General features: G+C 38.6%; 59 protein-coding genes, 1 rRNA gene, 2 pseudogenes and 1 riboswitch. Of the genes and pseudogenes, 26 read left to right on the top strand and 36 right to left on the bottom strand.

The annotated features are described in order from the left end of the window. Nucleotides 1-160: 160 nt before the first annotated feature. Complete coding sequence (locus E0H80_RS07475) at nt 161-1,222, bottom strand: 3-deoxy-7-phosphoheptulonate synthase (protein ID WP_131364587.1); 1,062 nt, start codon at nt 1,220-1,222, stop codon at nt 161-163. Nucleotides 1,223-1,851: 629 nt separating this feature from the next. Between E0H80_RS07475 and E0H80_RS07470 the strand changes: the two genes are divergently transcribed. Continuing rightward, nucleotides 1,852-3,057 carry an aromatic amino acid transaminase gene (locus tag E0H80_RS07470; RefSeq protein WP_131364585.1) on the top strand — a complete coding sequence of 402 codons (1,206 nt, stop codon included), beginning with the start codon at nt 1,852-1,854 and terminating at the stop codon, nt 3,055-3,057. Between the two features lie 56 nt (nt 3,058-3,113). Here E0H80_RS07470 and E0H80_RS07465 read toward each other — a convergent pair whose 3' ends face one another. Beyond that, nucleotides 3,114-4,229 (bottom strand): S-(hydroxymethyl)glutathione dehydrogenase/class III alcohol dehydrogenase, encoded by a 1,116-nt coding sequence (locus tag E0H80_RS07465; RefSeq protein ID WP_131364583.1) that lies wholly within the window; start codon nt 4,227-4,229, stop codon nt 3,114-3,116. Nucleotides 4,230-4,351: 122 nt separating this feature from the next. On the opposite strand from E0H80_RS07465, the gene E0H80_RS07460 reads away from it, so the two are divergent. Further along, on the top strand, nt 4,352-5,905 hold the full coding sequence (locus tag E0H80_RS07460) for a phospholipase D family protein (RefSeq protein ID WP_131364581.1): 1,554 nt from the start codon (nt 4,352-4,354) through the stop codon (nt 5,903-5,905). A 255-nt stretch (nt 5,906-6,160) separates the two neighbouring features. Next, a complete protein-coding gene (locus E0H80_RS07455; RefSeq protein WP_131364579.1) occupies nt 6,161-6,598 on the top strand; it encodes a hypothetical protein in 438 nt (145 codons plus the stop codon). A gap of 219 nt (nt 6,599-6,817) precedes the next feature. On the opposite strand, the gene E0H80_RS07450 is transcribed toward E0H80_RS07455, so the two are convergent. After that, entirely contained in the window at nt 6,818-7,429 is a 612-nt protein-coding gene (locus E0H80_RS07450) for a uracil-DNA glycosylase family protein (protein WP_131364576.1), read from the bottom strand. 30 nt (nt 7,430-7,459) lie between these two features. Continuing rightward, nucleotides 7,460-8,170, bottom strand: a complete 711-nt coding sequence (locus E0H80_RS07445) for an SGNH/GDSL hydrolase family protein (RefSeq protein ID WP_131364574.1) — start codon at nt 8,168-8,170, stop codon at nt 7,460-7,462. A gap of 813 nt (nt 8,171-8,983) precedes the next feature. Between E0H80_RS07445 and E0H80_RS07440 the strand changes: the two genes are divergently transcribed. After that, a complete protein-coding gene (locus E0H80_RS07440; RefSeq protein ID WP_067867292.1) occupies nt 8,984-9,295 on the top strand; it encodes a hypothetical protein in 312 nt (103 codons plus the stop codon). A gap of 170 nt (nt 9,296-9,465) precedes the next feature. On the opposite strand, the gene E0H80_RS07435 is transcribed toward E0H80_RS07440, so the two are convergent. The 4 genes from E0H80_RS07435 to E0H80_RS07420 form a co-directional block, all read right to left on the bottom strand. Continuing rightward, the gene (locus E0H80_RS07435; protein ID WP_131364572.1) at nt 9,466-10,209 is read right to left on the bottom strand and encodes an SDR family oxidoreductase; all 744 of its coding nucleotides are present in this window, start codon (nt 10,207-10,209) and stop codon (nt 9,466-9,468) included. A 29-nt stretch (nt 10,210-10,238) separates the two neighbouring features. Then, complete coding sequence (locus E0H80_RS07430) at nt 10,239-10,937, bottom strand: histidine phosphatase family protein (protein ID WP_131364570.1); 699 nt, start codon at nt 10,935-10,937, stop codon at nt 10,239-10,241. Continuing rightward, on the bottom strand, nt 10,934-12,061 hold the full coding sequence (locus E0H80_RS07425) for a phosphotransferase family protein (protein WP_131364568.1): 1,128 nt from the start codon (nt 12,059-12,061) through the stop codon (nt 10,934-10,936). The genes E0H80_RS07430 and E0H80_RS07425 overlap by 4 nt, the downstream gene beginning before the upstream one ends. Nucleotides 12,062-12,191: 130 nt before the next feature. Then, nucleotides 12,192-13,430: an acyl-CoA dehydrogenase family protein gene (locus E0H80_RS07420; RefSeq protein ID WP_131364566.1), complete on the bottom strand. Its 1,239-nt coding sequence runs from the start codon at nt 13,428-13,430 to the stop codon at nt 12,192-12,194. 94 nt (nt 13,431-13,524) lie between these two features. On the opposite strand from E0H80_RS07420, the gene E0H80_RS07415 reads away from it, so the two are divergent. Together E0H80_RS07415 and E0H80_RS07410 are read left to right on the top strand one after the other, a co-directional pair. Continuing rightward, nucleotides 13,525-14,454, top strand: a complete 930-nt coding sequence (locus tag E0H80_RS07415; RefSeq protein ID WP_131364564.1) for a LysR family transcriptional regulator — start codon at nt 13,525-13,527, stop codon at nt 14,452-14,454. 180 nt (nt 14,455-14,634) lie between these two features. Beyond that, nucleotides 14,635-15,186 (top strand): thermonuclease family protein, encoded by a 552-nt coding sequence (locus E0H80_RS07410; protein WP_131364562.1) that lies wholly within the window; start codon nt 14,635-14,637, stop codon nt 15,184-15,186. A gap of 78 nt (nt 15,187-15,264) precedes the next feature. On the opposite strand, the gene E0H80_RS07405 is transcribed toward E0H80_RS07410, so the two are convergent. The 6 genes and pseudogenes from E0H80_RS07405 to E0H80_RS07380 form a co-directional block, all read right to left on the bottom strand. Next, nucleotides 15,265-16,725 (bottom strand): PLP-dependent aminotransferase family protein, encoded by a 1,461-nt coding sequence (locus E0H80_RS07405; RefSeq protein ID WP_131364560.1) that lies wholly within the window; start codon nt 16,723-16,725, stop codon nt 15,265-15,267. 259 nt (nt 16,726-16,984) lie between these two features. Continuing rightward, a complete protein-coding gene (locus E0H80_RS07400) occupies nt 16,985-17,803 on the bottom strand; it encodes a hypothetical protein (protein ID WP_131364558.1) in 819 nt (272 codons plus the stop codon). A 136-nt stretch (nt 17,804-17,939) separates the two neighbouring features. Beyond that, nucleotides 17,940-18,050 carry a DUF2474 domain-containing protein gene (locus tag E0H80_RS07395; protein WP_131364556.1) on the bottom strand — a complete coding sequence of 37 codons (111 nt, stop codon included), beginning with the start codon at nt 18,048-18,050 and terminating at the stop codon, nt 17,940-17,942. A 9-nt stretch (nt 18,051-18,059) separates the two neighbouring features. Next, nucleotides 18,060-19,064 (bottom strand): cytochrome d ubiquinol oxidase subunit II, encoded by a 1,005-nt coding sequence (gene cydB / locus E0H80_RS07390; RefSeq protein WP_131364554.1) that lies wholly within the window; start codon nt 19,062-19,064, stop codon nt 18,060-18,062. Next, nucleotides 19,061-20,500, bottom strand: coding sequence for a cytochrome ubiquinol oxidase subunit I (locus tag E0H80_RS07385; protein ID WP_131364552.1), 1,440 nt, complete (start codon nt 20,498-20,500; stop codon nt 19,061-19,063). The genes cydB and E0H80_RS07385 overlap by 4 nt, the downstream gene beginning before the upstream one ends. Before the next feature lie 264 nt (nt 20,501-20,764). Beyond that, a pseudogene (locus tag E0H80_RS07380) lies at nt 20,765-20,845 on the bottom strand (DUF2946 domain-containing protein); the annotation flags it as partial. 240 nt (nt 20,846-21,085) lie between these two features. Between E0H80_RS07380 and E0H80_RS07375 the strand changes: the two are divergent. Both E0H80_RS07375 and E0H80_RS07370 read left to right on the top strand, forming a co-directional pair. Next, entirely contained in the window at nt 21,086-21,529 is a 444-nt protein-coding gene (locus E0H80_RS07375) for a MarR family winged helix-turn-helix transcriptional regulator (RefSeq protein WP_416224581.1), read from the top strand. Next, a complete protein-coding gene (locus tag E0H80_RS07370) occupies nt 21,526-22,731 on the top strand; it encodes an MFS transporter (RefSeq protein ID WP_131364550.1) in 1,206 nt (401 codons plus the stop codon). Before E0H80_RS07375 ends, E0H80_RS07370 begins: the two co-directional genes overlap by 4 nt. Before the next feature lie 116 nt (nt 22,732-22,847). Here the strand turns inward: E0H80_RS07370 and E0H80_RS07365 are convergent, their stop codons facing one another. From E0H80_RS07365 to E0H80_RS07350, 4 genes are all read right to left on the bottom strand, one after another. Further along, nucleotides 22,848-23,450: a nitroreductase family protein gene (locus E0H80_RS07365; RefSeq protein WP_131364548.1), complete on the bottom strand. Its 603-nt coding sequence runs from the start codon at nt 23,448-23,450 to the stop codon at nt 22,848-22,850. Nucleotides 23,451-23,732: 282 nt separating this feature from the next. Then, a complete protein-coding gene (locus E0H80_RS07360; RefSeq protein WP_131364546.1) occupies nt 23,733-24,224 on the bottom strand; it encodes a hypothetical protein in 492 nt (163 codons plus the stop codon). 101 nt (nt 24,225-24,325) lie between these two features. Next, on the bottom strand, nt 24,326-25,720 hold the full coding sequence (gene fumC, locus E0H80_RS07355) for a class II fumarate hydratase (protein WP_131364544.1): 1,395 nt from the start codon (nt 25,718-25,720) through the stop codon (nt 24,326-24,328). A 118-nt stretch (nt 25,721-25,838) separates the two neighbouring features. After that, nucleotides 25,839-26,846: an SDR family NAD(P)-dependent oxidoreductase gene (locus tag E0H80_RS07350; protein WP_131364542.1), complete on the bottom strand. Its 1,008-nt coding sequence runs from the start codon at nt 26,844-26,846 to the stop codon at nt 25,839-25,841. Nucleotides 26,847-26,917: 71 nt separating this feature from the next. Between E0H80_RS07350 and tusD the strand changes: the two genes are divergently transcribed. The 4 genes from tusD to E0H80_RS07330 are packed head-to-tail and all read left to right on the top strand — an operon-like array spanning nt 26,918 to nt 28,310. Further along, nucleotides 26,918-27,286: a sulfurtransferase complex subunit TusD gene (gene tusD / locus E0H80_RS07345; RefSeq protein ID WP_131364540.1), complete on the top strand. Its 369-nt coding sequence runs from the start codon at nt 26,918-26,920 to the stop codon at nt 27,284-27,286. Nucleotides 27,287-27,329: 43 nt separating this feature from the next. Continuing rightward, nucleotides 27,330-27,680 carry a hypothetical protein gene (locus tag E0H80_RS07340; RefSeq protein WP_131364538.1) on the top strand — a complete coding sequence of 117 codons (351 nt, stop codon included), beginning with the start codon at nt 27,330-27,332 and terminating at the stop codon, nt 27,678-27,680. A 20-nt stretch (nt 27,681-27,700) separates the two neighbouring features. Then, nucleotides 27,701-27,985: a DsrH/TusB family sulfur metabolism protein gene (locus tag E0H80_RS07335; protein ID WP_131364536.1), complete on the top strand. Its 285-nt coding sequence runs from the start codon at nt 27,701-27,703 to the stop codon at nt 27,983-27,985. Between the two features lie 13 nt (nt 27,986-27,998). Continuing rightward, a complete protein-coding gene (locus E0H80_RS07330) occupies nt 27,999-28,310 on the top strand; it encodes a TusE/DsrC/DsvC family sulfur relay protein (RefSeq protein ID WP_131364534.1) in 312 nt (103 codons plus the stop codon). Between the two features lie 247 nt (nt 28,311-28,557). On the opposite strand, the gene E0H80_RS07325 is transcribed toward E0H80_RS07330, so the two are convergent. Then, nucleotides 28,558-29,040 carry a winged helix-turn-helix transcriptional regulator gene (locus E0H80_RS07325; RefSeq protein WP_131364532.1) on the bottom strand — a complete coding sequence of 161 codons (483 nt, stop codon included), beginning with the start codon at nt 29,038-29,040 and terminating at the stop codon, nt 28,558-28,560. Nucleotides 29,041-29,183: 143 nt separating this feature from the next. Here E0H80_RS07325 and E0H80_RS07320 point away from each other — a divergent pair. Continuing rightward, a pseudogene (locus E0H80_RS07320) lies at nt 29,184-29,578 on the top strand (LrgB family protein); the annotation flags it as partial. Nucleotides 29,579-29,648: 70 nt separating this feature from the next. Here the strand turns inward: E0H80_RS07320 and E0H80_RS07315 are convergent. The 7 genes from E0H80_RS07315 to ybaK form a co-directional block, all read right to left on the bottom strand. After that, complete coding sequence (locus E0H80_RS07315; protein WP_131364530.1) at nt 29,649-30,404, bottom strand: adenosylcobinamide-GDP ribazoletransferase; 756 nt, start codon at nt 30,402-30,404, stop codon at nt 29,649-29,651. 5 nt (nt 30,405-30,409) lie between these two features. Beyond that, nucleotides 30,410-31,030 carry a histidine phosphatase family protein gene (locus E0H80_RS07310; protein WP_131364528.1) on the bottom strand — a complete coding sequence of 207 codons (621 nt, stop codon included), beginning with the start codon at nt 31,028-31,030 and terminating at the stop codon, nt 30,410-30,412. Nucleotides 31,031-31,058: 28 nt separating this feature from the next. Continuing rightward, a complete protein-coding gene (gene cobT / locus E0H80_RS07305; protein WP_131364526.1) occupies nt 31,059-32,111 on the bottom strand; it encodes a nicotinate-nucleotide--dimethylbenzimidazole phosphoribosyltransferase in 1,053 nt (350 codons plus the stop codon). Continuing rightward, nucleotides 32,108-32,629 (bottom strand): bifunctional adenosylcobinamide kinase/adenosylcobinamide-phosphate guanylyltransferase, encoded by a 522-nt coding sequence (gene cobU, locus E0H80_RS07300; protein ID WP_131364524.1) that lies wholly within the window; start codon nt 32,627-32,629, stop codon nt 32,108-32,110. Before cobU ends, cobT begins: the two co-directional genes overlap by 4 nt. After that, a complete protein-coding gene (locus E0H80_RS07295) occupies nt 32,626-33,255 on the bottom strand; it encodes a 2'-5' RNA ligase family protein (protein ID WP_131364522.1) in 630 nt (209 codons plus the stop codon). The genes cobU and E0H80_RS07295 overlap by 4 nt, the downstream gene beginning before the upstream one ends. Nucleotides 33,256-33,449: 194 nt before the next feature. Beyond that, on the bottom strand, nt 33,450-34,679 hold the full coding sequence (locus E0H80_RS07290; protein WP_131364520.1) for an MFS transporter: 1,230 nt from the start codon (nt 34,677-34,679) through the stop codon (nt 33,450-33,452). A 287-nt stretch (nt 34,680-34,966) separates the two neighbouring features. Beyond that, entirely contained in the window at nt 34,967-35,437 is a 471-nt protein-coding gene (gene ybaK, locus E0H80_RS07285; RefSeq protein WP_131364518.1) for a Cys-tRNA(Pro) deacylase, read from the bottom strand. A 526-nt stretch (nt 35,438-35,963) separates the two neighbouring features. On the opposite strand from ybaK, the gene E0H80_RS07280 reads away from it, so the two are divergent. Beyond that, on the top strand, nt 35,964-36,557 hold the full coding sequence (locus E0H80_RS07280; protein ID WP_131364516.1) for a DUF4142 domain-containing protein: 594 nt from the start codon (nt 35,964-35,966) through the stop codon (nt 36,555-36,557). Between the two features lie 120 nt (nt 36,558-36,677). Here E0H80_RS07280 and E0H80_RS07275 read toward each other — a convergent pair whose 3' ends face one another. Further along, nucleotides 36,678-37,898, bottom strand: coding sequence for an alkane 1-monooxygenase (locus E0H80_RS07275; protein ID WP_131364514.1), 1,221 nt, complete (start codon nt 37,896-37,898; stop codon nt 36,678-36,680). A 192-nt stretch (nt 37,899-38,090) separates the two neighbouring features. On the opposite strand from E0H80_RS07275, the gene E0H80_RS07270 reads away from it, so the two are divergent. Continuing rightward, nucleotides 38,091-39,014 (top strand): AraC family transcriptional regulator, encoded by a 924-nt coding sequence (locus tag E0H80_RS07270; protein ID WP_131364513.1) that lies wholly within the window; start codon nt 38,091-38,093, stop codon nt 39,012-39,014. A 1-nt stretch (nt 39,015) separates the two neighbouring features. On the opposite strand, the gene lpxB is transcribed toward E0H80_RS07270, so the two are convergent. Beyond that, nucleotides 39,016-40,212 (bottom strand): lipid-A-disaccharide synthase, encoded by a 1,197-nt coding sequence (gene lpxB, locus E0H80_RS07265; protein WP_131364511.1) that lies wholly within the window; start codon nt 40,210-40,212, stop codon nt 39,016-39,018. Nucleotides 40,213-40,436: 224 nt separating this feature from the next. On the opposite strand from lpxB, the gene E0H80_RS07260 reads away from it, so the two are divergent. The 3 genes from E0H80_RS07260 to E0H80_RS07250 all read left to right on the top strand — a co-directional run bounded on the left by E0H80_RS07260 (nt 40,437) and on the right by E0H80_RS07250 (nt 43,134). Beyond that, the gene (locus E0H80_RS07260; protein WP_131364509.1) at nt 40,437-41,327 is read left to right on the top strand and encodes a sulfite exporter TauE/SafE family protein; all 891 of its coding nucleotides are present in this window, start codon (nt 40,437-40,439) and stop codon (nt 41,325-41,327) included. A gap of 126 nt (nt 41,328-41,453) precedes the next feature. Beyond that, complete coding sequence (locus E0H80_RS07255) at nt 41,454-42,545, top strand: 3-deoxy-7-phosphoheptulonate synthase (protein ID WP_131364508.1); 1,092 nt, start codon at nt 41,454-41,456, stop codon at nt 42,543-42,545. A gap of 64 nt (nt 42,546-42,609) precedes the next feature. Beyond that, nucleotides 42,610-43,134, top strand: coding sequence for a protein tyrosine phosphatase family protein (locus tag E0H80_RS07250; protein WP_131364506.1), 525 nt, complete (start codon nt 42,610-42,612; stop codon nt 43,132-43,134). Here the strand turns inward: E0H80_RS07250 and ispF are convergent. Further along, on the bottom strand, nt 43,122-43,613 hold the full coding sequence (gene ispF / locus E0H80_RS07245; protein ID WP_131364504.1) for a 2-C-methyl-D-erythritol 2,4-cyclodiphosphate synthase: 492 nt from the start codon (nt 43,611-43,613) through the stop codon (nt 43,122-43,124). The two genes, E0H80_RS07250 and ispF, sit on opposite strands and share 13 nt — an antisense overlap. 99 nt (nt 43,614-43,712) lie before the next feature. On the opposite strand from ispF, the gene E0H80_RS07240 reads away from it, so the two are divergent. Beyond that, nucleotides 43,713-44,363 carry a hypothetical protein gene (locus E0H80_RS07240; protein WP_131364837.1) on the top strand — a complete coding sequence of 217 codons (651 nt, stop codon included), beginning with the start codon at nt 43,713-43,715 and terminating at the stop codon, nt 44,361-44,363. Nucleotides 44,364-44,422: 59 nt separating this feature from the next. Here E0H80_RS07240 and E0H80_RS07235 read toward each other — a convergent pair whose 3' ends face one another. The 6 genes from E0H80_RS07235 to E0H80_RS07210 all read right to left on the bottom strand — a co-directional run bounded on the left by E0H80_RS07235 (nt 44,423) and on the right by E0H80_RS07210 (nt 49,849). Next, the gene (locus E0H80_RS07235) at nt 44,423-44,917 is read right to left on the bottom strand and encodes an NUDIX domain-containing protein (protein ID WP_131364502.1); all 495 of its coding nucleotides are present in this window, start codon (nt 44,915-44,917) and stop codon (nt 44,423-44,425) included. Nucleotides 44,918-44,935: 18 nt separating this feature from the next. After that, nucleotides 44,936-46,180, bottom strand: coding sequence for a D-amino acid dehydrogenase (locus tag E0H80_RS07230; RefSeq protein ID WP_131364500.1), 1,245 nt, complete (start codon nt 46,178-46,180; stop codon nt 44,936-44,938). A gap of 143 nt (nt 46,181-46,323) precedes the next feature. Next, a riboswitch (glycine riboswitch) is annotated at nt 46,324-46,413 on the bottom strand. Between the two features lie 178 nt (nt 46,414-46,591). After that, a complete protein-coding gene (locus E0H80_RS07225; RefSeq protein WP_131364498.1) occupies nt 46,592-47,056 on the bottom strand; it encodes a GNAT family N-acetyltransferase in 465 nt (154 codons plus the stop codon). A 212-nt stretch (nt 47,057-47,268) separates the two neighbouring features. After that, nucleotides 47,269-48,354 carry a chorismate synthase gene (gene aroC / locus E0H80_RS07220; RefSeq protein WP_131364496.1) on the bottom strand — a complete coding sequence of 362 codons (1,086 nt, stop codon included), beginning with the start codon at nt 48,352-48,354 and terminating at the stop codon, nt 47,269-47,271. A gap of 12 nt (nt 48,355-48,366) precedes the next feature. Beyond that, nucleotides 48,367-49,377 (bottom strand): 50S ribosomal protein L3 N(5)-glutamine methyltransferase, encoded by a 1,011-nt coding sequence (gene prmB, locus E0H80_RS07215; protein ID WP_131364494.1) that lies wholly within the window; start codon nt 49,375-49,377, stop codon nt 48,367-48,369. A gap of 91 nt (nt 49,378-49,468) precedes the next feature. Beyond that, nucleotides 49,469-49,849, bottom strand: coding sequence for a lysozyme inhibitor LprI family protein (locus tag E0H80_RS07210; RefSeq protein WP_131364492.1), 381 nt, complete (start codon nt 49,847-49,849; stop codon nt 49,469-49,471). Nucleotides 49,850-50,048: 199 nt separating this feature from the next. Between E0H80_RS07210 and E0H80_RS07205 the strand changes: the two genes are divergently transcribed. The 7 genes from E0H80_RS07205 (at nt 50,049) to E0H80_RS07175 (ending at nt 57,034) form a co-directional block, all read left to right on the top strand. After that, a complete protein-coding gene (locus E0H80_RS07205) occupies nt 50,049-50,354 on the top strand; it encodes a hypothetical protein (RefSeq protein ID WP_131364490.1) in 306 nt (101 codons plus the stop codon). Nucleotides 50,355-50,610: 256 nt separating this feature from the next. Further along, nucleotides 50,611-51,984 (top strand): ABC1 kinase family protein, encoded by a 1,374-nt coding sequence (locus E0H80_RS07200; protein ID WP_131364488.1) that lies wholly within the window; start codon nt 50,611-50,613, stop codon nt 51,982-51,984. A 225-nt stretch (nt 51,985-52,209) separates the two neighbouring features. Then, the gene (locus tag E0H80_RS07195; RefSeq protein ID WP_131364486.1) at nt 52,210-53,505 is read left to right on the top strand and encodes an acyl-CoA dehydrogenase family protein; all 1,296 of its coding nucleotides are present in this window, start codon (nt 52,210-52,212) and stop codon (nt 53,503-53,505) included. Between the two features lie 25 nt (nt 53,506-53,530). Next, nucleotides 53,531-54,730, top strand: a complete 1,200-nt coding sequence (locus tag E0H80_RS07190; protein ID WP_131364484.1) for an acyl-CoA dehydrogenase family protein — start codon at nt 53,531-53,533, stop codon at nt 54,728-54,730. Nucleotides 54,731-54,834: 104 nt separating this feature from the next. Beyond that, nucleotides 54,835-55,320 (top strand): GNAT family N-acetyltransferase, encoded by a 486-nt coding sequence (locus tag E0H80_RS07185; RefSeq protein ID WP_131364482.1) that lies wholly within the window; start codon nt 54,835-54,837, stop codon nt 55,318-55,320. A 397-nt stretch (nt 55,321-55,717) separates the two neighbouring features. After that, nucleotides 55,718-56,260, top strand: coding sequence for a type 1 glutamine amidotransferase domain-containing protein (locus E0H80_RS07180; RefSeq protein ID WP_067867406.1), 543 nt, complete (start codon nt 55,718-55,720; stop codon nt 56,258-56,260). A gap of 198 nt (nt 56,261-56,458) precedes the next feature. Further along, complete coding sequence (locus E0H80_RS07175; RefSeq protein ID WP_131364835.1) at nt 56,459-57,034, top strand: lytic transglycosylase domain-containing protein; 576 nt, start codon at nt 56,459-56,461, stop codon at nt 57,032-57,034. A gap of 447 nt (nt 57,035-57,481) precedes the next feature. Here E0H80_RS07175 and rrf read toward each other — a convergent pair. Continuing rightward, nucleotides 57,482-57,596 (bottom strand): 5S ribosomal RNA (rrf, locus tag E0H80_RS07170). Nucleotides 57,597-57,671: the final 75 nt, after the last annotated feature.

The following is a 57,671-nucleotide window of genomic DNA, read 5'->3' as shown; positions in this document are numbered from 1 at the left end:
TGTTAATTCTAATCAGTTAAAGTAATTAGTAAAAAATGTATAGAGCATCAACAAAATATTGTTCTAAATTTAAATAGATAACACAAAGATGCTTATAAGCAACAATACAGCCCCGATCAACGGGGCTGTATCAGAAAATAAGTATGTTTGCTAAGAAATATTAGGCACTACGCTTTAATTGAGAAATACGAAGTGAATCAGTAACTTTCAATAAAAGTTGCTGTGTTTTATCCCACCCCAAACAGCCATCAGTGACAGATTGACCATAGGTCATCTCACATGAAATTTTTTGCTGACCATCAACCAGATGGCTTTCTAGCATCACACCACGGACATTGCTATGAATGCGTTCATCTACAATGGTGCGTAAAACTTCTGGTTGTAATAAAGGGTTTTTATGGCTGTTACCATGACTGCAATCAATCACCAAAGCAGGTAACTCCCCTTTGGTTTTTTCTTTAATTTTTTCAATTTCAGCCAAGGCGAAGTTAGGCCCTGAATTTGCACCGCGTAAAATCAAATGCGCTTTCGGATTACCCTTTGATTCTAAAATACAAGGAAAGCCAGATTGACTCATGCCTAAAAATTGATGGGGATGCGTGGCAGATTGAATGGCATCAAGTGCAATTTGAATAGAGCCATCTGTACCATTTTTAAAACCAATGCTGTACGGCATATGGCTTGAAATTTCACGGTGAATTTGTGATTCGCTGGTACGTGCACCAATTGCACCCCAAGCCAGTAAATCATCGAAATAAGCAGTTGCCATCGGGCTTAAAATTTCCGATGCAATCGGTAAACCCATTTCGATAATTTGTAAGTATAACTCACGTGATTGTTCCAAACCCAATTGCATATTCGATGAACCATCTAAATTTGGGTCATACAGAAAACCTTTCCAGCCAATGGTGGTACGTGGTTTTTCAATATATGCACGCATCACCAGAAAAATTTGATCAGATACCTGACTTTGTAATTGTTGTAGTTTTTCAGCATATTCAAGTGCAGAAATCGGGTCATGAATTGAACATGGACCTGTCACCACCATCAAACGATGATCTTTGCCATCTAAAATGTTTTGAATGGTTTGACGCTGCTCGGCAATTTGTTGAGCCAGTTTTGCAGATAAAGGCAATTGCGCCTTTAATTGATGAGGCAAACTTAAAATGGTTTCTTTTGCAGTCGTTTGCGTTTGTTGTAAAGCGGTATTTAAAGCATTCATTGGTCTTTCCTAGGGACTTTTTCCAGTCCAATCTTTTATTTGAGCGTTATGGGTCTAATGGATTGCGAAGCAAGAGTCATGACTTGACTAAAATAAAACCAATAAGAGTTGCTAAAATATGAGTAATTTAATTTTTTCATGAAGTAACTCCAAAAATATATAAAAAAATAAAGCATAAAAAAAACCTGATCAGGGTTGCCGATCAGGTTATAAAACTTGGTGGGCAACCATTTCTTGCCCGAACGCGTTCAGGCAATTATCTAAATTGCCAAAAATAATAACGTGCGTTTGAGATGACGGGTTGCTTTAACATCTTTATTTCTTCAAAAAAAGTATGTGTCTTGAAATTAAAATACGCTTTATTGATAAATTTGACAATAGTTTTATACAAAATAAAAATACATAAATCAGTCAACTTTTACTTATATATTGTTTAAAAATAAAGCTTGGCACTCAAACTTTAATCTAAGCGTTTTTTATTTTTACCTTCTTGAGATAAATTTTTTAATATCTCAATACAGCTGAGTAATTTCTATAAAAATAAAAGACCCTCAATTGACATTAAAAGATAGAATGCGATCTGTTGCGCAGGCTTGATTTGTTTACTACATATAACGAAGGATGTATTCATGTTCCAACATGTTGATACTTATGCAGGTGATCCAATTCTTTCTCTGATGGAAGAGTTTGGAAAAGACCAACGCTCTCATAAAGTTAATCTAAGTATTGGCTTGTACTACAATGAAGACAATATTGTTCCTCAACTTAATGCTGTTAAAGCGGCTTATAAAAATATTGCAGCGAGCAATGATCAGGTCAAGCTCTATTTACCTATGGATGGTTTGAAGTCTTATAACCAAGCCACACAAGCACTTGTTTTAGGTCAAGATAGTCCAGCCCGTCGTGATGGTCGTGCGGTAACGATTCAAACTTTGGGCGGTTCTGGTGCACTGAAAGTCGGTGCAGATTTCTTAAAAAAATATTTTCCTCAATCTGATGTTTGGGTCAGCCAACCGACTTGGGAAAATCATATTGCCATCTTTAATGGTGCTGGTCTGCACACGCATTTCTATCCGTATTTTGATGCAGCAACCAATGGCGTCAATGTGCCTGCGATGCTGGAAAAATTGAGCCAGCTACCGGCAAAAAGCATTGTGTTGTTACACCCGTGTTGCCATAACCCGACAGGTGCAGATTTAGTTCCTGCTGAATGGGATCAAGTGATTGAAGTATTGCAAAAACAGGATCTGATTCCATTTTTGGATATTGCCTATCAAGGATTTGGTCAAGGTCTGGAACAAGATGCCTATGCCATTCGTGCCTTAGATCAAGCGGGGATGAATTTTATTGTCAGCAATTCATTCTCTAAAATATTCTCCCTCTATGGTGAACGTATCGGCGGCTTAACCTTTGTCTGTGATGATTCAGCCACTGCACAAAAAGTATTGGGGCAATTAAAAGCCACTGTACGTCGTATTTACTCAAGCCCTCCCACTACAGGTGCCTTGCTGGTGGATAATGTTCTAAATGATGCTGATCTGACTGCGCAATGGCAGGCTGAACTGAAAGAAATGCGTGAACGTATTATTAAAATGCGTCAAATTTTGAATGAGAAATTAAGCCAGGCCTTGCCTGAACGTGATTTTAGTTATCTGGTCAAACAGCAAGGCATGTTTAGCTATACCGGTTTGACGGCTAAACAGGTGGATATTTTAAAAGATCAATATGCTATTTATCTGGTGCGCAGTGGTCGTATGTGTGCGGCAGGGCTGAATCTAAGTAATATTGATTATGTCGCTGAGTCTATTGCAGAAGTCATTAAAGCTACTGCTTAAACAAGCGGATATAAAAAAAACGGGCATATCGCCCGTTTTTTTTATTTTGAAGAAAATTAATCTTTAAAATGGATGACTGTGCGAATTGATTTACCTTGGTGCATCAAGTCAAAAGCTTGATTAATTTTGTCTAGTCCCATGGTATGCGTGACAAAAGGTTCAAGTTGAATCTCGCCTTTCATGGCATCTTCAACCATACCCGGAAGTTGCGAACGACCTTTCACACCACCAAATGCTGTACCCATCCATTTACGACCGGTGACCAATTGGAATGGACGGGTCGAAATTTCCTGGCCTGCACCTGCTACACCAATGATGACGGATTGTCCCCAGCCACGGTGGGCACATTCGAGTGCTGAACGCATGACATTGACGTTGCCAATACATTCAAACGAATGATCTACCCCCCATCCAGTCATTTCAACAATCACTTCCTGAATCGGTTTGTCATACTCTTTTGGATTTAAGCAATCGGTTGCCCCGAATTCTTTCGCGAGTTCGAATTTTTCCGGATTGGTATCGATCACTATAATACGGCCTGCTTTGGCTTGACGCGCACCTTGCACAACTGCAAGACCGATACCACCCAAACCAAACACCGCAACTGAATCACCCTCTTGAACTTTGGCCGTGTTATGTACAGCACCAATTCCTGTGGTTACGCCGCAACCCAATAAACAAACCTGTTCTGGATTTGCTTCCGGGTTGATTTTCGCCAAAGATACTTCTGCAACCACGGTATATTCGCTAAAGGTTGAACAGCCCATATAGTGATAAATCGGCTGGCCATTATAAGAAAAACGGGTTGTGCCATCTGGCATTACACCTTTACCCTGGGTTGCACGAACAGCGACACACAGGTTGGTTTTTCCCGATTTACAGAACAAACATTCACCACATTCCGCAGTATAAAGTGGAATCACGTGATCGCCAGGTTGAACACTGGTCACGCCTTCTCCGACCTCTACGACAATACCTGCACCTTCATGACCCAATACAGCCGGAAAAACACCTTCAGGATCATCACCCGACAAAGTAAAGGCATCGGTATGACATACTCCAGTATGGGTGATTTTCACTAGGACTTCACCGGCTTTGGGTGGAGCAACGTCAATCTCAACAATTTCGAGCGGTTGACCCGGCCCAAATGCAACAGCTGCACGTGATTTCATGAAATGACCATCCTTTATTTGATTCTTTAACAGATGAGCTACAGTAACCGCTTTTTAATGGCAGATTCAACCTTTAACATGATGATAATATGTACTTATAACTTTATGACTTCATAATAATTATGCAGATTAGACACTCTATTCAAGCTGTCTTACTTTCATTTGCAGTCATCACACTGACAGGATGCAGTTTGCCGATGAATGAATCAAAAAATCAATCTCCTATTCACATTCATGCTGAACACTGGTTAAACGGTTCCAATGCTAATACGCAGATGGTACAAGGCCTAACGGCTTATTTGACGCTGGATGATGCCTTTATCAGCATTGCTTCAAGACTTCATCTGATTAATAAAGCGCAATATAATCTCGATTTGCAGTATTACATTTGGGAAGATGATTCGATTGGTCATCTGATGTTAGCTGAGCTTTTAAAAGCAGCTGATCGTGGAGTAAAAGTTCGATTACTGATTGATGATCAGAACGGAACCCAACTTGATTTCACCTTAAAACAACTGGCAAAACATCCGAATTTTGAGATTAAACTTTTTAATCCATACAAATTCAGAAAATTGCGCATCATTGATTACGCATTCCGTCTAAAAAACGTTAACCATCGCATGCACAACAAACTGATTATTGCTGATGGGGCTATAGCGGTAACAGGTGGACGCAACATCAGCCGAGAATACTTTGATGCCAGTGAAAATTTCCAGTTTACCGACATGGATATTTTGTTCTATGGCACAGCAGTAAAGCAGGCAAATCAAGTGTTTCAGGACTTCTGGAATGATGATTTAAGCTATTCAGTTCAACAACTTCTGGGTGATGCTACTCAAGAGCAACTTTCCAAATTACGTAAATATTATGAATTGACGGCTTTACAAAAAGATCAGCTGAAAAAACGGATTGAATTGGCGGAAAAACAGATCCATCAGCACTTAAAAGACCGTCCCATCCATTGGGCCAAAGCACATTTTATTGCAGACTCGCCGGATAAAATTCGTGGAGAAGCCTCAGGTGATCAACTGATTTACCGTCAGATGCTGAATATTATGGGGGAACCGAAGCAGCATCTCGAACTGGTTTCTGCCTATTTTGTCCCAACCGAAAAAGGTACAGAATATTTAGCTCAGCTGGTCAAAAATAATGTTGAGGTTCGCGTACTGACCAATTCATTCATGGCCAATGATGTTCCTTTGGTACATGCCTTTTATAAAAAATATCGTCATGATTTGCTGCAAGGCGGGATCAAACTGCATGAGTTTAAGCCCTATATCGAACGCAATAAACGTACTTGGTATGAAGTAGTGACAGGCAATGTGATTCCCGCCAAAAATAAAAATGCATCGAGCTTGCACGCAAAATTCTTTGATATCGACGGCATGGTGTTTATTGGTTCATTTAACTTTGATCCACGTTCAGCCAATTTAAACACTGAAGTGGGATTGGTGGTTGAATCAAATCTACTTCAAGATGAGATTTCCACCTCACTCGATCAATATTTACCGCAAATTGCTTATGAATTAAAACTCAACCCGCAAGGTGAAGTAATTTGGCTGGATCATCAAAAAGATGGATCTATCATTGAATATATTCATGACCCTGAAAGTACGAAATTTCAACGTTTTGCCATGAAAGCAGTGTCTTACTTCCCAATTGAATGGATGATGTAATGACAAGTTAATGACAGTGAAATTCATAAAGACTTTTTCATTTCCTTTTGGTTTTTAAAAATATGCTGACTGATTTAAATCAATGGGACTGGGTAATTATTTAATTAACGTTATGGTTTTGACTTATACAAGATAGCATCTCATTTATACATATTTTAGATCAATCTACACAATGATTTTACTCATTTCCTGATTTGCTTTAACATTCCACTTTTCGAGTTTTAACTCACATTCTCCTGATCGTGACCCTCTGCAATGCAATTTTTTGATTTAAGTCGTCAATTTAATTTAAGTGATATTTTAGCGCCCTACAAAACACTGAATCAGCTTGGACAACAAGAATGGTTTTTAGCCAAAGTCCATGTGGAATATGACTGCTTATCTGGTTCTGAAATTCTAGAAGGTCAGGCTGTTTTGAAATCCAGTGAAAATATTCAACTGGAACTGGAATGGCTCATTCAAGATACCGGTGTGGAATTGCAGGTCTTATTTAAAGGCATTGAAACTGAAGCAAATGAAGAAACCTTGCTCTTGGTTAAAGGTGCTCAAATTATAGATAGTGATCAACAGAAAATTTCTGCACAGGCTTTAAGTTTATGGATTGATGGCACATTATTACCGATGCTACCGAATATCCGCCGTGAAATTAAATCCCGTTTAAATTTATGGGACTATGTGGAATATGATGGATAAATCATAAGCTTGATTAAGATTAAGCATATTTAAATATCAAAATTTTGATAATTTTCGATTGCAGCGGTTATTCATGTCATGTTTGCAAAAAGATTTGTCTAAAAATCCAATACAACGATGTGCCCCATTTTTGGTCTGATTTTACTCATGTGCGGGATTTTAGCGTGCATGCATTTAGATGAGTAAAATATCTCAAAATGATGTCTTTTAGTTCATGATTTAATTCATAAAACTTACTTGTAGTAAGCCTATTTCTTTAAATAACTTTTTATAGGCTTCGGCTTTTTTCTCCACAGCGAGTGGATAAGCACGAGATGAAGATGGCATACGATATAAAGTCAGGTCGCGTTCAGCAAAATAAGCTTGAGAAGATTCACCAATCACCGGTTTAAGTGTTCCCTCAGGCATCGAAAGCATTAAAGTATCTGTGGCTTTATCGCCCGTGGTCATAATACTGTGACATTGCGGAATCTGTTGTAACAGCTTAGATAAATCAGTCGGTTGGGCTATTTGCAGGAATTTATCTGAAGCATTGCCTTTTAAGCGAACAATTTGATACGCCGTATCAAAAATTGCAATGCCTTTTTGGTTTAAAAATTCACGGATCTGTTGTTCCTTAAAATTTTTATTCGCGATATCTAAAAAGTGTTCTTTATTTTGAAAGAAAACCAAACCAAAAATTTTCCACATATCATTTTGATAATTTGGATAATAGAATTCCATTTTCCAGCGGCTTTTAGGGGGTGGAAAGCTGCCCATCATTAGTAATTTGGCATTTTCTGGCAGAAAAGGTTCAAGTGGATGGGTTTCAATTTCCAGTTCAGTGCTCATAATATCCCCTTTTTTAGTCTTTAGCTTAATCTAAAACATTTGACGGATTTTATCTGCCACTTGTTTACCCCAAAGTGCATATATTTCCTTACTGGGATGAAAACCATCCGTGGCCATTGCTAAATCGAGTACTTTAAAATGTTCTAAATCGTACTCGATCCATTGCATGTTGGCTTGCTGCAGAATAAATTTCGAAAGATTTTGGTTCATACCTTTGGCATATTGTCCAAATAACCATGCCAATGGATTGGGTAACGCCGGAAACATATTCATCGGTGGTACACCAGATGCAATAATCAATGCAGGGGTGAATTTCTGATTAATTTCCGTATATAGTTGTTGCTGCTTTTTAATCCAGTTTTTAGGTGATGTCAGTTTGGTAATGTCATTTACCCCTACAGAGGTAATGACGACATCAAAATGTTGAGCCGACATACTTTTTGCAGTTTTAAACACTTGTCCAGTGCTATGCCCTGTTTTCGCTTCCAGCATATAAGTTATTTCATATTGATCTTTTAACTGATTCAACACCGCACCCAGTAAAGCATCTTCCTGAATTTCAACACCGACACCTGCCGCCGCTGAATCGCCTAAAATCAAAATGGACAATGGCGATCCGCTTCCAATCATCCCCTGACGGTTTCCTTCGGGTTCTGCTAAGCGTAAGGTCTTTTTTTTGACTGCATTACCTTGAATAATCAGGGATGGAATAAGGAGGATCGTTGAAATTTTTAAAAACATAGATGAAGTAAGTGGTGGAAATATCCTGATTAATATACGGTTTTATGTTGTTAAAATCATTGACCGAATGTGCAGATCGTTTGAAATACCCAGCCCCGAATATTTTTAAACATGAAATATTATCTTATTTCAATGATATGCAAAATTACTGAATATCCCTAGAGCTTTTGATATTTTAGTTGAACAAGCAAAATTTCCTAAATTTTCAAAATTCTTTAGTAAAGAACTTCTCCCCTGGATAAATACTCATGTCCCGAATAAACGCAATCCTCAAAAACCCGTATTGCTTGATTCCAGTTTAGAGGGCTATTTTAGAAACCTCTCCTATTGTTGCGCAGGATTTAAAATCCCAAGCCCATGAGGTGACTTAAAAAAGTTATATTGGCGGGCATTCTTATGTAAAATGGCAAGTGATGGTGCATGATGGCTTTCATTAAGTTCTTTGGAAAAGAAACCATTTTTTGATTATTAAATCCTATTCTTAATGATCGGATTTTTTTATTTATACGATTAAAGTCTCATCACTTTACTGATTAAACTTTAAAAAGCTGTAACTATTGTCTCTAAAGCGAAACTTACTATTCAGTAAATATCTTATTTCAATTTTTTTAAAATTTAGCTCTATATCTATTTAGAATAAAAAAATTAGTTTTTCAGTAAGTTAATAAAAATTAATTCATAAAAAAGCTAAACGACTATATTTTTTGGAATAAATTGTCTATGTTTCACATGGGATTCATATTAAAGTGATTCTAATAATTTGAATACGAAACTCTTGTAATTTTATTATTGACTTGGTCAAGAGTAATCAATATGGACTACTGGAATAGTGTTTTATTAATAGCAATCATTGCAGTCGTGGGTCTGAGTGTTATTACCTTAATAGTCGGCTGTAAAATTTGGAAAAATCTTGTCGTTACGCTCATCATTTCAACTCTGATCAGCTTTCTCATTTTATGCGCCATTAGTTTTTTGTGGAGACAAGGTGTTTATGTACCTTGGAGTAACAATAATCTTTGGAATGAGATACTTACGTTTGAAATGGGACTCATGAGTTTTGTCATCGGTGGAGTGAGCACCTTCATTATGATGTTGGGTATTCTTATTTCTAAAAATAATAGATAATTGCCGTTGCTTATTGTGACCTTAAAACTACTCTTTATAAGTTTTCCGTATCTGCCAAATATAAATCCGCTTTTGTAAATCTATTATTTTTATTAGCATACTCACTTAAATTTTATTGAAAAATCTAGAAAAATAAAAGGCGCATTTAGCGCCTTCGGTTTATTAGATCTTTAACCCAACTTATTTACCCATTTTAAAGGCAAAATTTTCATTGCCAAACCCAGTGGCAACCATGGCCATTGTGGCACATAAGCTTTGACTGGTGCTTTTTCAATGGCTTTTACCAGTAAATGCGATCCAGTTTTTTCATCGACTTCAAAAGGCAGTTTCTTCGCGCCTTCATTCAGTTCGGTACGGATATAGCCCGGGAAAATGGTTGTCACTTTAATAGGCGTATCAATCAGCTCGGCACGAATCCCTTCAGCCAAATGTGCAACTCCAGCCTTGCTTGCTGCATACGCCGTTAAATGTTTAGGCATACCACGCATGGCACTCATCGAGGAAATCATCACCAGATGCCCTGAGTTTTGAGCACGGAAAATTTCAACGGCCGCCTCACATTGCGCTAAAGCAGAAATAAAATTGGTTTCTACCGTGGCACGGTTAATTTCAAAATTTCCCTTACCAATACGACGACCTTCCCCTACACCTGCGTTTACGATCACACGATCGATCGTGCCAAAGTCTGCCTTGAAAGCTTTAAACACTTCAAAGACTTGATCGTAATGGGTTACGTCCAAAGTTTTCGCAATCACCTGAATGCCATATTGGCTTTCAAGTTCTTGTTTTAAAGTTTCCAGACGTTCCAGACGACGTGCGCAAATCGCAAGGTTATAACCTTTTTGTGCAAATTCACGTGCCATACCTGCACCAATCCCCGAACTTGCTCCGGTAATTAATATTGTTTTTGCCATGACCGATTCCTTTTCCTATTTTTTTAATCTTAAATCCATGTCAGCAATTGAGGATCTTTAGCTTTAATGAAATGATGCTCATTTAAACTCAGTAATTGCGGCTGGTTTCCCACCAAACGTAATGTAGTCATACTGGTATTGGTAATCGCCCAATTCAGTGCAAAAGTACGATTTGCATTAAGTTCGAGTAATTTTCCAGCAGCCACGGAAATCACCCCACCTGAGGTAAACACCACGGCATAACGAGGTTTGGTTTTTGCCAGTTCATCACTTAAATTTTGTAGTGCAGTTTCTACACGGCTTTTAAAATTTGGCCAGGATTCGTCATATTCATGGTGATATTTACCACCCGTCCAGCGTTCAATGGCACCTTCGAAAATTTTGGCTAAATAGGCACGTGGATTGGCTTCATTTTCGACATCCTGTTTTAACAAATGCGGTTCATTAAAGCGCGGTTCATATTGGGCAAAAACCTGTTGATGATTAAACTCATTCCAGACATTGTCAGTGATGATATGGGTATCAGGAAAACATTCCGCCAAAGCAAGATTGGCGGTTTGTTGATGGCGCTGCATGGAACCTGCAACCACATAAGGTTCTTCCTTCAGAATATGATTAAAATATTGACCCAATAATTTTGCCTGTAATTCCCCATTCGGTGAAAGTTTGTCATAACTTTCTGCGCCAAAGGACGCCTGTCCATGACGAATCAGATAGATCGTGGTCATTTTACTTTTCCTAAAATTTCCTGAAGTTTTGTTTTATATTTCTGTGCAATATCATTGGCTTCAAACTTTTGCTTACCAATCAGTTTTAATGCACGAATATGTAAGGCATGAATGACAATCCAGAAGTCTTTAAATGCCGGATTATTGGTTTGTTTATGATAATAACGATAATAAATTTGTTGCGCGATCACGGCTAAACGGAAGATCCCGAACACTTCATAAAAAGTCCAGTTTTCAGTTTGCAAATTCATCTTTTCTAAATAGTAATCGACCACTTGTTTACGGCTAAACATGCCTTTTAAATGGGTGGGCTGACGACGTGTCGCTTTAAAAATCATATTATCGGTCTCTTCAACCCAATAGGCCAAAGCTGAACCCAAATCCATCAGTGGGTCGCCCAGAGTTGCCATTTCCCAATCCAGCACACCAATTACTTCTGTTGGATTGTGCGGATCTAAGATCACATTATCAAAACGCCAGTCATTATGAATGATGCAGGTATTGGTATCGGCAGGAATATTGTCTTTAAGCCAGTTACGTATATATTTAAATGACGGTACATTTAAGGTTTTGGCTTTTTCATAACGAGCATCCCAGCCCTCAACCTGACGACGACAGTATCCGTCTCCCTTCCCCAATTTTTCAAGTTCAGTCCCTTGATATGGCACCTGATGCAATTCAATCAATTTATCAATGACATTGACACAAAGTTTATTTACTTCGGCTTCGCCAAATTGTAATTCAGGCGGTAATTTTGCCCGTGGGATAATCCCTTTAATGCGTTTCATCACATAAAAGTCACAACCGATTACCGATTCATCCTGACACAGCCCCACCATTTCAGGCAGTACTGAATAGAAAGGCGAAAGATGATACTGCACATGATATTCACGTGCCATGTCATGGGCAGATTTAGCTTTTGTGCCTTTAGGCGGACGACGCAAAATTAAATCGGCATTGTCATATTTTAAACGGTAAGTCCAGTTAGACGCACCGCCTGAATACTGAGTGACAGCAACCTGACCTTGTAGATCAATACCTTGTTGTTTAAGCCAATTTTCTACCGCAACCACGTCCAGCTCTTCACCTTCACGGACATTTCCACCGACATCAATAACTGACATGCTTATTTCCCTAAATCTTCAATTTTAAAAGACTTGTTACTCTACTTATTTATACCGCTTTCATTTTCCATTGACAGGAAAATTTGAATAAAGTTGTAAGAACTCTCATCTAAACAGTATTTTTTAAATTTTACTTACGGTGTGAACCATAACCGCGTTTTGCCAGTTCAAGTTTGGCAATCATGCCTTTATGCACTTCATCTGGACCATCGGCCAAACGCAGGCTACGCGCTTGAGCAAAGAAACCTGTCAGGGGGGTATCACGAGAAACGCCGGCACCGCCGTGAATTTGAATAGCCATATCCACCACTTTTTCCAGCACACTTGGCGCAACCACTTTAATCGCAGAAATTTCAGTCAAAGCTGCCATATTGCCTAAAGTATCCATTTTATAAGCGGCATACAAAGTTAAAAGGCGCGCTTGATCTATGGCAACTCGGGCTTCCGCCACACGTTCCAGATTACCGCCCAATTTTAAAATTTCTTTACCAAAAGCAGTTCGGCTCATGCCACGGTCAATCATCAACTCTAAAGATTTTTCTGCCGCGCCAATACAACGCATACAGTGATGAATCCGGCCTGGGCCTAAACGACCTTGCGCAATTTCGAATCCTTGTCCAGCTCCGCCAATAAAGTTGGCAATTGGCACACGTACATGATTAAAGCTGATCTCGCCGTGGCCATGGGGTGCATCATAATCACCAAACACAGGTAACATCCGTTCAATTTTCACGCCTATCGTATCAATGGGGACTAAAACCATAGAATGTTGATGATGTCGGTCTTTACTTTCATCAGGGGTATGCGCCATAAAAATGATGATTTTTGCATTGGGATCACCTAGACCTGACGACCACCATTTACGACCATTTAAAACAATTTCATCACCCTCAATCACTGCGGTCGCTTGCATATTGGTTGCATCGCTAGAAGCTACATCGGGTTCAGTCATACAAAAGACTGAACGGATTTTGCCTTCAAGCAAGGGCGTTAACCATTGCTGTTTTTGCGCATCAGAACCATAACGCCATAAGACTTCCATGTTGCCGCTGTCCGGTGCATTACAGTTAAATATGGTGGGCGCAATTAAACTGCGACCTGTCAGTTCGGCAATGTGTGCATATTCCTGTACAGATAAACCCTGACCTAAAACAGGATCTGGTAAAAACATATTCCAAAGTCCGGCTACTTTGGCTTTATTTTTTAATATTTCAAGTTGAGTTGGCCATTGCCATATTGTCCAGTCACCACCTTGATTTAATTGATGAACATCGTTCCAAAATGCTGTTTCAACAGGTTCAATTTCACTTTTGATAAAAGCTTTGGTGCGTTCTATAAAATCTTGTGCACGTTCTGATAATTCAAACATGTCGATTTCCCTTAAAATATTGTTATTACTACTCTTGACAACACCTTAGCTTGAAAACCATTATGAACAAAATGATTTAATTAAATAGAGAACTATGAACAGTATTCATAATAAAAGTGCGATTAGCACTACAGTTGATATGGCAATTTTTCACCGTATCGATATTAATTTATATCCACTTTTTATTGCTATTTTTGAGCAAAAAAGTATTTCCAAGGCTGCTCAAATCTTATCTATCACTCAATCTGCTGCCAGCCATGCCTTACAACGCTTAAGACAACATTTGCAAGATGATTTATTCGTCCGTGCAGGCAATAAAATGTTACCTACTCCGTTTGCGGAACAAATTTATCCTGTAATTAAAAATGCCTTGATTGCAATTCAAGGTATTTCATTACAGAAACAAAATTTTGATTCAAGCATGGTGCAAACTTTAAAAATTGCAGTGCATGATGAAATTGAACCGATTATTTTCCCTAAACTGGTGACGCATTTTCACCAACTTAATTTAGCCATTCAGTTTTCCAGTATTAAGCTGGACCGTAAAAATGTGGTGACCGATCTTGCTACTCAGCAAATTGATTTTGTAATTGATTTAGAACAAAACTTCGGAGAAAAAATTCAGTTTGAAAAACTGGTACAAGACCAATTTGTGGTGTGTACTCAACAGCAAAGCATGACAGAAGATATCTATCTGGCCTCCCCGCATATTGGAGTTTCATCACGACGTACTGGGGTTTTAATTGAAGATATTTATTTGAATCGAAAACAATTTTCCCGTCAGATTTTTTTACGCTGTCAGCATTATTCAACTGCCCTGCAGATTTTAAGTCAGCACTCCCAAGCTATTCTTACCATTCCTAAACAAATATTGGTTCATTCACAATTGGCAGGCGGTTTGAATATTTTTGATGTTCCTGTTGAACTGCCTAATCTTGATATGGGAATATATTGGCATAAGGATCTAAAATTAAATTCTCGTCATAAATTTTTAAGAAGTGAAATCTCTAAAATTTTTGCTTAGGCTATTTACTCATACGTCATCTTTTAGGATTTTTAGAAAATGCTTAGGCTATTTTCAATAGTACAAAATAAAACACTGACTGTTTAGCTTTTAAGCCCTACATACCGGGGCTTTCACCTACAATGATCCATCTCCTAGCTGTGTCTATATAGCTCATTTTTAAGGATTTGGATTATAACTTTGTTGCATCTCTCTACCACCTGGCAAATTGTGCTCGGACTACTGGCCCTATGCTTTTCCTATTATTTACTGCATAAAACCACTATTTATTTGAAGGATTTATTTCGTCCTTTTAAGAAAGGCAAAAAATACTGGTGTCGTGTGAGTGCCGTAAGTGACGGCGACACCCTTACCTGCTACCGTTTTAATATAAGGCGTTCTGAAACCAAGTTACGCTTTGCTTATGTAGATGCACCTGAATCAAGCCAAAGCTATGGCAAGGAATCCCAGCGCCTCGTTCAAAGCATGGTAAAAAATAAAATGATCCGGGTAAAAATTACCGATATCGACCGTTATGGACGCTGTGTCGGTGTGGTATATCGCTACCGTAAAAACATTAATGAAGAAATTGTTAAACGTGGTGCTGCATGGGTATATGAGGAATATATCAAGGATAAAAATCATTTACGTTATATGTTGAATTTGCAAAATAAAGCAAAAAAACAGAAAAAAGGTTTATGGAAAAGTTCCCGTCCTGTACGCCCAAGTGTTTATCGTAAACAGAGTAAATAATATTTTTATAAATTCAAATATTAAGATAGAGGTATTTAAATCAAAATTTTAAATACCTCTTAAAATTAAAATAAATTTTTATGTCAAACGCACCAATTCATTTTGTATGAGCTGGCGTAATTTTTTCATGCATAATTTAATTTCAGTGTCGTTAAGTGAGCTAAACCCCAGTACAAAACCATATTCATTATCATATTCATAAAACTGGCTTAGACGGGTAATGGCAATATTGTCTAGCTCTGCACTATTTACCAAAGCTTGTTCAAGTTTATGCGGAATCTCGGACTTAAAACAACATGCGACTTGCATAACCGGATGCTGCTCTTTTACAAAGCAAAATTCAGATAAATAGCATTCAAAACTGGTCATAAAAGTTTGATAACGTTTTAGATAGAGTTGCTGCATTTGCCTTAAATATTCAGCGTAATAGCCGCGTTGCATAAAATTCCCAAGCAAAACCTGAAAATATTGGGATGGTGCACTGCCATCAATATAATTGCGATAACGCTTAAAAGGCTCAATTAAAACTTTGGGCAAAATCATATAAGAGAGTCGTAAACTTGGTAAAATATATTTACTGAAAGAACCCAGATAAATCGTCCGTTGATAAGGGTCTAAACCTAAAATGGCAGTATTTTCCGTTTTATTTAATAACAGTGCATCATAATCATCTTCAACAATATAACTGTTATTTTTTTTTGCATATTCAATAATTTGCTTTTTTCGTCCTGTACTCATTTGAATGCCACTCGGATACTGACTGGCAGGTGTGACGTAAATTGCTTTCGCATCATGAATATCAGCACAGTCCTGTATTTTTAATCCCTCATGATCTAGCCCAATACATTTTAAATCCAGATTCATATGCTTAAACAGTTGGTAGGCATTCGAATAATATGGATTTTCCATAATAATTTTATCATTCGGATTAAATAATACTCGTCCACACAGATATAAAGCTTGCTGGGTACTATTCACAATAAGCACTTGTTCTGCAGATACGTGGGCATTACGATTCAAATTAATATGTTGGGCAATTTGCTGACACAATAAATCATCGCCACTTGCATTATCTTTTAAAAAGATATTTAAACCATACTGGTTTAGCGCATTTTTTTCTGTTTCATACCATTTTTTAAACGGGAAATTGCGTATTTCAGGCATACCGTCAGCAAAAAAATTCAGGTTTTGATCAAAAAATAAATTCTCTAATTGTTCGGTATTTTCTGGAAGTCGATATTCAACCGTTTCAGAAGGCAGCTGTTCTACTTTTACTTGTGCTTTAATAAAAGTACCTTTCCCTTTGATTCGCTCAAATATTTTTTCTTGTTCTAATTGGGCATATACTTTTTCCATGGTGTCACGTGATACCCCTAAGTGCTCGGATAAAAATCGTGTGGATGGGCATTTAAAATCAGACTGCAGATGTAATTGTGGCAAAGTTTCTTTAATGGCTAAATATATTTTTGTTCTTAATTTACTTTCATTATTCTGTGCAAGATTTTGATTTAACAATTGGATAAATTCATTTTTTTTCATTTCACAACCTGCACGCATCCAACTTATTTAGATTTAGACAACAATTAAAAATTACCTTATCGAGACAAGGCATTGTCTTCAAAAATTTAATATTAAGAGTGAATTATCTTTTTGAGCTTGTACCTTTACAGCTTCAGGCAGCCTCTTCTGATATGAAGGCATATACTCTAGTTCATTGCTCCTTGCCAAGAAGAAAAAAACTAAGGAACATTCAGCCTAATAGTAAACTGATTCACCGCACCAAATATGAGAAAGTTATTTAGCTTCGTTCATTAGCATATCTCAATTTTGACTCAAGGCTGTTTTTAAAGATGGTTTCGGTAAATTCACCAAAAACAGATAATTTTTCAAAAAGATGCTCGCTGTACATCAAATCTTCAATCAAATGCACTGCATCATTTAATTTCATACGGAACTGACGACTAACTAAAGGTGCATTTTCATTTGTGATGTTTTGACAAACTCGTGCTAATTCTGGAGTCTTTCTTTTCCAGAATAGTTTTTTAAAATCAATTTCTGTCAAATTACACTGTTTTTGATCCAGTGAAATCGCCTCAATCTGAACCTGGAATAGACCTGCTAACTGTTGTTCTGCATAAGAATCCAGTCCACTCTGTCCGATTATTGTTATATGCTGACAAGCAGGATCAAGCAATGCTTTGGCTAAAGCATAGACTCTAAACTCAACCGCATTAAACTCAGTGGGCACCAAATCCAGACATAGATTCATTTCAGTAATGGATTGCTGATTTTTCAGTTCTAAAGCATCAAGACGAAAATAATGGGCATACACCTGTTCAACAATATTCTGTCTGGGTGCGATATAAATCGTATTCTGATTCAAGACTGCATGAATAAAAGGTGTAAATAAATAACTTAGGCTATTTTCCAAAGTCGCGCTTTGCAGGATGTAATTATGGGATGATTGCTGCATAGAGCGGTTTGCTAGACTTTGCTGAAGAATAGCATCAAATTCGTCAAGAGATTGAATTCCCAGTCTTTGCAGGATTTTTTCCGAATCAATTTGATTCAAGTCAAAAAAATCTAAAATAAATTGGAAGCTTAGACTTTGCAGCATGAACGCCTCGAACAATACGCGTTATAAAATGAATAAACATAATATAGAACTTAAATCATAATAAAGCGGTCTGTTATGCATGTGAAAAGTGGTCTGTTTTTAGCAGACCACTTTTTAAAGTAAATTTAGTTTTTGATTAGATATAGGCCAATTGAATCAAGAGTCTAAATGCCCCAGCCACTAGCGCTAAAGCAAAAAATCCACCAAGCCACAACAGAATAAACCACTGGGTTTGCGAAAGTTTCATATTCACTCCTTAATGATAGCCTTTATCACCAATACGGACTTTATCGCGGAAGACCCAATAAGATAATGCTGTATACATCAAAATAATCGGAATCAGCACTAGCGCACCAATTAAGGTAAATAACTGGCTACTTTCTGGGGCGGCTGCCTCCCAGATGGTAACGGATGGCGGAATAATATAAGGCCATAAACTGATGAGGAAGCCGGTATAAGCCAAAATTACCAAAGCCAGCGTGTAGATAAACGGACTAAGTTCTTTACGCTGTTTACAGGCGCGTAAAGCCATAAAGGTAAACACTAAAACCAGAATCGGGACAGGACTAAAATAGGTCAGTTGTGGTTGACTGAACCAGCGTTCGGCAATTGCAGGATGTGCCAAAGGAGTATAAATACTGACACCGCCAAAAATAATAAATAAGGCAATAATCATCTTCGGCATGAGCTGATAGATTCGATTTTGCAAGTCTGCATCCGTTTTAAAGATCAGCCAGCCACAGCCCAAAGTGGCATAAAGTACGATCACACCTATACCGGTAAAGACTGAAAATGGGGTTAACCAGTCTAAACCACCCCCGGTATATACCCCATTGGTGGTTTTAATCCCTTGAATATATGCACCTAGAATAATACCTTGAAAAAATCCGGTTAAAATGGAGCCGCCAATAAAAGCCATGTCCCAAAGATGTCGGTTCCGTCTGGATTTAAAACGGAATTCGAAAGCCACTCCACGGAAAATAAGCGCCACCACCATCAGAATAATGGGCAAATACAGTGCAGAAAGTACCGTTGAATAAACCAGGGGAAATGCAGCAAATAACCCTGCTCCTCCCAACACCATCCATGTTTCATTACCATCCCATACTGGGGCGACAGTATTCATCATCACATCACGTTCTTGTTGCCCTTTAAAGAAAGGAAACAAGATGCCAATGCCTAAGTCAAAACCATCCAATACCACATAAATCAGTACGCCAACCGCAATAATTACAATCCAGATAAAAGATAAATCAATCATTTGTCATTCTCCTGGTGATTGTCGAGAGGCGGACCATCCAGCTCTTCATCGGTACTGCCCAATGGACGATGCGAGGCTTGAATGACCTTTTCTTCACTGTGTGGTACTGAATGAACAAATTCCGGACCTTTATGCATGATTCGCAACATGTAATAAATGCCAATACCAAAGACCACGCAATACACCACTACAAAAACAATCAGGGTTAATCCCACTTGTTCTGCCGACACCGGAGATAAGGCATCTTTAGTCCGCATCACCCCATAAACCACCCAAGGTTGGCGTCCCACTTCCGTAGTAAACCAGCCAGCCAACATTGCGATAAAACCGGAGGGACCCATCAATAAAGCAAAACGGTGAAACCCTGGACTTTCATAGAACCGGCCAGTTTTTCTAAGCCATAAACCGACTAACGCTAATAACAGCATCAATACGCCCAAGCCGACCATGATCCGGAAACTCCAAAACACAATGGTAGAATTTGGCCGATCTTCAGGTGCAAATTCTTTCAAGCCCTGAACTTTGCCATTCATGGAGTGGGTTAAAATCAGGCTTCCCACATTTGGAATACCTATTGCATATTTGGTTTCTTCGGCCTGCATATCTGGAATACCAAATAAATACAAAGGCATGCCTTCATTATGATTGGTTTCCCAGTGTCCTTCTATTGCAGCGATTTTCGCCGGTTGATATTTTAAGGTATTGACGCCATGCATGTCTCCGATCAAAACCTGTAAAGGTGTGAGTACCAATATCATCCATAAGGCCATGGAAAAAGAGGTTTTGACCAATGCATCACGGCGACCTTTGATTAAATGCCATGCTGCCGTGCTGGCAACCAGCAAGGCTGACACCAAGAATGCAGCCATGGCCATATGTGCCAGACGATACGGGAAAGAAGGGTTGAATATAATAGCCAGCCAGTCTTGCGGAACAATAAGGCCATTTTCAATACTGAAACCTTGTGGGGTCTGCATCCAGCTGTTAGAGGATAAAATCCAGAACATGGAAATACAGGTTCCGACTGCCACCATGACGGTGGCAAAGAAATGTGCCCGAGGACCAACGCGCCCCCAGCCAAACAGCATAATGCCCAAGAATCCGGCCTCCAGAAAGAAGGCGCTCAGTACCTCATAAGCTAAAAGCGGTCCCGTTATACTGCCCGATACGCGTGAAAATTCACTCCAGTTGGTGCCGAACTGATAACTCATCACCACGCCAGAAACCACACCCATACCAAAGGCAATGGCAAATATTTTGACCCAAAATTTAAACAGGTCTTGATAGACCGGATTTTGAGTTCTGAGCCAGCGCCATTCTAAAACAGCAAGGAAGCTTGCAAGACCAATAGAAATTGCAGGAAAAATAATATGAAATGATACGGTGAAAGCAAATTGAATTCGTGCCAGTTCAAGTGCGGTTAATCCTAGATTCATAACATCACCTTTTTTAATTCGTCGATATGGTGAATGAACACGAAAATACACAATCGCGTTATATTGTTGTTTTGACCTGTTTCAGCATACCCTCGAAACTTCTGAAAAGTATGTTGATTTATTATTTCAACATCATTTAAACAGCTTAAATTTCAAATACTGGCTATATTTTTTCTCATATATCGAGGAAAGAAATGAATATTCATGGCAATCTCCGTAAAAATGCTTTATTCGTTTAATGTCTAAAACATGGCATCCAATTTTTTATACAGATAAAGGCGGAGCTCGGCCCTCCGGCATTAAAAATAGCCGCTGTAGCTCGAAATAAACGTGTTTAAAACTCTGTGATGATGTATATGATCATGCTGATAAGAAAAATAATGATATAAAAATTCTAAATTATGTTTTGCTTCATGAATTGGATGAAGAGAAAGCTGTAAAAGCATTGTTGCAAAAACCAGCAGCAACATTTATTTAAGTCATGGGTCTTTTTTTATCTTGAAAAGTTATTTTCAACCTGCTTAATACTTGAATCATCTTATAAAGAAGCGTAAAGTTGAATTAATTTAGTTACCCTGGCTAACTATAATGTCACCTCAACTTAAATTTCGAGCTTCATTATTACGCTGCGCGCGTCTCATGAGTGATGAAATCAATACCATTTTATTGCCCCATCAATTGAATTATTCCTTATGGCAAGTGCTGTATGTGATTCAGTTAAAACAAGGTTGTACCTCGATCGACATTGCCGAGTATCTAAATGTCTCCAAGCCATCCATTGCAAAACGTATTCATGCCCTGATGCAACTGGAAGTGCTTGAACAAGTCGATACTGAAGACAAACGGCAAAAGAAACTGATCCTGAGTCAAAAAGGTATACAACTTTTTCAAATTTGCTCTGAAAAAATGGATGTGTTTGAACAGCAATTGCTCTTGCCACTAGATCAAGATATGCAAAAAAGTACCCTGACTACCCTTCATACACTTATGGACCATCTGCAAGATCTTAAATCAGGTATACAACCATGAATGAAAATGCCCCCCTATGGTCAAGAAATTTTATTCTTGTCAGCGCTATTAACTTTCAACTGGTACTGACCTTTTATCTGCTTGTAGTGGTTATTGTCGGTTATGCGGTAGCCAAGCTCGGTGCAAGCACGGCACAAGCAGGTCTGGTCTCAGGTTTATTTATTGTCGGTACGCTAATTGGCCGTTTGTTTGTAGGCAAGTTTCTGGAACGCTTTGGACATAAAACCACCCTGATTGTAGGTTTAACCGGCTTCCTGATCTTTTCCGGCTTCTATTTTATGAAGTTCGATGTAGGCATGCTTTTACTTGTGCGATTTATGCATGGTTTTATGATGGGCATGGCCTCCACTGTTCTAGGCACCATTATTGCGCAAGTCTTGCCGCCAAATCGTCGCGGTGAAGGTATTGGTTATTACAGCATGAGCAGTACTTTGGGAACGGCGATTGGTCCTTTCCTCGCCATCTGGATGATGCTGCACATTGGTTATGATTCCATTTTTATTGTTTCAAGCATTATTGCGGTGAGCTGTCTTGTAGTTGCGCTGCTGATTCAAGTGCCTAATCTTGTGCAACAAAATAATCCGCTTGATATTTCTGTGCCCGCTGAAAAACCCAACTGGATTTCGCAATTTATTGAATATAAAGCACTACCGATTTCTTTTATTATGTTATTGGCATCTATTTGCTATTCAGGTGTGTTGTCGTTCATCAATTTTTATGCCAAAGAAATTGATCTGGTGGAAACCGCATCTTTTTTCTTCTTGATGTATGCCATTGCAATCTTGATATCCCGTCCATTTACTGGTCCACTAATGGATCGTAAAGGCGAAAATATCATTATGTATCCTGCTTTTATTATTATGGCAATTGCCATGGTTTTATTAAGTCAGGTACAAAGTTCATTTATGCTGTTGGTTTGTGCAGGTTTACTGGGTTTTGGGTATGGCAATATTCAATCGGTTTGCCAAACTGTTGCGGTAAAAAGTGCCAGTATTGAACGAATGGGTTTTGCAACCTCTACCTTCTTTATTTTCCTCGATGCAGGTTTAGGTTTTGGTCCTTATTTCATTGGTCAGGCATTGGATTATATTGACTATTCACAACTGTATTTCTATAGCGCAATGTGTGTTTTAGTCTGTATCATTATCTATTACCTATTACATGGTCGTAAGGCAAGCAAACGCCAACACGTCTCTGCTTAAAAACAAGCATCTAAAAAATAGGGTCTATCGAAAATCACCTTTTATAAAGGCAGATTCAAACAAAGAGAGGTCATATTGACCTCTCTTTTCTATCTTCTTTGTTGTAAAATTAACAATTATTTAAAAACTTTAAAGCGCACTGCATCGTCTATATAATCTTTGTCTTTGGCTTCAGCTTCTACTGAACCAAAAACTAACTGTGCACGAAGTTTCCAGCTTGCAGGAATATTCCATTCAGCACGAACCTGTTCATCTACAATTGGATTGTAATGCTGAAGATATGCACCTAAACCATCGGTGTGTAATGCTGTCCAGGTCGCGAACTGCGCAATCGCAGTTGAATGTTCTGCCCAGACTGGAAAATTGTCGGCATAAGATGGGAACTGCTCTTGCAAGCCTTGAATCACATCCATATCTTCAAAAAATAGAACGGTACCTGTACCGGCAGCGAAGCTATCCATTTTGGCACTGGTTTTCGCAGCAGCGTCTTCATCGTTTGCATAAGACTTGAGTTTTTCTTTCACAAAGCCCCAAAACTTTTCATGTTCATCATTAAATAAAATTACGGCACGTGAAGATTGCGAATTGAAAGATGATGGGCTTTGCTTAATAGCATGTTGAATCAATTCAGTTAAGTATTCTGGGCTTTGCTCTACATTTTTGCCCACTGCATAAATAGTACGACGTTTATTAATTAAATCTAAAAACTGATTCGACATTAAATAAAATCCTTTGATATTTCCTCGGGAAGATTTGAAACAACCTGCCTGCACTATTAAGAAAATGTGAAATATCAACTTTCATAACCATGCAGATGCAAATTTGCTGTTGCCTTACCATATGCAATAATAATTCCAATATCTAGTACATTTTATTGATAATTAAATCATTAATTTTTGATAAAGAGTTTTGCATATAATTTAAACATATCTTTAATAAATTCATCAGTAATAAAAAAATCCTCCAATATTTGAAGGATTTTTACACTATTTCATTCTTTTTTAAAATTTAGCATTCAAGATACTTTGCGATACTTTATGCTTCCAGATATCACGTAAGGTTGGCAAATAGAATTTCTCACCAATTTCAACCAGTTCAGCATCAATCAATGCATGAATTTCGTGCATAAACAAATAATCCAGTTCAACTGTTTTCAGGGTCTTATGAGCTTCGGCAAACTCTCTACGCTTTTGTTGCGCAGCTTTTATCAATTGATCTGCATAGTTCTTGTTTTTAAATTGCGTAATCGCATTTAGACGTAATTCAATTACGCCCCAGCCGCTTAATAATAATTTAAACAACTCAAAATCTTCTGTGGTCGATTCCCAGGTCATTTCATCCAAATTTTCGTCGTTAGGAAGTACGGGAAGCAGCAGTTCCATCACACTCGGAAAGATCTTTTTAAAATTCAAAATAAATTTAACAGGATGCTCGCCCGGATAATCCTTAAATTGCACCTTTTTCTGAACATCTGTTAAATAAACATTAAGCATAATCAATCATCAGCAGTTAATTTCTCGCTATATTGTACGCATATATGCAGCAGATAAAAACCACTGATGATCAATAGATCAGTGTCCAGGCCTTTAGATGCTTATTTTACGTTAGGTGAAACCATATTTTCAGGAATCACCACGGCATCAAACTGTTCTGCAGTCACCAAGTTCAATTCAACCGCAACCTGCTTTAAAGTCTTGCCTTCCTTATAGGCCGTTTTTGCCACTTTCGCAGCATTTTCATAACCGATCACAGGGTTTAACGCGGTGACTAACATCAACGAGTTATGCAAGAAATAATCAATTTTTTCACGGTTTGGTTCAATACCCACAGCACAATGATCATTGAAGCTATTACATACATCGCCCAGTAACTGAATTGATTGCAATAAGTTAAATGCAATCACTGGCATGAACACATTGAGCTCAAAATTACCCGAAGCCCCAGCGACATTAATGGTCGTATCATTGCCCAGAACTTGTGCGACCACCATGGTCATGGCTTCACTTTGGGTCGGATTAACCTTGCCTGGCATAATGCTTGAGCCGGGTTCATTTTCCGGAATGCGAATTTCGCCGAAACCGCAACGTGGTCCACTGGCTAACCAGCGAATATCATTGGCAATTTTATTTAGACTGGCTGCTAATGTTTTCAAAGCACCCGATGCAAATACCGCAGCATCACGTCCTGCCAATGCTTCAAATTTATTCGGTGCAGTGACAAATGGCAAATCGGTTAATGTCGCCAATTGTGCCGCTGCTTTGACTGCATAATCAGGGTGCGCATTTAAGCCCGTTCCTACAGCAGTACCGCCTAAAGGTAACTCATATAAGCCCAATAAAGCATAATCTAACCGTTTTAAGCCATGATCGAGCTGCGCCACATAACCACTAAATTCTTGTCCTAGTGTTAATGGTGTCGCATCTTGTAAATGTGTACGTCCAATTTTAACTATATCTGAAAATTCTTTCGATTTTCTCTCTAAAGTATCGCGTAAACGAGTTACTGCTGGAATAAGCAATTCATTGATTTGCAGGCTCGCTGCAACATGAATAGCCGTTGGAAATGAGTCATTGGTCGATTGTGCACGGTTTACATGATCATTTGGATGTACCGGTTTTTGCGAACCTAAAGGATTACCCAGTTTTTGATTGGCAATATTGGCAATGACTTCATTACAGTTCATATTGCTTTGCGTACCTGAACCTGTTTGCCACACCACCAATGGAAATTGTGCATCCCATTTTCCAGCAATCACTTCTTCTGCTGCACCCACAATATAATGCGACAATTCATGAGGAATTTGCTCTAATTCTGCATTGGTGATGGCTGCTGCTTTTTTTACCAAACCCATCGCACGAATCATGGGACGTGGTAAGCGTTCTTGCCCAATTTTAAAATTTTGTAAACTACGTTGAGTTTGCGCTCCCCACATTGCTTCACTCGGTACTTCAACATCACCCATAGTGTCGTGTTCAATACGTGTCTGCATCATCTTCCTCATTTTCATGTAGTTTTATAGCTGTAGTCAATTTATCGAGTTTTGACATATTTAATGATCTTAATCAATCAATTTTTAAATGTAAATGATTATTATTTATATTGGGGTTCTAACGCCCTTTTAGGGTTTGCTGATAAAATCGCCAAGAGTCCTCAATAATTTGAGTAATTGTACGTTTAGGCTGCCATTTTAAAATTTCACCTGCCTTGCCTGCAGTTGCCCCGATTTGGTCTAATTCAGCATAGGCATAAAATGGCGCATCTATCGTTTTAATTTCGCCCTGGGTCACTTTAGCGACTTCACTCAGTAAAGCACGGATAGACATATTTTGCCCTGCAATATTAAAAGCATCACAAGTATGGGGCTGACTTCTTAGCCACTGTAAAGTCGCTATAATCGCATCACAGCAATCCAGTACATGTAAAAAACTGCGTTCAACGGTACGGTCTAAGGTTTGAGCTTGCTGACGTAATTCAATATAGTCTCGTTGCTTAGCTGCAACTTGTAATGCCAAAGGAATAATATTTTTAGGTAAAGGTGCAACAAACTCGCCTAAAACAGCATGTTCAAATGCACCCGCAATATTACTTAATCTCAAGATCGCAATTTTCCACTCACTGTCTGTCAGTGCAGTATCCCGGATGATTTCTTCTGCCATTTGTTGCGACTTGATATAAGGATTTGGATAAGAATAATTAAAAGGCATCTCTTCTGAGAGGGTTGAACTCGACGCTCCATATACCGCCAAACTGGACAAATGGATAAAAGTTCGCACTCCAGTACGCTGCATAGCGCGCAGCAAACTCATAATGCAGCTGACATTATCGTTATAATATTCCAGCGGTTTAAGCGCTGATTCTTCAATTGATTTAAAGCCTGCGGTATGAATCACCGCTTCTACAGAATATTGTTCAAAAACCTTGTTTAAAGCCGGTGTATTGCGAATATCAATTTTGACAAATGGTACATACATACCGGAAATAAATTCGAGTCGTTCTAAGGTTTGTAAACTTGCATTGGATAAATTATCGACAATAATGACTTCTTGCCCATGCGCCATGAGGCTTAAAGCAATATGTGAACCAATAAAGCCTAAACCACCAGTCACTAAAATCATTGTATACTACCTTTTTCTTATGAAGTTTGGATGCCTCAACATTGGATTGGGCATTCCTCAAGTGAATTTCGATGAGTACCTTATTACTAATTACCTCCGCTCCGACCTCTATATATGCTTGGCATGCTCTGGGCTTAGCACAGGCTTTAAAGGCTAAGAACCAAGCATTTCGGGTGTTTTTTTATCAAGACGGTGTTTCTGTTGCAAATACCTTGCAGTGGGCTCCTGATGATCAACGTCATTTGACTGAAGAGTGGCAAAAGTTAGCCATTCGTTTACCTGTTTGCGTTAGTGCTGCCTTGGCGCGTGGTATTACCGATCATGAAAATGCACAACGACATCAAATTAGCCAACACAATCTTGCGCAAGGCTTTGAATTGGTTGGACTGGGTGAACTTGCCGATGCCGTCCAATCAGCACAGCGTCTAATTCAATTCTAAGACGTTATTTTTTGGAATTTGTTGCTTTTAAAAGGTAAATTGTGTGAAATCTGTACTCGTTATTTTAACTCAAGCCAATCTTGCCAATTTACAAGTGCATGAAAGTTTGTCTGCCACGATGGTGCTGGCGACTTTTGGTTGTGAAGTCAAAGTGTTGCTGCAAGATGCAGCCTTAAGTTTACTCAATTCAGATCTGCAATTTGAACAACTTAAACATGCCTTTAAAATCGCATCCAATATGGTCGATAGCTTTGAGTTTTACGACCTTACACCGGTTTTGGTGGAAACTCAGAATCAAAACTCTTGCTTTGTGATCCAGACTCAACAAGATATTGAATTTATTGAACTGAATTGTGACTTTATTCAAAGTTTTGATTTTGTGCTGTACTGGTAAGAATAAAGAGTGAAATAATCATGTCGAATAAAAGCTTATATTTAGTGCAAAGTACTTTTTCAGCGACCCCTTCTGTACTGGCAAAACTGGAACAACTTCATAGTCCTGAAGATACCGTTATTTTAATGGGTGAATCCGTATTGCAGTTGCAACAACCTTTCTTGCAAAAATTGAATTGCATTTATGTATTGGAAACTGATGCTGAAATTTTAGCGGTACAAAAGACAGAGAATATGCAAATAATTTCTTATAAAGAATTTGCTGATATCTGCCTGAATCATACCCGTTGTATTCGTTTGAACTAATTTGAGATTAATGATGAATTTAGAACTCGATCAAGATGGTCACTTAGTCGATTACACCATTTGGAGTGAAGAAGTTGCTCAAGAATTGGCGAATACTTTAAGTTTAGAACTTACTGTATGGCATTTTGAAGTGTTGCATGCAGTACGCCAGTTCTATCAACAGTTTGGTCATTCGCCTGCGACGCGCCCACTGATTAAATTTCTGATGAAAACGGTTAGTCTCGACATTAATAATGCAGTATTACAAGAAAAATTTAATACCGGATTGGTGGCACGTCATTTGAGCCGTTTGGCAGGTATTCCTAAACCACCAAATTGTCTATAAATTTTAGCTAACGTGTATAAGTCAAAAAATATTCAATATTAGCCTCTTTAAAATCAGTACTGCCTCACTTGACTGATTAAATTTTTATGCCTTTTGTTTCTCATACATGACATCCTTGTCGTGATGGGAAACGTATGGCATCCATACCACAATCCCAATAGCTCATCTATTTTTATTTTAGTTTTAAGAACGACTTACTAGCAATTGAAAAATGTTTTATGAAACAAAACCCGTTCTTCATTCAAGTTTAAGACTGCATTTTATGGCGTTCTAGATAAGTAAAATAATCTTGGGTCAATTCGGGTTTAACTTGCTTGGCATGGATAGTTTCATTACATTCGGAACACACCAGCCGTGGAGTAATTTTATGACCACAGCTTTTATGAATATATTGCATCGGCTTTCCAAAACCCTCATTCATCCAGTCATCTGCCCAATTCGCCATCGACATTAAAATCGGATAAAGCGCCAGACCTTTTTCTGTTAAACGATATTCATAACGCTCTTGTCGTTGCACGTAAGGGGTTTTGACTAAAATATCATTTTCAACCAGACGTTTTAGACGGTCAGACAGCACATGACGGGTTACCCCTAAATTTTGTTGAAAGGATTCAAAACGGCGTGTGCCTAAAAAAGCATTGCGTAAAATCAGTAATGTCCAACGATCGCCAATAACCGATAAGGTTCTGGCGATTGAACATGGTTGTTCTCCAATGTCATCCCATTTCATAAAGAAAATCATCAACAATAAGTTTAACCCAGAAAAGTTACCGCATTCAGCTCGATATTGAAAGGCTTGTAATCTGAATCCACAAAATACCAAACAAAAATTTTATTATATTTAGCTTTTTAAAATCATCCATTGTAGAAACGATTGCGGGTGTTATAAGCGCATTTTATTTGGCAAAGTTATTAAGCTTTGATCAAGAAACCAGTTATAGCTTAATGGCACGTTCTCTTTCTACCCCATTTGCCATGGAACTGACTTCAAATATTGGCGGTTCTGTTGAACTGGTGATTTTATTTACCATGATTGCCGGTATTGCAGGGGTTGCCATAGCAGATATGATTTTGATTGCTTTAAAGCTTAATTCACGCTTTGCGCAAGGAGCTGCTTTAGGTAATTCGGCACCCGGATTTGGCACCAGTAAAGCCTTTATACGCCATCGTGAAGAAGGCGTAGTGGCCTGTTTAACGATGGTACTTGCTGGGGTATTTATGGTCTTGTAGGACCTGCGATTATTCGATTTGTAGTGACTTACCTTTAATCATATACAGTTGAAGCCAATATAATCATGATTGTATAGAGCTGAATCACGCTTCATAAAACTTGAATATTTAAAGCCAAATTACAGGTAAATAAAAACTCAATACAGCCAGACTAAAAACACTCACCGCCTCACAAATTTCAATACTTGCTCCGACTGTATCACCGGTAATCCCGCCAATTCGCTGAATAAATTTGCGTCTTAAATAAATTAGCGTTCCTATAAATATCATTGCAGTTAAAATACCGACCCATGCAAAATATGCAGATGCAACTAAACATAATATGAATAGAATGACCGCACCCGTTTTAGGAGTGAATTCTGCGATTGAAGATCCTAAACCTTTTTCGCGCACATATTGAGTAGTCAAAAATAAAAATAGTGGTGCTAAACGTCCCAATACCGGAAATAAAAGCAGTGCCGAATAGAGTTGGTTTTCTAATACTACATACAGTGCCGACCATTTAATCAGGCACAGAATAATTAAACTTAAAACCCCAATAGGCCCACAACTCGGATCTTTCATGATGGTTAAAGTGCGCTCTTTATCACCAAAACCACCGACCCAGGCATCCGCAGTATCAGCTAAACCATCTAGGTGCAAACCACCTGTCAGCCAGATCCACATCACTAATATCAGGCTACTGAGCAAGATCACCGGCAATGCATGCAGCACCATGGCAATAGCAAATAGAATTGCACCAATCATCAAACCAATCAGTGGATAAAACAGTAAAGATTGACCATTTTGCTGTCTGCTTGGCATTGCTTTCAATTGAATTGGAAATACAGTTAAAAACTGCAAGGCAATAAAAAATGCTGTCATTGCTATTATTCCTTGAGCAAATGGATTGAAGCATCTTCATAAATTGCAAAGGAATTCAGTTTCCCTAATTCTGCAGTCATTTTTAAAATCTCATCCAGTGAATGATTTAAAGCGATACATTTTAAGAGTTTAATCACACCACCATGCGTCACTACCAAAGCATGCTGCCATTCATTTTCCAGCATCTGTATTTTCATTTTTTCAAGACTAGTGCAGATACGTTGATAAAAATCCTGCATGTTTTCTGCATTGGGTGGGGTAAATTGACTCGGTTGCTGCCAAAAATTCGCCAACAATTCTGGTTCATTTTCATAAATAACTTGGGTGGATATGCCTTCCCAATCGCCAAAATGCATTTCCTGCAAACCTGCATCGTAAAAGATAGGTCGTTGCTTTTGCTCTGCAACAGTTTCAGCAAATAAACGACAGCGTTTTAAGGGCGAACTAAAAATTACATCCCACTGCACATTGTTCTGCAGGGAAGCTTGCTTAGAAAAATGCAAAAACTGATCTATAGTCTGCTGCATCTGCGACCAACCCAATTCGGTCAAATCGTCATCTGTAGAACCCCGCAAGGTATGACTTAAAGTCGTTTCACCATGACGAAGCAGATCAATTTTTAACATGTTCAATATCCTGTTAAATCCTTTAGGATTAAACCTTTTCACCAATGACGGCGGCTTGTGCAAAAGTGGCCATATTGTTATGTAAACTGCATGCCAGTTTAATCACCCCTAAAGCAGCCCCGGCACCACTGCCCTCACCCAAACGTAAATTCAGTTTCAGTAAAGGATTGGCGTTCAGTTCTTGCAATAAACGATGATGCCCATATTCAGCCGATTGATGGCCAAACAGCATCCACTCACGAACTTCAGGATTTAAACGTACTGCAACAAGCGCAGAAACTGTGGTGATAAAGCCATCGACCACCATCGGCAATCCGAGCTGTGCACAACGAATATAAGCCCCTGTCATAGCCGCAATTTCTAAGCCGCCCACCGCACACAGAGCTTTAAACGCATCCTGAGCAACATAATCTGTGTGTAAGGAAATCGCTTGGTTAATGACATTTTTTTTATGAATCAGTCGCTCTTCACGAATTCCTGTACCAACACCGGTAAGCTGTTCAGCAGGCTCATTTAGTAAAAAACAGGCGACTGCTGATGCAGAACAGGTATTGCCAATACCCATTTCTCCTGCGACATAAATGGACGCACCATAAGCCACGGCATCTTCTACGCTTTGCCGTCCCAGATTCATCGCTTCAATACACTCAGCTTCAGTCATGGCAACCTGTTTGGCAAAATTGGCAGTACCCGGAATAATACAATGTCGTTCTACCCCTGCATATTCATAAATACCACCCACAGAACCACAGTCAATCACCTGTAATTTGGCCTGGTATTCTTTGGTAATCACACTGATGCAAGCGCCGCCCGTGATGAAGTTTTGTAGCATTTGACGGGTTACAGCTTGAGGATAGGCAGAAATATTTTCTTCCATCACGCCATGATCACCGGCAAAAATCGTGATCCAAGGCTGGTCTACATTGGGACGTGGATTGCCTTGCAAACTTGCCAATTGCACGGCGGTAATTTCAAGTTCAGATAATGAGCCTGTGGGTTTGGTCAGTTGTAATTGATGCTCTTCAGCCAGTTTTTTTACTTCCGCACTTGGCGTTTTACACGTATCCAACCACCAGCTCATTCTTTCACTCCTTTTAAAATCATGGGAAAACCCGCAACACAAAATACAACTTTATCCGCAATCTGCCCCAACTGTTGATGCAAACGCCCCGATTCATCGACAAACTTGCGGCTGATCTCACCCATGGGGATGACGCCTAGTCCGGTTTCATTACTGACTAAAATAATCTCTGACTCTAATATCGGTAAAATATCCAGCAGTTTTTGGCATTGGTGCATCTGAAATTCAGGATTTTCATGCATCAATAAATTGCTCATCCATAAAGTCAGGCAATCAACAAGAATCACTTGATTGGGTTGATCAAGCTCGATTAGACAATTGGCCAGATACAACGGCTCTTCGATCACAGTCCAATGCTCAGGACGTTGCGCTTGATGATGATGAATACGTTCCTGCATTTCGGCATCGAACGCTTGTGCGGTGGCAATATAAGTTACCGCCAAACCTGAATCTTTGGCAGTTTGTTCTGCAAGGTGACTTTTACCGGAACGTGCGCCACCTAAAATGAGTTGCATCATACGTCACCCAATTGAAATTGATGATATGGATAGAGCTGACCTTGCAATATTTTCGCGTTATATATGCCAAAAGTCAGTTGATCGACTGAAAATTCAAAGCTTTTTTGTTCGATGCTGTTTATATGGTTAAAAATTAAATCACTATTAAAATCTTGATGATACAAACCTAAAGTAAGATGTGGACAATAGTCGAGCGGTGCAATTTCATCGCAACTTTGTCCAAATAAATGACGCAATTTTAAAAGCACATCATTTTCATCCATAATTTCGACAAATAAGGCACTTTCAAAACTGTTGATACGGCCTGTTTTTAATTGAATTTTATTCGGAAAATCATCTGTTAAATGTCGAATATGTTGATGCATTTTATCAATACAAAAATCATCATCCCAAACAGGGTTTTGTTCCATAAGGAAACCACAAATAAATACAGTAATGTGAAATTGACGGGTATTTGGTGTGTATAAAAAATCTGAAAAAATCGAACGCAGCTGATTTAAATACGCTAATAATTCTGGATGCTCAATTTCAATGTACCACAACGAAAAATGCTCGCGTCCGCGATGCCATTCAGGATAATCCCCTGCAAGTGTAGGAACAACGGGCGTAGAAGGCTTTAAGAACACACATCAAATCACTTTAAATTCAATTACCTTATTAAAGCATGAATGATATTAATTTTCTCGAGCTGTTGATTTAGTAATATTCAACCAACAGTGAATTATATTCATTTTTTCATACTTAAATCGTGTCACACACATTATTGCTTTATCTGTAAATCTCCATGAACCAACTTGGAGCGCTAACTTCATCAATAAAATCACACCGGAACTGAAGATGACTGCATATTCTTTTGATAATGCAAAAAATAAACAGCGAGTAATATAAACATGATCATTAACAAATAAAATGGATATTGGCTATGCCACTGATATAAACCGGTACTGACCAATGGACCAAATACAAAACTCAAAGCTTGGGTTGCAGTACAAAAACTGGCAACTTTAACCTGTAAATGCTGTGGTGCAGATTGGGCAGCACCTGTGGTAAATGCCGGAGTAAGACAAGCTACAGCTATGCCATATAAAACATAAGCACTTTGAAAAATATGAATATCTGTGGTGCGAATGGAGATCAGCAAGCCCAGCATCATGCACACCAACCCAATCCACAATAAGCGCTGCACAGACCATTGTAAAAACTTGGAAATAGCCGTTTGCATAATCACTAACGATATTCCGGCAATCAAAGAACATTGGGCAAAGTAAATTGCACTCTGCTGGGTCGAATTTTGAAATTGATCTTGTATATAAAAGCCAGCGGTTAGATTTACTGTGACAATTGCAATATAGAGACTAAATCCTAATCCAAACCATCCCATACTGTTACGCAAAGAAAATGCTTGGTTATGGATAGATGTCATACTTTCAGTTGTTACTGGCTGCCCAGAAGGATGAGAAAATCCAGCTTCCTTGCGATCAAATTTCAGGACAATATATAAGCTAATTAAGGCAAAAATAATAAAGGCAACCCATAACGGCGTCAGCATCCCCCAAGCCAATAAAAGCGTTGTTAAAAATGGTCCAAGTACCAAACCTGCACTATTTAACGCTCCAAACTTGGACATGGTCTTGCTACGTTGCTGTTCTTCGGTATATTTGGTCATGACGTAAGTTTGTAAAGCGATTTGTGGCATAGCCATAAAAATGCCCATACTTGCCCGAGCCAACAATAACAAAGTAAACAGTAGCATCGTAGCAAGATGATATTCAAGCCCATAAGCCAAAACCGCAGTAAATAACCCCCAAGTCATGGTCATACCAATAAAACCAACACTTAACAAACTATAAATACTGTATTTATTTTGCTGTTTAGAAATATAGATCGCCCCGATCGCCATCAATAAGGCTCCTGCCGAAATCAAGGCTCCACCTTGCAGTTCGGTCATTTTCATTTGACGAACCAAAGGTGCAAGTATGGGCAAAATCATAGAGAAACAGCCACCATTCGCTAGGCTTGCAGCAATCAGAATCTTATTATTTTGATTCATTATTCAATTTAACCAAATTTTATTTTTATACCCGCCACAATAGCAGCTTGATGAATTTTGTCCATTTTATATTCAATTCATATTTTTCTTTTTTTAACTGGTTGATAATTTCCAGCAATCCGAAAATTTGACCATTATCTTTTTATAAATATACACGGGATAGCACAGATCTTTACACATTAAGGTGAGTTTTAGCTTAGCTTTTTTGAGCGAAAAGACCTGTGATAAATAGTCGCAAGTAGACTAAATCCAACGTTACAAGGACTTTTTTAATTCATAGGTCAGTTTTAATCTTGATCTAAAACGTCTGCAAACTGTGCGCCCAAGACTTTGACTAAATCTTGTGGTTTTATCCCAATATCTAAGCCACGTTTTCCGCCACTGACATAAATTTTGGTTAATGACTGGGCAGAACCGTCTACCACCGTTTTTAAGCGCTTTTTCTGCCCCACTGGACTGATCCCCCCCACCAAATAGCCCGTTAAGCGTTCGGCATCTTTCGGATCTGCCATATGTAATTTTTTGGCTCCGAATGCTGCAGCTATTTTCTTTAAACTTAATTGATGTGCGACAGGCAAAACAGCAACATAGAAATTTTTATCATCCGTTACCAATAAAGTTTTAAAGACTTCGCTGACTTCTAAATTTAACTTTTCAGCCGCTTCTAATCCAAAGCTTTTTGCATTGGCATTATGTTCATATTCATGGATAGAAAATTCGATTTTATTTGATTTCAAAACTTTGCAAGCAGGCGTCATTTTTCGATGATATAAAAATTGAATAAGTGAATTATATGCTTTTTCAAAGTCAATGTTTAGTATACTTAGGCTATTTCAGTTTAATTTATCTTCGTTTTACTTAGTCTATAAATCAAAGCAAGTCATAAAATAAAATAAAATAAAATAAAATAAAATATTTTATATAACCACCAGCTCTAATGACAAAATATTCCTGAAATAATTAAGTTGGCTCAAAATCGGATTTTCACTAGGTTCTTGCTTAGACTTAAATTTTTAAGTAGTTAATATTTATCATGTAAGCACCACGGAATTGAATGATGCTAGGTTATTAATTTCTACCATATACAGATAGTGCACTATGCGGCCCTGCTTTTTCTTTTTTTGTGCTGACCTTAAATAAACCAATAGCCCCTTATCTTTACTTAATCAATAATCGATTTATATATCTATCCAAGAAATCTACGCAAAAGATACACTGTTCTCAGTGTCCTCAACCTATCTTATAAAGGCAAATTAAATAATAGAAACTTTAAAGGATGCCCCTATGAAAACTATTCCAATGAAGAAGATATTCAACTGTATTGCAGTTAGTAGTGTATTGAGTTTTACTGCATTTCAAACTATGGCGGCAATGGATCAGCAACCTTCCCACGACAGCAAGACTCCACCCAAAATGATGCATGACAATCAGGAAAATTTAACTGATAGTCAAGTGATTAAGGTATTAAGCACGGCAAATAATGGTGAGATTAAGCAGTCAAAAACGGCGTTGCCAAAGTTAAAAATGGATCAAACCCGTAAGTATGCTCAGTTAATGATTAATGAACATTCATCGAATGAGAAAAAAGGCCAAGCCTTAGCAAGTCGTTTAAAGTTAACTCCACAAGTGAGCAACCTCAGTACATCATTGCAAAATGATAGTGATAAGATGGTAAATAAACTCACTCATTCATCGGCAACTGACAAAGACTATATGATGACTCAAGTTGAAGTACATCGTAAAGTTTTAATGACCATTGATAAACAATTGATACCAAACGCCAAAACTTCTGAATTAAAAAATATGCTTATGCAAACTCGTACTGCAGTTGCCAAGCATTTACAAATGGCAGAACAGCTCGTTGCAAAGATGAAATAAAATTATAATATAACTGTATAAGTATGCTTAAAAAGCCTAGCTTTCATCAGCTAGGCTTTTTAACAATTTATTAACTAAAGCTTTCTTTCAAATAAATTACTTGTTCAGCGCTTCACTTTATTATTCTTTATTCCATAAACGATCAACTACGCCAAATGTCTTGAATATTTTCGCACGGCGTTTCGGATGAATATTGGCTTTATTTAAATCGCCCTCGTAATGATCAAATACGCGTTGATCCATCATTTTAAACCATAGTGATGGGATTAAAGCCGGCAATAACATGGTTGCATAACCACTTGGCAATTCAGGTGCTTCATCAAAGTTACGTAGCGCCTGGAATGGACGTGTAGGATAGGCATGATGATCTGAATGACGCTGTAACTGGTACAAAAACAAATTGGTCGTAATATTATTATTATTCCAGCTATGCTCCGGCATGGTACGCGCATAAGAACCATCAGATTTTTTATCGCGCATTAAACCGTAATGCTCAATGTAGTTAATCACCTCAAATAAGCTTACTCCATAAAAAGCCTGTGTCGCCAAATATGGAATCACATCCTTACCAAATAGTTTCAACATGGTGGCATGAAAACCCGCACTCATTGCCCAGCCTTGAAACAGTTCATTTTCCTTACTAAAGAAAGATAGACCTTTACGCTTTAAACGGTTTTTTTCAATTTCAACCGCTGATTTAAGACCGCCAAAGACCGTTCTTGGCCAAAACTCATAGAAGGTTTCCCCCATTTTAGAGGATGCCGGATCTTCAGGCGTTGCAGCACGTTTATGATGCCCATAAGGATGCTCAATACGAAAATGGTTATAAAACAATGGCATTAACGTGGCATGAGAAAGATAGTGATCTTTTTTATTCGGTCGATGTGACAACTCATGAGCGGTATTTACCCCAATACCATTAATTGCGCCCATGGAAATTCCTAACAGAATCTGATCGAGCAAAGAAGTTTGTTTACGGCTCACCACATAGCCTGCAAATACGTTGGCTGCCATTTGTAAAGGAATAAACAATTTCACAATACGGTCGTAATAGGGATCGTTCACTAACGATTTCACTTGCTCATCATTCGGGTTGTTATTGTCTTTACCTACAATTGAATCGATACTGGGAATAATCACGTGCAGTAATAAGGGACCACCCAGCGCAAATATTTTTTTCGTCGCTTTCGGACCAAACTGATAGCCGGCCAAAATACCCATACCAATGACAGGTAAACCCGGGCTTAATAACCACCAATAGCGTTTTTTATCGAGTGCTAAACCTGAAGCAGTGGGCAGGGTTTGAATTGTGGTGTGATTTAAATTTACTGGTGCATTCATGCTGACGTTCTTCCCTATTTTTTGTTCTAACGTTATATTTCTAGAAATGGGCCATCAAGAACAGTTTTAAACGTCCAAAAAAGCTATGCAAACGTCCTTGGCTTGTATAGACAATATTTGACCTAAAAACACATACTTGAGTAAATCAAGGTTTTTGATAATTTTTATTAGATGATGACAGAACGATAAGACATGGATGCTTTAAGTAAAATTTTTGATGATATTCATCTTAATAAATCTGAATATATTTATTTAAAACCGCAAGGTGACTGGGCCTATTTGTATCAGGAACAAGATGCCATGATTGGCTATGTGGTTCTGGTGGGCCATATGACGATTCAGCTTAATCCTCATACTCAACTACATGTTGAAACAGGTGATCTGGTTCTAATTCCCTCTGGACAAAATCATTCTTGCCACAGCAGTCATAAAAGCAACTTAGTTGAAACCTTGAATATCACCGAACTTTTTGATCAGAAAAGACAAGAAACCATCGAGTTTGGCAGTGCAAGCGGTGAGCCTGCCCTCATTTTAGCCATTCGTTGTCATATTGATACGATTATGGCGCGACCTTTATTGAATGCCCTGCCACCCTATATTCATATTCATCATATAACGGGTAGTACCGCACCGGAATGGCTGCAAATTGGCTTACATTTTTTGGCAGTTGAAGCCTATCAAATTCGGCCGGGTCGCGACAAAATTCTCGATCATCTGGTCAGTATTCTATTTATTGAATGTGTCCGTGACTACATTGCCCAGTTGCAGGATTCCAATAACTGGCTCAGAGCATTGGCGCATACCGAACTGGCGAATGCTCTGGCTGCGATTCACGGTAAACCGGAACAGGCCTGGACGGTTGAAAGTCTGGCGGAACAATGCTGTATGTCGCGCTCGAAATTTGCTCCTTTATTTAGCAATATTGTGGGTGAAACACCGTTGGCCTATTTACAGCAATATCGTTTCCGTTTGGCATCACAGCATTTACGCGAAGGGCAATTGTCGATTCAACAAATTGCCCATCGTGTTGGTTATTCTTCAGAAACGGCTTTTAGCCAAACCTTTAAACGACTTTTTGATTTGACCCCTAGCCAGTATCGGCAACAATTTCAGTAAATTATTCCGGGTTAGATAGGTTCACATCATTTAAGGTATTCAAAATCGCTTGAACAGGATCTTCGCTATTTCCTGCAAGCAATTTCTTGTGCATGGTAATGTGCTGCATGGCCTGAATTTGTGCAGTTTCAACATTCATCAGTTTTTCAATTTCAGCCGCCAAATTTTCTGGCGTTGCATCACTTTGAATCAATTCCCGAATAATTTTTTTACCTGCAATAATATTCGGTAAAGAGTAATAAGGAATTTTGATCAAGAATTTGATCACCACATACGTCAGCCAATTCAACTTATAAAATGTCACCATCGGACGGTGTAACAGCATCGCTTCTAAAGTGGCCGTACCTGAGGCCAAGGCCACAATATTTGAGGCATTCATGACCTGACGACCAATTTTCGATTCCGTATCTGTATTTTCCATCAAGCAAACTTTAGCGATAAAATCAGCAGGATAGTGTTGTAGCAATGCTTCAATCTGCTGCTTGCGTGCATCATTAATCGCAGGAATCAGAAATGTATATTCAGGGTGCTTATGACTAATTATTTGGGCTGCATCCAGTACCAACGGCCCCAGTCTTTCAATTTCACCCCGGCGGCTACCCGGTAAAAGTGCGATATGTTTATGTTCAACATTCAAGCCGAGTTCTTGCTTGGCTTCAATCAGTGGATTTGTGAGCGGCAGTTGACTTGCCAATGGATGACCGACAAACGCAGCAGGAACATCAAATTGTTTATAAAAAGCTTTTTCAAATGGAAATAAACACAGTACCAGATCTATGCTGGCTTTAATGCCATGTACCCGTCCCTGACGCCATGCCCAAACTGAAGGACTGACATATTGAACGGTTTTTATCGGTAAATTATGCTGTTTTAAGCTTTTAGATAAACGTAAATTAAAGTCTGGCGCATCAATACCGACAAACACATCAACCGGATCTTTAGTCCATGTCTCCACCAAGCCATCACGGACTGCGAAGAGCTTTTTAATATCTTTTAAGACTTCAACAATGCCCATGACCGATAAAATATCCATCGAATAATAGCTTTGGAAGCCTTCTGCAATCATTTGCGGCCCACCGATGCCTTCAAATTCGGCATCAATTCCTTGCTCACGAAAACTACGGATAAGTTTAGCGCCAAGCGTATCTCCAGACACCTCTCCAACTACGATACCGATTTTAAGCTTCCGATTTTGCAAGTGTTTATCCTCAAATTTTTTAAAGTTTAACATAGCTGATCTTTCAAATTAATCATGATAGTGGTGCAAAGCTATTTTTTCTCATCAGAAATAAAGCTTCAATCTTGCCTAATCAACGCCATTTTCTATTTCTTTTTTTAGAATAAGTAAATCAATAATCAAGACAACGACTTATATGAAAAAGTCATAACATATGCACGTTTTTTGATATTTGGCATATAACTATGTTTGGTCCACTCGAATTTATTTTAGCCGGTGTTTTGGTCGGTTTCTGTGTCGGAATTACGGGTGTTGGCGGTGGTTCATTAATGACCCCCATCCTGATTAGCCTATTTAGAATCGAGCCACACATTGCTATTGGAACAGACTTACTCTATGCCGCAATTTCTAAATTCTGCGGATCTTTAGTGCATGCAAAAAAAATGAATATTGTCTGGCCTATTGTGATCTGGCTTGCAGTGGGAAGTATTCCGGCCTCGCTTGCAACACATTGGGTTTTAGACAATTACCTGAGTCAATCAAGTAGCTATAAAGCTGTTTTGACCATGGTATTGGGCTTTATGTTGACCTTAACCGGGGTCTCAATCATGTTCCGCGGTCACATTGAACGCTTCTTTAACAAGTTCCGTAAAGATGAAGCTCTGGATATGACGCAAGATTTAGAAAAGGTCAATTTTCGGGCGAAAGACAAACGTGCTTATATTGTGATTATGGGTATTGTACTGGGTGTGTTTGTCACTCTTTCTTCAGTCGGTGCAGGTGCATTCGGCATTATGGCACTGGTGCTAATGTTCCCGAATTTACCGATGATTCGTATTATCGGTTCCGATGTGGTCCATGCCGTGCTTTTGACTTTAGTCGCAGGTCTTGGACACATGAGCTCGGGTAATGTAGATTTACATTTACTTGGATGGTTGTTAGTCGGTTCAATTCCTGCCATTGTGGTTGGAACTTTAATCAGCTCTCGCCTGCCAGAAAAAATTATCCGTAAGATTCTCGGGATTACCCTATTTGCATTAGGCATGAATTTCATACTTCATCCGGTAAAAGCAAAAGCTGTTGAAAAACCTGCAACTGCCATGATTTCAACTGTTGAAAATTTAAACCACGGTTAAACTATCTATTCGATTAATCTGTTTTTTTCACGGTTTTATTGGTGTTTTGTATAGCAACTCACTGGTTAAATCGTGTTATATTCGGGCTACTAAAAAAACTTTTGTATGATCAAACCAGTGACGGCAATGAATACACTACAGTCAAATCCTATTACCCAATCAGACATCGACAACGTGAATGTACAAAGCATTCAGCCTCTTGTAACTCCTGCTGAATTAAAAAAAGAGTTACCTTTGACTGAGCATGCCTATCAAACAGTCCTGAAAGGTCGTGAAACCATTCGCAATATCCTAGATGGTAAAGACAAACGTCTATTTGTGGTGATTGGTCCTTGCTCAATTCACGATACGGTTGCTGCACATGAATATGCAAATCGTCTAAAGGTTTTAAGCGAAAAAATTAAAGACACCCTGTATATCGTGATGCGAGTTTATTTTGAAAAACCGCGTACCACGGTAGGCTGGAAAGGTTTAATCAATGACCCTGACATGAATGACTCTTTCAACATTGAAAAAGGTCTTCGCATTGGTCGTCAGCTTTTGGTTGAACTGAATGAAAAAGGATTACCGTGTGCCACTGAAGCACTTGATCCTAACTCACCGCAGTACTACCAAGATTTAATTTCATGGTCAGCGATTGGTGCACGTACTACCGAAAGCCAGACACACCGTGAAATGTCTTCAGGCTTATCCTCACCTGTCGGCTTTAAAAATGGTACTGATGGCGGTTTAACAGTGGCTACCAATGCCATGCAATCGGTTAAACACGGTCACAGCTTCCTCGGTCTGAATGATCAAGGTCAGGTTTCTGTGATTCGTACCAGCGGTAATCCATATGGACACGTGGTACTTCGTGGTGGTAATGGCAAACCGAACTATGATGCAGGTTCTGTTGCAGAAGCTGAAAATGCTTTAGCGAAAGCCAAAGTGAGCAACAAAATCATGATTGATGCCAGTCATGCAAATTCAAACAAAGACCCGTACTTGCAACCGCTGGTATTGAAAAACATCACAGAACAAATTCTGGATGGCAACAAGTCGATTGTGGGCCTAATGGTTGAAAGTCATCTTAAAGGCGGTCGTCAAGATATTCCGGAAAATCTGGATGATCTTGAATACGGCAAATCAGTGACAGATGGCTGTATTGATTGGGAAACCACTGAAAAAGCCTTACTCGATATGCATGAAGCACTCAAAGACGTTTTATTAAATCGCTAAGAGATTTAAAACGCCATCTTGATTGATGGCGTTTCTACTTTAACCTTAGGAAAAGTTTTATCTTATGAATGAAATTGAAAATGCATTAAGCCATATCGAGAATTTCCAGTTTATTCACGAGCACCTATTCACCTCGGCTCAGCCCACTGCTGAACAGTTGAAACTGATTAAAGAATATGGCGTAACCACGATTGTGAATCTGGGATTGTCTGATGCAGAGCAGCATTTAGATCATGAAGATAAAATTTGTCTAAATTTAGGCTTGAATTATATTCAACTGCCGATTTCTGCAGAAACACCGTCTGATGACCAATGTTTACTGGTACTAGACATGCTGGCGCATTTAGTGCAAGAACGAATGGTCTGGGTGCATTGCAGCAAAAACTATCATGTCAGTAGTTTGATGTACTTATATCGTCAATACTATATGGAGATGGACATGCCTATGGCGCAGGAACTCATGCATAGCATTTGGGAACCGAATGAAACCTGGACCGGTCTCATTCATGCAGTAGCCTTACAACTGCAAGGTCGTAAAGCCACCAAAGAATTACAACAGTCGCTGATCCATCCAGATCATTTTGGCTGATGTGAAATTAAAACTGTTGCAGTCGATAAAATTCCTTCTTCACGTCCAGTAAAGCCTAATTTTTCTGTAGTTGTGGCTTTAACGCTAATTTGTGTGACATGCACATCCAGAACATCTGCAATACTTTGACGCATTTCCAGATTATTTTTTGCCAGTTTTGGACGCTCACATGCCACTGTAATATCAGCATTATTTAATACGTAACCACGATCCAAAATTAACTGATAAACATGTTTAAGCAATACCCGGCTGTCCGCTCCCTTAAATTTCGCATCGGTATCGGGGAAATGCTGTCCGATGTCGCCTAAAGCCAAAGCACCCAACAAAGCATCACATAGCGCGTGCAATACCACATCACCATCCGAATGTGCCTTTAAGCCCTGGGTATGTGGAATTTTAATCCCGGCCAAAGTTACAAAATTACCTTCTTCAAAGGCATGTACATCCATTCCCTGACCAATTCGAATTTGTGCGACCACTTTAAGCATCCTTAAGAAATAAATGATTGAAATGTTGTATTCACGCTTTCTATTTCGCTATAGTTACAGCAGCGCAACATAGTGAAATTATAAGCGATGATGCTGGTGAATACCGAAATTAATCTCATTAAAATATTAGGCACATTATTCAGTATTGGCTGTTTGTGCTCGACTGTAGCTCATGCTCAAAAAATTGACTGTTCTAACCCGAACACCTCGTCAATGAAAAAAATTTGTGCCGAAAATTTTGCCGAATCGCGAGAGAAATTAAGCAATCATTATATAACGGCTTTTTTGGTCAGTGATGCCCCGGTTCACTTATTGGAAGATACCCAGACTTTATGGTTTAAGCGTTTACAGCAATGTAAAAGTCTGGATTGTTATAAGCAACAATTTGAATTGCGTATTGATGACCTGAATTTTTATACCTCGTTAAATCAGAGTTTAACCAATCATTATTTAAAATTTGAAAATGGCAATATTGCCAGTCAACCCATACATTTACAGGTTCATCAACTTACCAAAGATAAAATTAAAATTGAAGGCATCGCCTACCGAAATCCAAACAATAAACTAGAAACACAAACTATTCCTTTCTTGGCTTATACAACACCCGATAAGAAAAGTGAAATCATGGATAACGAACATGATTGCAAATATCAGTTCGATTTTAATAAAGCAATTTTGTCGGTGAAAACTGAACAGAAAGGTTGTGAGCGTTTTGTGGGTGTCTATCGGATTTATGATTAATTTTTGATTAATTTTTGAATACATTCAGTGGTTTTGGAAATTGACTGTTAGCTAATTTTTTATTGCTTAACATACAGATTCATTTTTTTCTTGATCAAATCCAGAGCTTGTACATATTTGAAAGGTAAATCTGGAATGTTATATGCATTAATATTTTGCCAGAAAAACTCAAAACGATGCCCATAATCGTCTAATGTTTCATAACTCCACTGATCCTTTAAATTTTGATTTGAGGTATCACAAAAAATAAAGTACCACCTTTGATTGCTTATTTGGTGTGACCCCCAATCATAACAATGTTGTTCTTCCACAATGATCCCCGATTCTTCATACAATTCACGTATAGCGGCCTGAAAGATTGCTTCTGATTTCTCAATTGTACCTTTTACAAGTTGAATACCCGCTGTCGGATGTTTGAAAAGTAAAACTTCCAATATATGATTTTTTTCCCGAAGAATTACTGGACAAACTTTGCTCATGATCTTGCATTTCACGAAAATCTTTTGATAATCATATATAAGACTGGCAAAAAAATGCAACATATCACGTTGCACTTTTTAGTTTCTATGTAATTAAACCGGATGTTGTGAAGCAACTTGCTGACTAATCATCACTGCAGTCGCTGCGGATAATGTCCAGCCCAAATGACCATGCCCTGTATTATAAAAAACCCGCTCACGTTTTCCACGTCGAACAATTGGCATCATATTCGGCATCATCGGCCGTAAACCTGCCCAAGGCACTGCATTTTCCGTACTGATATCAAAATTTTTATTCACCCAATCGACCAAGGGCTGGATTCTGTCTGCGCGAATATCGCGGTTATAACCATTAAATTCTGCCGTTCCTGCAACGCGTAATCGATCTGCACCTAAACGTGAAGTCACAATTTTAGAGCTTTCATCCAGTAGGCTGACCCATGGAGCATTCTTGATGCTGTCTTCATTATTTAAATCTAGCGTAATGGAATAACCCTTGACTGGATATATATTGACTCGATCGCCCAGTAAATTTGCCAAGTGATAACTTCCCACCCCTCCACATACCACTACAGCATCCGCTTCCAATGATTCAACTAGCGCTGCATCTAACAGCATATTTTCATTACTGGCACGGTAAAGCACTGTGACCCCATTAGCATGATGTTTTACATCACTCACTTCCATACCAAACATATATTTCACACCATATTTTTCAGATGCCTCGGCAAGCCCCTTGGTAAATTTATGAATATCACCTGTGGCATCTCCGGGACAGTAAAAACCGCCATAATATTCACCCTTCAAACTTGGCTCTATGCTTTTAATTTCATCTGGTGTAATGGCAATGCGCTCTAGCCCCCCATTAATCAGCAGAGTATTCACCCGAGTCGCCACGTCGTAATCCAGTTTGCTATGGTAAAAATGCAGAATTCCGCGCTTTTCCAAATCAAACTGAATATTTTCCTGTTCAGCCACAGCAAATAAACGTTCACGGGCCAATAGCGCCATTTTCACAGTATCGCGAGTGTTGGCTTCATAATTTTTAATATTGCCCAGAAACTCCATTAACCAGCCATATTTATGCAAGTCAAATGAAGGATTGATTAACAACGGTGCATTTTTATTCGACATCCACTTGATACCTTTCAGTACCGTGGCTTTTTGATTCCAGACTTCTGCATTACAGGCAGAAAGCTGTCCACCATTGGCAAATGAGGTTTCCATGGCAGGATACAAATGTTTATCCATCACGGTAACTTTATAACCCAATTTCGCCAATTCATAAGCAGAGGTCACGCCAGTAATGCCTGCTCCAATCACAACGATATGACACATACGACTCTCCTTGGAAATGTACATACATTTCTTATGAGCCCCATCTGTCATTGATACCTGAGAGCTTCGATCATGACGTTAAAATCTTAACGCTGACCATCCCCTTCGGTGAGCATAGTTAATATGCTTCTCTCCAGATTTTTGAAATTATTACAGTCCTTTTGCCTGAGAGTTTCCGGGGTCGTTGCTCCTTCGGCGTGTCCACAGAAGAACATCTCTCCTGCAATAATTGCTTATATTAATATGAGCAAATTTTGTACCATTCGCGAGCATTAAATTCAATTATTTGTTAAACAGTGTTATTACAATAAAAATAAATATTTATTTCAATCACTTAAAATTAAAACCAATTTAATTTTATTTTTAACTTAGGCTATTTACTGATTAGATGCACTGTTTTGAACATTTAATCTATATTGCTTTTAGCACCAACTTAGCCATATGTTGTAATCGCAGATCGATCAACGGCTGCCCTACATTTGCATGAATGGGATAGGCCGCTGTATGCTGCGTTTTAACATATCCACATCGTTCATAGTATTGAATCAGTTCAGTTCTTGCATCGAGTACGAACATTTCATAATAGTTAAATGCTGGAAAAATTTCTAACGTCTTTTTTTCCGCATATTCTAAAATTTGTTTTCCAATACCCTGATTTTGCCAATCTGAAGCTACACAAAAAGTGCCTATTTCAATGCTATTTTGCTGAAAAGTTAAACCTATACATGCAACAATCTTAAATTTAAAATCTTCAATAATTTCAGCAACAGCTAAATAAAAATTCTGTTGCTCCAAAATATCCAATAACTGCTGTTGATTGATTCGATCTCCCGCGACAATATCCTGCTCACTGGTCCAACTAGAACCCGTATGCATGCGATAGGCCTGATTAAGTAAAAGTACTAAATGGTCAATATCACCTGTACTTGCTCATCTATATTGTAATTGATGCATTATTTTTCTAAATATTTGAATTTGAATAAAATATCATAAAGTATCATCCAACAAAATTCTATCCATAAAAAAACCAGACTTTAAGTCTGGTTTTTTTATCATTACAGTTCGTCGCCTTAACGAGTTACTTAGATTTAAATAGGTGCAAACGGCATAACCACATCAGCATTTTGTGCCCGATGACGCATGAAATGATCCATCAATACAATCGCAAACATGGCTTCAGCAATTGGTGTCGCACGAACACCGACACAAGGATCATGACGACCTTTGGTCAATACATCCGTATCTTCCCGGTCGATATTAATGGTTTTACCCGGCGTGGTAATACTTGCAGTGGGTTTCAGTGCAATCGCCACACGAATGGTTTGACCACTTGAAATACCACCGAGAATCCCACCGGCATGATTGGCCAGAAAACCGTCTGTGGTCAATTCATCCCGCGATTCATGACCAAACTGTTCAGCAACGCCAAAACCATCACCAATTTCAACGCCTTTAACTGCATTGATGCTCATCATGGCATGTGCAATATCAGCATCTAGACGATCAAATACCGGCTCACCCCAACCCACTGGAACATTTTCGGCAAGAATTTCAAGCTTCGCACCACAACTGGTACCCTGTTCACGCAGTGAAGTGACTAAAGCTTCAAAACGAGGTACAGCTTCAATATCACCACAGAAAAATGGATTGTTTGGAACTTCATTCCAATCCAGTGTATTGGCTTTTTCTGTACCAATTTGAGTCACGTGACCACGAATGTTAATACCAAACTTTTCAGCCAGATATTTTTTCGCAATTGCACCTGCCGCCACACGCATTGCAGTTTCACGCGCACTTGAGCGACCACCACCACGGTAATCACGGAAACCATACTTTTGGGTATAGGTATAATCGGCGTGACCCGGACGGAAAGTTTGTGCAATATTGCCATAATCTTTCGATTTTTGATCTGTATTACGAATCAATAAACCAATCGATGTCCCAGTGGTTTTACCTTCAAATACACCAGAAATAATTTCGACTTCATCCGGTTCTTTACGCTGTGTAGCGAATTTAGAGGTGCCTGGTTTGCGGCGGTCTAAATCTTTTTGTAAATCTGCTTCAGTCAGTTCGATCCCAGGCGGCACACCATCGACAATTGCCATCAGGCCAACGCCATGAGATTCACCACAAGTCGTTACACGGAACAGTTGCCCAATACTATTACCTGCCATGTTTACAACTCCTTATGCTTGAACAGATTGTACAAATAAATCACGATATTTGCGGCATTGCTCTGCTGTTAAAGCAAAAACACCCGAACCACCTTTTTGGAAAGTCAACCAATGGAAATCAACAGTATTAAAGTTTTGTTTCATAGCCCATTCAGAATTACCCACTTCAATGACAATCAAGCCATCTTCAGTCAAGTAATCTGCAGCTTGCGCCAGCATTTTACGCACTAGATCCAAACCGTCTTGACCGGCAGCAAGTGCTAGTTCTGGTTCATGTAAAAACTCTGCCGGCAAATCTGCCATATCTTCTGCATCGACATAGGGAGGATTCGACACGATTAAATCATATTGATTTTCAGCAGGAATTTTTGCAAATAAATCTGATTCCAACAATGCAACCTGATACTGCATATTGTGATGTTCAGCGTTAATCGAAGCCACTTCTAAAGCTTCTTTCGAAATATCGGTCGCATCCACTTCAGATTCTGGGAAGGCATATGCCAAGGCTATCGCAATACAGCCCGAACCGGTACACATGTCTAAAATACGGCGTGGCATTTTAGGATTTGGATTTTCAGGAAGATTGTTTAAAGCTTCACGTACTGAGCCGTTTTCATCTAGGCAGTACGGTGCAAAACGTTGATTAATCAATTCTGCAATCGGTGAACGCGGAATAAGCACACGTTCATCTACGTAATAAGGTTTATCGCAGAAATATGCAAGATTCAACAAATATGAAGTGGGCACTTTTTCATTGATACGACGTTCAAGTAAACTGATAAATTCAGCTTTTTCACTTGGCAGTAATTTCGCATCTAGAATTTCCGGATTGGCGCTCCAGTCCAATGCCAATGTTTGCAATACTAAAGCCGAGCTTTCTGCAAAAAAGTCTTCAGTACCTTGACCTAAGTGTGCATCGTATTGACGTAGAGCTGAAACACCAAAACGGATAAAATCACGAATGGTGGTTAGGTTTTCAGCGGCTTCCTGTAAATGTTCAGGGCTAATAGTCAGTTGATCCACTTAAGGCGTCTCCAAGGTCAAATTTTTTAAAGCGCCTTATGATACCTTGTTTTAGCGGTTTTTTATAATGTTTCAATCAGCTTCAAAACAATTATCTATAGGCTAATTGCTTGGTTTGATAATAGTAAGCTCGCTCCATTGTCATTTCTAATACGCATTTTGCTTGTCGAAGCTCTATCGATGCAGAGGTTACATTGTAATAGCATTGTTGATTAAGACGGCTTTCCCAGAGTTGATGTTGTTGCTTCACACTGCTTTGACTATCCCCACTATTTTTTAAATAATTTTTATAGTATTTGTTTAAAAGTTTTCCCTGTGTTTTTAACTCTTTATCCACACAATTTTTGACTGTAGCAGTTTGACCATAAGAGGTGTTTAAACATTGGTTATATTGGTCAGAATATCCCTGTGCTAAAACCGAGCTTGAACCCAGAGCAGCCGCACTAAAAATCACTGGCAACAAAAATCGCATAATATTCCCCTGTCTTAAATGACTCAATTTTAAATACTATTGTTTTGTTTATTCAGAGATATTACAACAATCATGTATAAATTCCTATAACACGGCAGTTTAAGCCCGTAGCCGATAAAAAACTTCCTTACCATTACACATTGAATCTGCGCCAAATGCCCTTATATAGTTTCTATTCTTTTTCTAAATATTTATTGTTATGAGCTACAAACACAATAATTTAATGGCAATGCGCCAAAACTATTGGAATGACACAGATTCAGTCCAAGTTGAAAGCGAGAAACAGTTCTTTCAGCAAACTTTAATTGAACATGATATCTATACATCTCCATCAGAAGATGATGCCAAATATCTGTTCTTTAGCCTACCCAGTATTATCATCGTCAAAGGTTATGCTTTAGGCTTTAAACATGACAGCGTTCAAGCCATGATTTTTAAACATATTCACGATAATAAAACCGTATTGAAGCAAAAAAGTGACATTAAAATTCAGTTCCGTATGTAAATATTTATACCCATAAATGCTTATTTCATGTGCTCAAATTTCCTTAAAGTCCAATAAAGTGTTGTGACCAATTGATCTTACTCAGGTGAAAAACACCCACCTCCTACAAGACTCACGCTTTTTATTGATAAATAAATTAAATATTAAGCATATTAAGGCGCTGTACCGCAGGTTGAACTTTTTTAATACGTGAATACGCGGTAATATCCGCTACAATAAACTATTCTGCGACTTGCTGATTAAAGGATTTTGTTTAATGTCAGATCAGAACGATAAGCTTAAACAACTCAAAACTTCCTCTATGGATCGACGCTTATCTATCGCTAAAGCTTCATTACTAGCAGGAACACGTTGGGCTGCCTCTAGCGCGACTACCATGTTTTCCAATGAAGCTGATAAAGACAAGAAACGTAAAAAAGCCATGAAAGAACAGGCCAATTATCTTGTTTCAGAAATTGGAAAACTGAAAGGTTCTATCGTTAAGATTGGGCAAATGATGGCGCTGTATGGTGAACATTTTTTACCTGAAGAAATTACTCAAGCGCTGAATACTTTAAATAATCAAACCATTGCTCTTGCATGGCCCGCAATTAAAGAACATTTAGAACAACAATTGGGTACCAAACTCAATGATTTAACCATTGATCATGAACCACTCGGCACCGCATCGTTAGCGCAAGTCCATCGTGCTACGCGTAAATCAGATGGTTTGGAAATTGTCCTTAAAATTCAATATCCAGGTGTAGCCGCTGCCATTGATTCGGATATGAGTCTATTTAGAAATATGCTCAAATTAACCCGTATGGTGCCGCAAACACGTGAATTTGATCAATGGTTTGATGAAGTTCGCGAAATGATGCATCGTGAAGTCGATTATGGTATTGAAGCGGCAACAACACGTCGTTTTGCCGAGCGCTTAAAAGATGATCCGCGCTATATCGTTCCTCAAATTGTTGATGAATATTGTACCGATCAAATTCTGTGCATGACTTTTGAACGCGGTGTCCCGATCAATAGCCCTGTCATGCTCTCTCTACCTCAAGAACGTCGTAATCAAATCGGGGAAGCTTCACTCGAGATTGCAGTACGGGAAATATTTGAATGGGGTGAAATGCAGACCGATCCAAATTTTGGTAATTATTTGGTTCGTTTGGGAAATGGTCAAGACAGCCAAGATAAAATTGTCCTGTTAGATTTTGGAGCGATTCGTCAATTTGATGAGCACTTGCTGAGTGTTGCACGCAATTTAATCCAAGCAGGTTATCATCACGATAGTGATGAAATGGTTCGTGCCATGACCGGCTATGAATTCTTTGATTCAATTCCGCAAAACATTAAACCTGATATGGCAAAAGTGTTTTTACTCGCCACTGAAGCCTTTAGCACAACAGCAAATAATCCTGACTTGCCTGAAGGCGTTATGGATGAGCAGCAACGCTACGATTGGAAAAAAAGCCAATTGCATAGTCGTGTAATGCAACGTGCCTCAAAATCGATGGCATCGCGTTATTTCAGTGTCCCACCGAAAGAATTTATGTTTATTAGCCGTAAATTCATTGGCGCATATACCTTTATGACCGTGATCGATGCAAAAACCAATGTGCGCCAAATGGTCACAAAATTTTTATAATCATTGCTGACTAGGATGACATTATTGTCATTCTAGTCAATCTTTACTTTCCGACCCGCTTTTATAACAATTAAAAATAAATATTATTCAATTATTTAATAAATTTAGAATTCATTTTAAACCGTTCATCCAAGTCAATTTAAACTGTCAGTCACGACATAGTTATTTCGATCTTGCCATGTCAGCATAAAAATATAAAGAATCGAAAATTGATGGACAATAACAATGACCAATATGGTAAATAAAGCACAAGGATTTGGGCTATCACTGATCACTAAAATTGCCGGTAGCGAGGTTCTTGATCAATTCAAACTACGTAAATTTATTGAAAAATCTTTATATCAGGGTTCAAAAATCGGTTTTAAAACATTAAGTAAAACTCAAAAGGTATTTAAGGCAGATTCACATGTCAGCAAGCAACGCTTACCGAATCAACACAAATCATTATTTGACTTAAGCCTGACCGAAGAACAACAAATGACCTGCGATGTGATGGATCATTTTGCATCAGAAGTGCTTTATCCATTGGCAAATCAAGCTGACCAAGATGAAAAGTTTCCCGTGGCACTATGGCAACATGCAACAGACTTGGGACTAAACGACTACGCACTTCCCGAATCTCTGGGTGGTGTAGCAACTGAAAAAAATATTCTCAGTAACATCTTAATCGCTGAACATTTAGCCAAAGGGGATTTCAGTTTAACGGCAGGCTTACTTTCAACATTTAGTGTGATAAATGCAATCACCCAATGGGGTTCGGAAAAAATTCAGTCCACCTATTTGCCTGGTTTTGCAAATGATCCAGATATTCACGCGACATTTGCGGTACAAGAAGCAACCGCTGCATTCAATCCTTTCAAGCTAAAAACCAAAGCGAATTCAATGGATGGGAAATACACCCTTCATGGAGAAAAAACTTTAGTTTTATTGGGGGAAACTGCCGATCTATTTCTGGTAAATGCTGAACTGAATGGCTCGCCCGAAGTGTTCATCGTAAAACGCGACAGCAGTATTACCGCAAAAAAAAGTTCAGCAATGGGCCTAAAAGCTGCTGAAACTGTAACCTTACACTTCAATCATAGCCCTGCTGAATTATTAGGTGATGATGACTTTAATTATTCTACTTTTTTAGATTTAGGCAATTTAATGTGGTGTGCGATGGCTGTGGGAACCTGTGAAACAGTAAAATCTTACTGTATTCAATATGCCAATGAACGTACAGCTTTTGGCGAACCTATTTCACATCGCCAAAGTGTGGCTTTCATGATTGCAGATATGGCGATTGAAATTGATGCCATGCGTATGTTGATTCTAAATGCTGCCAGTCTGGCTGAGGCTGGCCAGCCTTTTCATCGTGAAGCCTATCTAGCGCGTTTACTTTGCGCCGAGAAATCCATGAAAATTGGCACCGATGGTGTGCAAATTCTGGGTGGTCACGGATTTACCAAGGAACATCCAGTTGAGCGTTGGTATCGTGATTTACGTGCTACAGCGATCTTACATTCAGGCTTACATGCTTAATCTGTAAAATAAGGAATTAATGCAGATGAATTTACAAAATCCTAAAAAATTTAAAATGTTGATCGATCAAGCTCATGAATCGGCTTTAAATGTATTACGCCCTATTTCACGTAAATATGACAAAGCCGAACACAGCTATCCCAAGGAACTCGACATGTTTGCCTCACTCATTGATGGTATGAATGAGGGTGGAGAAGGCATCAATGCCGGAGCCGCTGTCGGAAAACGTGGCAACACAGAGGTCGGAAATAAAAATGGCGTCAATATGTCTACGGTACTTGGAGTGATCGAGATGTGCTATGGAGATACGGGATTATTGCTGAGCATGCCACGTCAAGGTTTAGGAAATTCTGCCATTGCAGCGGTTGCAAATGACGAGCAACTGGATCGATTTAAAGGAACATGGGCGGCAATGGCGATTACTGAACCCAGCTGCGGATCAGACTCTGCTGCCATTCGTACTACAGCTACAAAAGACGGTGATGATTACATCTTAAATGGCGAAAAGATTTTCGTAACTTCTGGTGAGCGTGCAGACTCTGTTGTGGTCTGGGCAACTTTGGATAAAAAACTTGGACGTGCCGCCATTAAGTCCTTTGTCGTTCCAAAAGGAATAGCTGGCATGAAAGTAGAACGTCTGGAGCATAAATTGGGGATCAAAGCATCCGACACGGCTGCCATCAGCTTTATTAACTGCCGGGTGCCTGCAGAAAATTTGCTGGGTCATACTGGAATTGATGTTGCCAAAGGTTTCGCAGGTGTAATGGAAACTTTTGACAATACTCGTCCTTTAGTTGCTGCAATGGCGGTCGGTTGTGCAAAAGCCTCTTTAGAAAGAATTAAGCAAATTTTTAAAGATCAATTAGATGAAAATTATGCTACTCCTTATTTGCAAACCTCTTATATTGCAGCACAAATTTATCGGATGGAAGCAGAATGGGAAGCGGCTCGCTTACTGACCATGAAAGCAGCTTGGATGGCAGATAATAAAAAGCCCAACTCACGTGAAGCTTCCATTTCCAAAGCAAAAGCTGGAAAAATGTGTAATAAAATCACCTTAAAATGCGTGGAACTTGCTGCAAGTGTGGGGTATAACGAAGAGGAATTATTGGAAAAATGGGCGCGTGACTCGAAAATCCTCGATATTTTTGAAGGCACCCAACAAATACAGCAACTGATTATCGCCCGTCGTGAATTGGGCAAGAGCTCAACTGAATTAAAATAAGTTTTATACATTTTCTTTGTATAAAAAACGCATAAGAGATGGATTTTTATTAGGTATAAGGTTATAAAAATCCATCTATTTTTTTTATTTCTATATTTAAGTTTATGTATCAAGTTAGGCCTATTCAAGCACAAGATAATGCTGCAATTGCACGTATCATTCGCGAAGTTTCCCAAGAATTTGGACTTGCTCCTGAATCAGGTTTTGCTGTAGCTGATCCAATTTTAGATAATTTATACACAGTTTATCATCAACCTAATGCTCAATATTGGGTGATTGAAAATGATCAGGGAGAAATTTTGGGTGGCGGTGGTTTATCTCCTTTAAAAGGTGATCCCTCGATTCTGGAAATTCAAAAAATGTATTTTTTACCTGAAGCTCGAGGCTTAGGATTTGCCAAGCATCTGCTGGAAAAAGCTTTTCAGTTTACTTTACAGCATGGTTTCCAATCTTGTTATTTAGAAACCACCAAAGAACTTTGGCAAGCAGTTAAGCTTTATGAAAAATTGGGTTTTAAGTATTTAAATCATCCCAAAGGTAACACTGGACATAGTCATGCATGTGAAATCTGGATGGAAAAAAGATTGTAATTTTTGGATATTTTTAAACATCTCTTCGCTCTAAAATAATACTTTTTTAAATTGAGATTTGTTCTATCAATTTATTTTATTAATATCTGATGTGAGCATTTGCTTACATGGAAAGTATTTATTGACGCCTATGCTACAGCCATTATTAGTCTTAAAATAAAAATATCAGGAAGCAGGATGTTTCCATAATAAAAACAATAAACGATGTAAGCAGGATGCATAAAGGTAAAACAGGAGTTATTCCTTGTAACTAATATGAATAAGCCCCGTCACGATGATGGGGCTTATTTTTGTCACGAATTTTCAAACCTTAACAAGAATAAGCCAAAATCTGTACAGCTTCATTAGTTCAGCTTGTTAATGTTGATCTTTCAATAAGTAATTCAGGATCACTAAAATGACTAAGAAAGCCTTATTTATTACTTCCAATGTGGGCGTAGAACAAGATGAGCTGATTAAACCGTCTGAATATTTACAATCAAAAGGTATTGAAGTGATTCATGCCGCAGAAGAACAAAAGGATGTTCAAACTGTTAAGAGTGATAAGGAACCTGCAACCGCTTATACTCCGCAAACAACTTTATCTAAAGTCTCTCCAGAAGATTATGATATTTTGGTTATCCCTGGAGGAACAGTTAATGCAGACACTTTACGTTTAAATGAAGATGCTCATAAAATTATTCAGCACTTTACAGATAATGCAAAACCGATTGCTGCCATTTGTCATGGACCGTGGGTATTAATTAATGCTGAAAGAATTAAAGACAAAAATTTAACTTCTTATAAGAGTATAAAACTAGATTTAGAAAATGCGGGAGCTAACTGGGTGGATGAAGAAGTTCATCGTTGCAATACTAATAATTGGCCATTAATTACATCGCGAAGCCCAGATGATATTTCGGCTTTTAACCAAGCCATTGTGCAAGAATTGAGTAATTAATAAAAGCTAAAACCAAGCGTCCCATTAATATAATCGGACGCTTGGTTTAAAGATGAAAATATTAAATTATTGACTGATTAATTTATAAAAATGCTTCATAAATCATTTGAATAATAGTAAACATCCACTATTGACTCGTTTTACCTAGACCACTAGCATAACTCCAATAAAATTTACTTTGGGTTTTTATCCTTGTTGATGACGTGCCATTTATATAATTTACGTTCAAAATTATCTGATATTAATTTTTTTACATTTAAATCAACAGCTATCGCCATAACTGTTCTAGCTTTTACCGGCTGTACATCTTTCAGTGGAGGTTCAGTGGCTAAACGATCTGCTAAATTATCCACGGGCATACAAAAAGCATATGCTGTTGCGCCAGATACTGCGAATCGTGTATCTCCAATGATTATTCAAAGTGCAGAAAAATATGCGGTGGATCCCTTACTATTAGCCGCTATGATTAGACAAGAATCTAGTTATAGAAACTATGCTATTTCACCAGCGGGTGCTGTGGGGCTAACTCAAGTAATTCCGCGTTACTGGCAACAGATATGTCCAGGTGATTTAAGTGATGAATATCATAATATTAATTGTGGAACGTATATTCTAGCCTCCTATAACGATAAAACGGGAAGTTGGCCTAAAGCGCTTGCTTATTACAATGTTGGACCTACAGGCTATAATTCTAATCTTAAGATGAAGAAACAAGGGGAAAAATATGCCCGACAAGTTAAACAACATCACACTACCTTAAAAGATGCTTTATAAATTAATCGAAATCCTCCTATCAAATTAGATTGGAGGTAATTCTGCCTACTCATTTGATCTCTTGTGTAATAAACAAAAACTTCCCATAACTTTTATTAGCAAAAAAGTACCCCCTTGCTTTCAAACTTCGTTTGATGGGAGTAACTAGCTTGAAGTTTTCATATCCATCGAATCTATCACTAGCAATTCATAATGTGTATGCTCACTTCACCACTCGACTCCCATAAATAAAGCAAGATCCAAGACTGAAATTTCAAGTTTATTGGCTTTCTGAAAATCTATTGCTTTCCGGTCATAACACAAGCTTATACGGCTTATTGGACTCTCCTATACTTGAATCCATATAAATATAGTGATCGGTAAGATGATCATGCAATTTCAGCACTTTATTTTGAACATAAAAAACCCCCTCAATCTTAAGATTAAGGGGGGTTTTCAGGAATAATGAGCTGGCGATGACTTACTCTCACATGGGTAACCCCACACTACCATCAGCGCAAAGAGGTTTCACTTCTGAGTTCGGGAAGGGATCAGGTGGTTCACTCTTGCTATTGTCGCCAGCACAACTGTTTATGGATACTTGCCTCGGTCTTAGCTGCACTTTTTAAGTGTATGCCTGGGCTTTTTCCAAATCTTG

It is taken from the genome of Acinetobacter sp. ANC 4779, assembly GCF_004331055.1.
In the GTDB taxonomy this organism is placed as follows: domain Bacteria; phylum Pseudomonadota; class Gammaproteobacteria; order Pseudomonadales; family Moraxellaceae; genus Acinetobacter.
The sequence above is the reverse complement of the archived record's forward strand: the minus strand, read 5'-3'. Positions and strand labels throughout refer to the sequence as shown.

Bases quoted from the DNA above. Each gene is read 5' to 3' on its own strand.
- E0H80_RS07290 (WP_131364520.1), bottom strand. From the start codon at position 34,679: ATGAATCAAAATAATAAGATTCTGATTGCTGCAAGCCTAGCGAATGGT.
- E0H80_RS07465 (WP_131364583.1), bottom strand. From the start codon at position 4,229: ATGAAATCACGTGCAGCTGTTGCATTTGGGCCGGGTCAACCGCTCGAA.
- E0H80_RS07205 (WP_131364490.1), top strand. From the start codon at position 50,049: ATGAGCTACAAACACAATAATTTAATGGCAATGCGCCAAAACTATTGG.
- E0H80_RS07360 (WP_131364546.1), bottom strand. From the start codon at position 24,224: ATGCTTAATGTTTATTTAACAGATGTTCAGAAAAAGGTGCAATTTAAG.
- E0H80_RS07315 (WP_131364530.1), bottom strand. From the start codon at position 30,404: ATGACAGCATTTTTTATTGCCTTGCAGTTTTTAACTGTATTTCCAATT.
- E0H80_RS07460 (WP_131364581.1), top strand. From the start codon at position 4,352: ATGCAGATTAGACACTCTATTCAAGCTGTCTTACTTTCATTTGCAGTC.
- cydB (WP_131364554.1), bottom strand. From the start codon at position 19,064: ATGATTGATTTATCTTTTATCTGGATTGTAATTATTGCGGTTGGCGTA.
- E0H80_RS07435 (WP_131364572.1), bottom strand. From the start codon at position 10,209: ATGGCAAAAACAATATTAATTACCGGAGCAAGTTCGGGGATTGGTGCA.
- E0H80_RS07415 (WP_131364564.1), top strand. From the start codon at position 13,525: ATGAACAGTATTCATAATAAAAGTGCGATTAGCACTACAGTTGATATG.
- E0H80_RS07425 (WP_131364568.1), bottom strand. From the start codon at position 12,061: ATGTCAGTTATTGATGTCGGTGGAAATGTCCGTGAAGGTGAAGAGCTG.
- E0H80_RS07240 (WP_131364837.1), top strand. From the start codon at position 43,713: ATGCTGGTGAATACCGAAATTAATCTCATTAAAATATTAGGCACATTA.
- E0H80_RS07370 (WP_131364550.1), top strand. From the start codon at position 21,526: ATGAATGAAAATGCCCCCCTATGGTCAAGAAATTTTATTCTTGTCAGC.
- E0H80_RS07330 (WP_131364534.1), top strand. From the start codon at position 27,999: ATGAATTTAGAACTCGATCAAGATGGTCACTTAGTCGATTACACCATT.
- aroC (WP_131364496.1), bottom strand. From the start codon at position 48,354: ATGGCAGGTAATAGTATTGGGCAACTGTTCCGTGTAACGACTTGTGGT.
- E0H80_RS07225 (WP_131364498.1), bottom strand. From the start codon at position 47,056: ATGCATACGGGTTCTAGTTGGACCAGTGAGCAGGATATTGTCGCGGGA.
- E0H80_RS07400 (WP_131364558.1), bottom strand. From the start codon at position 17,803: ATGCTGCAAAGTCTAAGCTTCCAATTTATTTTAGATTTTTTTGACTTG.
- E0H80_RS07455 (WP_131364579.1), top strand. From the start codon at position 6,161: ATGCAATTTTTTGATTTAAGTCGTCAATTTAATTTAAGTGATATTTTA.
- E0H80_RS07255 (WP_131364508.1), top strand. From the start codon at position 41,454: ATGAATACACTACAGTCAAATCCTATTACCCAATCAGACATCGACAAC.
- E0H80_RS07280 (WP_131364516.1), top strand. From the start codon at position 35,964: ATGAAAACTATTCCAATGAAGAAGATATTCAACTGTATTGCAGTTAGT.
- E0H80_RS07365 (WP_131364548.1), bottom strand. From the start codon at position 23,450: ATGTCGAATCAGTTTTTAGATTTAATTAATAAACGTCGTACTATTTAT.
- E0H80_RS07395 (WP_131364556.1), bottom strand. From the start codon at position 18,050: ATGAAACTTTCGCAAACCCAGTGGTTTATTCTGTTGTGGCTTGGTGGA.
- E0H80_RS07420 (WP_131364566.1), bottom strand. From the start codon at position 13,430: ATGTTTGAATTATCAGAACGTGCACAAGATTTTATAGAACGCACCAAA.
- E0H80_RS07405 (WP_131364560.1), bottom strand. From the start codon at position 16,725: ATGAAAAAAAATGAATTTATCCAATTGTTAAATCAAAATCTTGCACAG.
- E0H80_RS07445 (WP_131364574.1), bottom strand. From the start codon at position 8,170: ATGTTTTTAAAAATTTCAACGATCCTCCTTATTCCATCCCTGATTATT.
- E0H80_RS07310 (WP_131364528.1), bottom strand. From the start codon at position 31,030: ATGTTAAAAATTGATCTGCTTCGTCATGGTGAAACGACTTTAAGTCAT.
- E0H80_RS07325 (WP_131364532.1), bottom strand. From the start codon at position 29,040: ATGAAATGGGATGACATTGGAGAACAACCATGTTCAATCGCCAGAACC.
- E0H80_RS07385 (WP_131364552.1), bottom strand. From the start codon at position 20,500: ATGAATCTAGGATTAACCGCACTTGAACTGGCACGAATTCAATTTGCT.
- E0H80_RS07190 (WP_131364484.1), top strand. From the start codon at position 53,531: ATGAATTTACAAAATCCTAAAAAATTTAAAATGTTGATCGATCAAGCT.
- E0H80_RS07350 (WP_131364542.1), bottom strand. From the start codon at position 26,846: ATGATTTTAGTGACTGGTGGTTTAGGCTTTATTGGTTCACATATTGCT.
- E0H80_RS07450 (WP_131364576.1), bottom strand. From the start codon at position 7,429: ATGAGCACTGAACTGGAAATTGAAACCCATCCACTTGAACCTTTTCTG.
- E0H80_RS07260 (WP_131364509.1), top strand. From the start codon at position 40,437: ATGTTTGGTCCACTCGAATTTATTTTAGCCGGTGTTTTGGTCGGTTTC.
- E0H80_RS07335 (WP_131364536.1), top strand. From the start codon at position 27,701: ATGTCGAATAAAAGCTTATATTTAGTGCAAAGTACTTTTTCAGCGACC.
- fumC (WP_131364544.1), bottom strand. From the start codon at position 25,720: ATGCAGACACGTATTGAACACGACACTATGGGTGATGTTGAAGTACCG.
- E0H80_RS07230 (WP_131364500.1), bottom strand. From the start codon at position 46,180: ATGTGTCATATCGTTGTGATTGGAGCAGGCATTACTGGCGTGACCTCT.
- E0H80_RS07210 (WP_131364492.1), bottom strand. From the start codon at position 49,849: ATGCGATTTTTGTTGCCAGTGATTTTTAGTGCGGCTGCTCTGGGTTCA.
- cobT (WP_131364526.1), bottom strand. From the start codon at position 32,111: ATGAGCTGGTGGTTGGATACGTGTAAAACGCCAAGTGCGGAAGTAAAA.
- E0H80_RS07275 (WP_131364514.1), bottom strand. From the start codon at position 37,898: ATGAATGCACCAGTAAATTTAAATCACACCACAATTCAAACCCTGCCC.
- E0H80_RS07270 (WP_131364513.1), top strand. From the start codon at position 38,091: ATGGATGCTTTAAGTAAAATTTTTGATGATATTCATCTTAATAAATCT.
- E0H80_RS07250 (WP_131364506.1), top strand. From the start codon at position 42,610: ATGAATGAAATTGAAAATGCATTAAGCCATATCGAGAATTTCCAGTTT.
- E0H80_RS07200 (WP_131364488.1), top strand. From the start codon at position 50,611: ATGTCAGATCAGAACGATAAGCTTAAACAACTCAAAACTTCCTCTATG.
- E0H80_RS07180 (WP_067867406.1), top strand. From the start codon at position 55,718: ATGACTAAGAAAGCCTTATTTATTACTTCCAATGTGGGCGTAGAACAA.
- E0H80_RS07470 (WP_131364585.1), top strand. From the start codon at position 1,852: ATGTTCCAACATGTTGATACTTATGCAGGTGATCCAATTCTTTCTCTG.
- cobU (WP_131364524.1), bottom strand. From the start codon at position 32,629: ATGATGCAACTCATTTTAGGTGGCGCACGTTCCGGTAAAAGTCACCTT.
- E0H80_RS07175 (WP_131364835.1), top strand. From the start codon at position 56,459: ATGACGTGCCATTTATATAATTTACGTTCAAAATTATCTGATATTAAT.
- E0H80_RS07440 (WP_067867292.1), top strand. From the start codon at position 8,984: ATGGACTACTGGAATAGTGTTTTATTAATAGCAATCATTGCAGTCGTG.
- E0H80_RS07430 (WP_131364570.1), bottom strand. From the start codon at position 10,937: ATGACCACGATCTATCTGATTCGTCATGGACAGGCGTCCTTTGGCGCA.
- ybaK (WP_131364518.1), bottom strand. From the start codon at position 35,437: ATGACGCCTGCTTGCAAAGTTTTGAAATCAAATAAAATCGAATTTTCT.
- E0H80_RS07475 (WP_131364587.1), bottom strand. From the start codon at position 1,222: ATGAATGCTTTAAATACCGCTTTACAACAAACGCAAACGACTGCAAAA.
- tusD (WP_131364540.1), top strand. From the start codon at position 26,918: ATGAGTACCTTATTACTAATTACCTCCGCTCCGACCTCTATATATGCT.
- E0H80_RS07185 (WP_131364482.1), top strand. From the start codon at position 54,835: ATGTATCAAGTTAGGCCTATTCAAGCACAAGATAATGCTGCAATTGCA.
- E0H80_RS07195 (WP_131364486.1), top strand. From the start codon at position 52,210: ATGACCAATATGGTAAATAAAGCACAAGGATTTGGGCTATCACTGATC.